The 45,797-nt window shown below is 58.9% G+C and carries 41 protein-coding genes, 1 tRNA gene, 2 pseudogenes and 1 riboswitch; of the genes and pseudogenes, 21 read left to right on the forward strand and 23 right to left on the reverse strand.

Translation table 11 applies throughout. The annotated features are described in order from the left end of the window. From AA105894_RS11320 to AA105894_RS11335, 4 genes are all read left to right on the forward strand, one after another. The coding region (locus tag AA105894_RS11320; RefSeq protein ID WP_306414312.1) for a hypothetical protein at window positions 1-552 on the forward strand (552 nt) is incomplete at its 5' end. Next, entirely contained in the window at window positions 549-779 is a 231-nt protein-coding gene (locus tag AA105894_RS11325; protein WP_267311816.1) for a hypothetical protein, read from the forward strand. The genes AA105894_RS11320 and AA105894_RS11325, both read left to right, overlap by 4 nt. Window positions 780-835: 56 nt before the next feature. Further along, the gene (locus AA105894_RS11330) at window positions 836-1,171 is read left to right on the forward strand and encodes a hypothetical protein (protein ID WP_267311817.1); all 336 of its coding nucleotides are present in this window, start codon (window positions 836-838) and stop codon (window positions 1,169-1,171) included. Continuing rightward, window positions 1,168-1,356: a hypothetical protein gene (locus AA105894_RS11335; protein WP_267311818.1), complete on the forward strand. Its 189-nt coding sequence runs from the start codon at window positions 1,168-1,170 to the stop codon at window positions 1,354-1,356. Before AA105894_RS11330 ends, AA105894_RS11335 begins: the two co-directional genes overlap by 4 nt. A gap of 57 nt (window positions 1,357-1,413) precedes the next feature. Here the strand turns inward: AA105894_RS11335 and AA105894_RS11340 are convergent, their stop codons facing one another. Together AA105894_RS11340 and AA105894_RS11345 are read right to left on the reverse strand one after the other, a co-directional pair. Next, window positions 1,414-2,292 carry an SDR family oxidoreductase gene (locus AA105894_RS11340; RefSeq protein WP_267311819.1) on the reverse strand — a complete coding sequence of 293 codons (879 nt, stop codon included), beginning with the start codon at window positions 2,290-2,292 and terminating at the stop codon, window positions 1,414-1,416. Between the two features lie 557 nt (window positions 2,293-2,849). Then, the gene (locus AA105894_RS11345; RefSeq protein ID WP_267311820.1) at window positions 2,850-3,179 is read right to left on the reverse strand and encodes a hypothetical protein; all 330 of its coding nucleotides are present in this window, start codon (window positions 3,177-3,179) and stop codon (window positions 2,850-2,852) included. 669 nt (window positions 3,180-3,848) lie between these two features. Between AA105894_RS11345 and AA105894_RS11350 the strand changes: the two are divergent. Beyond that, a pseudogene (locus tag AA105894_RS11350) lies at window positions 3,849-4,449 on the forward strand (IS6 family transposase). A 147-nt stretch (window positions 4,450-4,596) separates the two neighbouring features. Here the strand turns inward: AA105894_RS11350 and AA105894_RS11355 are convergent. The 5 genes and pseudogenes from AA105894_RS11355 to AA105894_RS11375 form a co-directional block, all read right to left on the reverse strand. Next, the gene (locus AA105894_RS11355; protein ID WP_267311821.1) at window positions 4,597-5,313 is read right to left on the reverse strand and encodes an imm11 family protein; all 717 of its coding nucleotides are present in this window, start codon (window positions 5,311-5,313) and stop codon (window positions 4,597-4,599) included. Between the two features lie 213 nt (window positions 5,314-5,526). Continuing rightward, window positions 5,527-6,231 (reverse strand): annotated as a pseudogene (locus tag AA105894_RS11360) (IS6 family transposase). Between the two features lie 335 nt (window positions 6,232-6,566). Continuing rightward, a tRNA-Val gene (locus AA105894_RS11365) sits at window positions 6,567-6,641 on the reverse strand. A gap of 67 nt (window positions 6,642-6,708) precedes the next feature. Continuing rightward, entirely contained in the window at window positions 6,709-8,595 is a 1,887-nt protein-coding gene (locus AA105894_RS11370; RefSeq protein WP_267311822.1) for a hypothetical protein, read from the reverse strand. Window positions 8,596-8,643: 48 nt separating this feature from the next. Next, window positions 8,644-9,573 carry a mitochondrial fission ELM1 family protein gene (locus AA105894_RS11375; protein WP_267311823.1) on the reverse strand — a complete coding sequence of 310 codons (930 nt, stop codon included), beginning with the start codon at window positions 9,571-9,573 and terminating at the stop codon, window positions 8,644-8,646. Window positions 9,574-9,618: 45 nt separating this feature from the next. Between AA105894_RS11375 and AA105894_RS11380 the strand changes: the two genes are divergently transcribed. The 3 genes from AA105894_RS11380 (at window position 9,619) to AA105894_RS11390 (ending at window position 12,992) form a co-directional block, all read left to right on the forward strand. Beyond that, window positions 9,619-10,743 (forward strand): DEAD/DEAH box helicase, encoded by a 1,125-nt coding sequence (locus tag AA105894_RS11380; protein ID WP_267311824.1) that lies wholly within the window; start codon window positions 9,619-9,621, stop codon window positions 10,741-10,743. Window positions 10,744-10,815: 72 nt separating this feature from the next. Further along, on the forward strand, window positions 10,816-11,967 hold the full coding sequence (gene argE, locus AA105894_RS11385) for an acetylornithine deacetylase (RefSeq protein WP_267311825.1): 1,152 nt from the start codon (window positions 10,816-10,818) through the stop codon (window positions 11,965-11,967). A gap of 32 nt (window positions 11,968-11,999) precedes the next feature. Beyond that, window positions 12,000-12,992, forward strand: coding sequence for a M14 family metallopeptidase (locus AA105894_RS11390; protein WP_267311826.1), 993 nt, complete (start codon window positions 12,000-12,002; stop codon window positions 12,990-12,992). 39 nt (window positions 12,993-13,031) lie between these two features. On the opposite strand, the gene glyA is transcribed toward AA105894_RS11390, so the two are convergent. Beyond that, a complete protein-coding gene (gene glyA / locus AA105894_RS11395; protein ID WP_373316771.1) occupies window positions 13,032-14,339 on the reverse strand; it encodes a serine hydroxymethyltransferase in 1,308 nt (435 codons plus the stop codon). Between the two features lie 123 nt (window positions 14,340-14,462). On the opposite strand from glyA, the gene AA105894_RS11400 reads away from it, so the two are divergent. The 3 genes from AA105894_RS11400 to AA105894_RS11410 are packed head-to-tail and all read left to right on the forward strand — an operon-like array spanning window position 14,463 to window position 17,292. Beyond that, the gene (locus AA105894_RS11400; protein WP_267311827.1) at window positions 14,463-15,926 is read left to right on the forward strand and encodes an APC family permease; all 1,464 of its coding nucleotides are present in this window, start codon (window positions 14,463-14,465) and stop codon (window positions 15,924-15,926) included. Then, window positions 15,923-16,921 carry a porphobilinogen synthase gene (gene hemB / locus AA105894_RS11405; RefSeq protein WP_267311828.1) on the forward strand — a complete coding sequence of 333 codons (999 nt, stop codon included), beginning with the start codon at window positions 15,923-15,925 and terminating at the stop codon, window positions 16,919-16,921. Before AA105894_RS11400 ends, hemB begins: the two co-directional genes overlap by 4 nt. Beyond that, window positions 16,918-17,292 carry a YraN family protein gene (locus tag AA105894_RS11410; RefSeq protein WP_267311829.1) on the forward strand — a complete coding sequence of 125 codons (375 nt, stop codon included), beginning with the start codon at window positions 16,918-16,920 and terminating at the stop codon, window positions 17,290-17,292. The genes hemB and AA105894_RS11410 overlap by 4 nt, the downstream gene beginning before the upstream one ends. 135 nt (window positions 17,293-17,427) lie before the next feature. Here the strand turns inward: AA105894_RS11410 and AA105894_RS11415 are convergent, their stop codons facing one another. From AA105894_RS11415 to purB, 10 genes are all read right to left on the reverse strand, one after another. Further along, a complete protein-coding gene (locus AA105894_RS11415) occupies window positions 17,428-17,736 on the reverse strand; it encodes a hypothetical protein (RefSeq protein WP_267311830.1) in 309 nt (102 codons plus the stop codon). A 166-nt stretch (window positions 17,737-17,902) separates the two neighbouring features. Then, window positions 17,903-18,238 carry a Grx4 family monothiol glutaredoxin gene (gene grxD / locus AA105894_RS11420; protein ID WP_267311831.1) on the reverse strand — a complete coding sequence of 112 codons (336 nt, stop codon included), beginning with the start codon at window positions 18,236-18,238 and terminating at the stop codon, window positions 17,903-17,905. Between the two features lie 71 nt (window positions 18,239-18,309). Next, window positions 18,310-18,540 (reverse strand): BolA family protein, encoded by a 231-nt coding sequence (locus tag AA105894_RS11425; RefSeq protein WP_267311832.1) that lies wholly within the window; start codon window positions 18,538-18,540, stop codon window positions 18,310-18,312. 3 nt (window positions 18,541-18,543) lie between these two features. Continuing rightward, complete coding sequence (purL, locus tag AA105894_RS11430; RefSeq protein WP_267311833.1) at window positions 18,544-20,742, reverse strand: phosphoribosylformylglycinamidine synthase subunit PurL; 2,199 nt, start codon at window positions 20,740-20,742, stop codon at window positions 18,544-18,546. Beyond that, entirely contained in the window at window positions 20,739-21,440 is a 702-nt protein-coding gene (gene purQ, locus AA105894_RS11435) for a phosphoribosylformylglycinamidine synthase subunit PurQ (RefSeq protein WP_188427289.1), read from the reverse strand. The genes purL and purQ overlap by 4 nt, the downstream gene beginning before the upstream one ends. After that, on the reverse strand, window positions 21,437-21,838 hold the full coding sequence (locus AA105894_RS11440) for a Rap1a/Tai family immunity protein (protein WP_267311834.1): 402 nt from the start codon (window positions 21,836-21,838) through the stop codon (window positions 21,437-21,439). Before AA105894_RS11440 ends, purQ begins: the two co-directional genes overlap by 4 nt. Beyond that, window positions 21,835-22,077 (reverse strand): phosphoribosylformylglycinamidine synthase subunit PurS, encoded by a 243-nt coding sequence (purS, locus tag AA105894_RS11445; RefSeq protein WP_267311835.1) that lies wholly within the window; start codon window positions 22,075-22,077, stop codon window positions 21,835-21,837. Before purS ends, AA105894_RS11440 begins: the two co-directional genes overlap by 4 nt. Further along, window positions 22,074-22,838 (reverse strand): phosphoribosylaminoimidazolesuccinocarboxamide synthase, encoded by a 765-nt coding sequence (gene purC, locus AA105894_RS11450; protein WP_025886165.1) that lies wholly within the window; start codon window positions 22,836-22,838, stop codon window positions 22,074-22,076. Before purC ends, purS begins: the two co-directional genes overlap by 4 nt. 98 nt (window positions 22,839-22,936) lie before the next feature. Next, window positions 22,937-24,325 carry a sugar porter family MFS transporter gene (locus tag AA105894_RS11455; RefSeq protein WP_267311836.1) on the reverse strand — a complete coding sequence of 463 codons (1,389 nt, stop codon included), beginning with the start codon at window positions 24,323-24,325 and terminating at the stop codon, window positions 22,937-22,939. A gap of 101 nt (window positions 24,326-24,426) precedes the next feature. Beyond that, on the reverse strand, window positions 24,427-25,758 hold the full coding sequence (gene purB, locus AA105894_RS11460; protein WP_188427285.1) for an adenylosuccinate lyase: 1,332 nt from the start codon (window positions 25,756-25,758) through the stop codon (window positions 24,427-24,429). 185 nt (window positions 25,759-25,943) lie between these two features. On the opposite strand from purB, the gene AA105894_RS11465 reads away from it, so the two are divergent. Genes AA105894_RS11465 through AA105894_RS11475 form a run of 3 tightly spaced genes read left to right on the forward strand, consistent with a single transcriptional unit; the run spans window position 25,944 to window position 28,978 of the window. Further along, window positions 25,944-26,540, forward strand: a complete 597-nt coding sequence (locus AA105894_RS11465; RefSeq protein WP_188427284.1) for a TerC family protein — start codon at window positions 25,944-25,946, stop codon at window positions 26,538-26,540. Next, window positions 26,527-28,479, forward strand: a complete 1,953-nt coding sequence (locus AA105894_RS11470; protein WP_267311837.1) for a lytic transglycosylase domain-containing protein — start codon at window positions 26,527-26,529, stop codon at window positions 28,477-28,479. Before AA105894_RS11465 ends, AA105894_RS11470 begins: the two co-directional genes overlap by 14 nt. Continuing rightward, the gene (locus AA105894_RS11475; protein ID WP_267311838.1) at window positions 28,472-28,978 is read left to right on the forward strand and encodes a CinA family protein; all 507 of its coding nucleotides are present in this window, start codon (window positions 28,472-28,474) and stop codon (window positions 28,976-28,978) included. Before AA105894_RS11470 ends, AA105894_RS11475 begins: the two co-directional genes overlap by 8 nt. A gap of 47 nt (window positions 28,979-29,025) precedes the next feature. Here AA105894_RS11475 and AA105894_RS11480 read toward each other — a convergent pair whose 3' ends face one another. From AA105894_RS11480 to AA105894_RS11495, 4 genes are read right to left on the reverse strand one after another with little or no spacing between them, the layout of a single operon-like run. Then, window positions 29,026-29,340 carry an antibiotic biosynthesis monooxygenase family protein gene (locus AA105894_RS11480; protein ID WP_267311839.1) on the reverse strand — a complete coding sequence of 105 codons (315 nt, stop codon included), beginning with the start codon at window positions 29,338-29,340 and terminating at the stop codon, window positions 29,026-29,028. 19 nt (window positions 29,341-29,359) lie between these two features. Beyond that, window positions 29,360-30,163, reverse strand: coding sequence for an ATP-binding cassette domain-containing protein (locus AA105894_RS11485; protein WP_267311840.1), 804 nt, complete (start codon window positions 30,161-30,163; stop codon window positions 29,360-29,362). Further along, the gene (locus tag AA105894_RS11490) at window positions 30,160-31,176 is read right to left on the reverse strand and encodes a FecCD family ABC transporter permease (protein WP_267311841.1); all 1,017 of its coding nucleotides are present in this window, start codon (window positions 31,174-31,176) and stop codon (window positions 30,160-30,162) included. Before AA105894_RS11490 ends, AA105894_RS11485 begins: the two co-directional genes overlap by 4 nt. Beyond that, on the reverse strand, window positions 31,173-32,105 hold the full coding sequence (locus AA105894_RS11495) for a heme/hemin ABC transporter substrate-binding protein (RefSeq protein ID WP_267311842.1): 933 nt from the start codon (window positions 32,103-32,105) through the stop codon (window positions 31,173-31,175). Before AA105894_RS11495 ends, AA105894_RS11490 begins: the two co-directional genes overlap by 4 nt. Before the next feature lie 159 nt (window positions 32,106-32,264). Between AA105894_RS11495 and AA105894_RS11500 the strand changes: the two genes are divergently transcribed. From AA105894_RS11500 to AA105894_RS11525, 6 genes are all read left to right on the forward strand, one after another. After that, a complete protein-coding gene (locus AA105894_RS11500; RefSeq protein WP_267311843.1) occupies window positions 32,265-34,484 on the forward strand; it encodes a TonB-dependent receptor domain-containing protein in 2,220 nt (739 codons plus the stop codon). Between the two features lie 81 nt (window positions 34,485-34,565). Then, complete coding sequence (locus AA105894_RS11505) at window positions 34,566-35,420, forward strand: DUF817 domain-containing protein (protein WP_267311844.1); 855 nt, start codon at window positions 34,566-34,568, stop codon at window positions 35,418-35,420. Between the two features lie 20 nt (window positions 35,421-35,440). Beyond that, window positions 35,441-35,830: a ribosomal maturation YjgA family protein gene (locus tag AA105894_RS11510; RefSeq protein WP_267311845.1), complete on the forward strand. Its 390-nt coding sequence runs from the start codon at window positions 35,441-35,443 to the stop codon at window positions 35,828-35,830. 183 nt (window positions 35,831-36,013) lie between these two features. Continuing rightward, on the forward strand, window positions 36,014-38,416 hold the full coding sequence (locus AA105894_RS11515) for a TonB-dependent receptor (RefSeq protein ID WP_267311846.1): 2,403 nt from the start codon (window positions 36,014-36,016) through the stop codon (window positions 38,414-38,416). Window positions 38,417-38,433: 17 nt separating this feature from the next. Next, window positions 38,434-40,452 (forward strand): phosphocholine-specific phospholipase C, encoded by a 2,019-nt coding sequence (locus AA105894_RS11520; RefSeq protein ID WP_267311847.1) that lies wholly within the window; start codon window positions 38,434-38,436, stop codon window positions 40,450-40,452. An 85-nt stretch (window positions 40,453-40,537) separates the two neighbouring features. Then, window positions 40,538-40,739: riboswitch (cobalamin riboswitch) on the forward strand. Window positions 40,740-40,828: 89 nt separating this feature from the next. Beyond that, window positions 40,829-43,039, forward strand: a complete 2,211-nt coding sequence (locus AA105894_RS11525) for a TonB-dependent receptor (protein ID WP_267311848.1) — start codon at window positions 40,829-40,831, stop codon at window positions 43,037-43,039. Window positions 43,040-43,133: 94 nt separating this feature from the next. Here the strand turns inward: AA105894_RS11525 and AA105894_RS11530 are convergent, their stop codons facing one another. Continuing rightward, entirely contained in the window at window positions 43,134-43,964 is an 831-nt protein-coding gene (locus AA105894_RS11530; RefSeq protein WP_267311849.1) for a M48 family metallopeptidase, read from the reverse strand. 213 nt (window positions 43,965-44,177) lie between these two features. On the opposite strand from AA105894_RS11530, the gene AA105894_RS11535 reads away from it, so the two are divergent. Beyond that, window positions 44,178-45,404, forward strand: a complete 1,227-nt coding sequence (locus AA105894_RS11535) for a cation:proton antiporter (protein ID WP_267311850.1) — start codon at window positions 44,178-44,180, stop codon at window positions 45,402-45,404. Window positions 45,405-45,797 lie beyond the last annotated feature (393 nt).

Here is a 45,797-nt window from a genome sequence, read left to right on the forward strand (position 1 = left end):
AATCGTGACCGGCGCCGCCTTTGGCTATGTGACTACGCATCTTGCGGGGTGGGTCCATTGACCGGCATCGACACCGCCCAGCTCAAGCAGTTCGTCGTCATCCCGACGCTTCAGCAGATGGGCGCCGGCATGGCGAGCATGGCCGCCATCAATCTCGTGGTTGGCACAGCCCTTGCCGAAAGCAACGCGGCCTTTCTGCGCCAGGTGACGAACTCGGGCTTTGGCCCGGCGCGTGGGCTCTGGCAGATGGAACCCTTCACCCACGATGATTGCTGGTCGAACTGGCTCCGCTATCCGCCCCAATCGAAGGCAGCGACCGCGATCAGGGCCATGATCGGCAATCTCCCCGCCGAGGCCGATCTGATGATCGTTCATCTGGCCTATGCCTGCGCCATGTGCCGCGTGAAGTATTTCCGCGCGCCAACTGCCCTGCCCCGCTTCGACGATGCCGCAGGCCTGAGCCGGTACCACAAGCAATTCTACAACTCGGCGCTCGGCGCGGCTGATCCGGTCGCGAACGTCGCCCGCTTCCGTGAGGCCATCCGCTCATGAATTTCGACTGGCAAACTGCCTTTGCCCAGATCCTGCCCTTCGTCCCGGCTGCCTATGCCGGCGACATTGCGACGATTGGAACATTCCTGATCGCCCTTGCAGCCGTGGTCGCGCGCTACTGGCCCCGACCGGCTGACGGCTCGAAGTGGCTGCCGCTCTATAACCTCGTCAATGGTCTGGCCCAGAACCGCAACAAGGCGGCCAACGCCGACGACGCAAAATCCTGACTGACGACACCGACAGTCGGGCCGGGATCTATCGTCACCATCCGAAAGGAAGAACCGTGAAACGACTTTTTGCCCTCTTCACGCTGATCGGCCTTGTCGGCCTGACAGCCTGCTCCAGCGTGAGCCAGACCGATCTCCGCAAGGCCGGTTACGCCACCATACAGGCATACAATGCCACGGCGCCTCTCGCCCTCGCCTATGCCCGGCAGCCGAGCGCGGACCCCGACATCAAGGCATCGATCAAGACAGCCAGTGCCGACGCGATGAAGGTCATCACCCCACTCGGGACCGATCTTCAGTCGTCCAATCCCCTCACCGCGCTTGAAGTGTCCGCCGCAACCGCAGCCGTTGCCGCACTGCAGGCCAGGATCGCCACGGAGGCATCGAAATGAACGCAGCACTCATCGCCGCAATCGTGCAGGGCGTGGTCGCCGCTTTCGAGGAAGTACCGAACATCCTCCAGGTGATCGAGGATGCAGTCGCTGCCAGCAAATCGGGTGATAGACCGACGACCGAGCAGATCGCCGCTGCGCTCAAGCAGGCGCAGGCCACGGATGCCGCTATTCAAGCTTCGTGACGCCTCTTTCCATGTCATTGGCGGCGTCACGAAACTGGAAGATCGCTAAGTATAAAATCAGAGTTGAGGCATTCCGCCATGCACCGGAAGCAAGGCTCCGGTTGTATAAGTGTTATCAGGGTCTGCCAGATAGACATAGGCCCCTGCCAGCTCGGAAGGCTGACCCGGACGCCCCATGGGAGCCTGCGAACCGAATTCCTTGTGTTGGTCGGCGGGCATACCGGTCGCAATGAACGGTGTCCAGATCGGCCCCGGAAGCACTGCGTTTACTCTAATCCCCTTCTCAACGAGGCTACCTGCCAGCCCAACGGTGAAGTTGGCTATTGCGGCCTTCGTCATCGAATAGGGAATCAAGATCGGCATCGGCGTTCTTGTATTCACCGACGACGTATTGATGATGGATGCGCCGGGCTTAAGATGAGGCAGAGCTGCCTTCGTCAGATAGAACATGCCGTGCACATTGGTATCGAAATGACGACGCCATTCGTCTTCGGAGATATCGAGCAGACTCTCGCGCGGACACTGGAAGGCTGCGTTGTTTACGAGAATGTCGAGCCGACCATAGACGGCCAAAGTGCTCGTTACCAGCGTCGCGCAGGTTTCGGCGCTTCTGATGTCTCCCGGCAGAAACAGGCATTTTCCGCCCAGTCTTTCGATAGTCACTGCGAGATCTTCGGCGTCTGGGCTTTCCTCGTCGAGATAGGAAATAGCGACATGGGCGCCTTCCTTTGCGTAGGCAATCGCAACAGCACGGCCGATACCGGAATCACCACCGGTGATCAGAGCAACGAGCCCGCTTAGACGCCCTTTCCCCTCATAAGAGTCCACGCCGTAATCGGGCTGGGGTACCATGTCGGCTGAGAGGCCGGGAAAATCCTGGGGCTGCGTTTCAAACGGCGGCTTGGGATGGCGGCTTCTGGGATCGATAAGAGACATGCTGAGTACCAATTCTGCTGGGTGCGGCAAACCAACGGGCCAGCGATGAAACGGTTCGCAGACAAAAATACTGATCTTCTGCATTCGCTTGGGCGTCGCCAGGCATCGAGAGGCTCGCTGCCTGGACCGTATCGCGGCATACGGCCGAATGGTCCGGTTCCCTCCATCGAGATAAGAGCCCGTGCACAGTCGAGGTGCTTTACCAAATTAAGCAACTATACCAGGAAAGCAGCAATCTCATGACTCATTGATCCAGATATGAAAATTCGGTCCAGACTTCGGAAGAAAGCTGAAATCAAGTGATCCATATTGGCTGACGTAAGAGGAGACGACCCATCTGAAGTCCACCTGTCCTCAGGAACCATGGCAGGTCACCTGTTGATGATGAGCGTATTCCGATCCAGACTATGTCCCGGCAATCCAAGCAATCACGTCGCAGCGCGCCACGACAAACGTCCGGCCGCGTTTTTCAGAGTTATCCGTGTTGCCGCCACCGTCACGTTCCGGCTACCAGTCCCATGCCTGAAAGCTGGCCTAAATCTGCAGGAAGCGCAGCGTTACGTTTCGTCCCATGAAGCATCAATTATGGTATGGATGACTGTTTCTCGAGCCTCCTTGTGAGGCACGATCAGTGTTACATCGCAGTAGTTACGGATACTGCATTGCGTGATGAGACTATCTCGTAGGATTTCCGGTATGTCCGCAACATCGAACATCCTGCCACCACCAAATTCCTGGCAATAGCTCTCTGTGCCTATGCCGTGGCATTGCACGAGTTTCAGTTCCAGCTGTGTCGGGCGGTTTGCCCTGCCATCCTGACGAGAGGCTACGCCAGCCAAAGAAAGGGCAGAGAGCATCAGCGGCACAACAACATAATTTCTTCGCATTTCACCTCAACCAGTCGTTGCTGTTAAGGGGAGTGTAAAACGTTAAACAAACGTTTCACGAGCGGAAATCTACTTATCGAAGCATATCATGCACTTGGCCTGCTTTTCCTCGGAAGGATCAGTTTTTTTAAAAGCACGAGGATGCAAGCGACCAGCAACAGATCAGCGATAAAGAGCACTCTGTCCTGCAACCAACATGTTCCCTCCAGGTCGAGGAACTGCAACATGCACGAGGTGGCCCATACTAGGGCGGTCACACAAAAGAGAAGGACAGATTTCATCATATCCGGGCGCATACCCCCTTTTAAAACAACCTGAAAGTTAATTATTACGATTCTATAATATTTTAGAAGCAACACAAAGTTTGCAGGCAAATTCAGCCGGTTACTCTCGTCCTTCGGCCGCCGCTCGGTGGCCTTCCACGCAGCCTGAACGACTTTACATATATCCCCGCAAATTCTTTCGTCCTTATTTGCCGTAAGCACTCCATCGCACGACATGTTCGAGCCGCATGCGCTCAAAAAACCGCTTGTGATAATCTCTAGGATTTTTGCGAATCTACATCTGCCTATGCCGTCTCTCTCGGAATATAGAGTAGTCCACGTCAGACAGTTGTGGCTCCGTCGGCACGGTACTGTCACGTTTACTGTGGAGTGTTAGACACGGGCGATGAGAACGTCATCTGTGAGCTACAAACGGCACCGTTTTCCGTGTGAACTGATCGCTCATGCGGTGTGGCTCTATTTCCGCTTTCCCCTGAGCTTTCGTCTTATGGAAGAGATGCTTCTCGAGCGGGGCATTGTCGTCTCGTATGAGACGACCCGTCGATGGAGCCTGAAGTTCGGGGCAGCCTATGCCCGCTCCCTGCGATGCAGGAAGGCTCGGCCTAGTGATCTCCGGCATCTGGACGCAGTGCGGATCGTGATCCGTGGTAAGCCCCACTGGCTGTGGCGCGTAGTCGATCAGGACGGCTATGTTCTCGACGAAATCCTATGGAGCAGCGAGACGCAAACTTGGTCGCTTGATCCGGTATCTCTTGCATAAGGGGCTGAATAGTCGGGCGGAGAACAGTCATCATCCTTTGCGAAAACGCGAACGCATCATGCAGAAGTTCTGTTCACTGGGCAGATGTCAGCGCTTCGTGCCCGTCTTCTTAGCCATCCGAAATCCCTTCGTCCCGTCCGCGTCCATCACCTCCGCTCTTTCTCGTCACATCCATCGTGTCCGGGCTCTCGCCCAATCGAATAACGCGACCGCTCTCAGCGCCTAAATACTCATTCCCCGGGCACCGCCTACTTCATGTCCCTTAGCGTGACATCACCGGTTCCGGGGCTCTCTTCCCATTTTGCAAGCGAAAATGCAGCGGGAAACCGCGATGAAATTACTCGCGTAGACGACTAACTGCATACGGATACTGTCAGAGCAGGATGGGCCCTTCATCCTCGTTGTTTGATCCCCAGTTCGCCGGGTAGAAGATACCGAAACGAGACGCGAGCTCTTTCTGGCGCTCTTCGAATATAATCCCGTTTTCAAGGCCTTCAGGCCCCAGCAGTGCCGGGAATTCCTGCGGGATTCCGCCTGTCTCGCTGTTCCAGACAGGGTTGAAACTCATGCCGACAAGACCGGCCGCTTCGACCCGCGACTTGAAAACGTCTGAACAGAAGCATTTGAGCGAATGTCCAAAGAGGGTTGTTCTGAATACGGGAGGCGCACCGGTAATTTTGTCCTCATGAAAAGCCCATTTTTTAATGCCCGACCACACGAGCGAGATGTTTTCGCCATAACTTGCGCTTGTCCCTTCGAGCCGCTCCTTATCCACGCAATCAAGAAATTCCGTGCAATTGAACCAGACATAGTCTCCGTAAGCGGAGTGGATGGGCAGCATCTCGGCACATCGATCGATCAGATCTCGCAGTAGCTCTGTTGCATGCGACGTGAAGGCAACCGCGTTGGGCCCGAAACCAACGATATCTGCGGGAACGAAAGGGAAGGAGATTTTTGTTTCAGGTGCGGTCCAAGGGCCGGCTGAACGCTTTTTCAATATCTCCACAACACGGTTATATTCGCCCCTGGTAGCGATTTCTAAATAACCGACAGGGCCCTCATTTGCGATTTCGTAAACGGTCAGGCTCATTACTGGTTGTCCTTAGCTATGAAGCCCTTCTCTGCGGTCCGCATCATAGTCTGGGCAATATCCGCTTTTACGTCACCGCTGTCATAGGTGAGATTGTCGCAGAACGTACGGAGGGAGTTCATAACATGATCGCTGCCTGCCTTGAATCCTGCATCGCCGCCGGTGATGTCACGTTAACTGATGTGAGGTAGGTGACGCCCGGGGGATGAGTATTCAGGCGCTGAGAGCGGTCGCGTTATTCGATTGGGCGAGAGCCCGGACACGATGGATGTGACGAGAAAGAGCGGTGGTGATGGACGCGGACGGGACGAAGAGATTTCGAATGGCTGAAAAGACGGAGACGAAGCGCTGACATCCGCCTGGTGAGCGGAATTTCTACATAATGCGCTCGCGTTTTCGCAGGGGCAAATGGCTGTTCTCTGCCCTGTTGTTCAGACCCTTATGCGAGAGATGCCGGATCGATAGAGCAAGTTTGCGCCTTGCTACTCCATAGAGTTTGAGCTTGTCAGTGATCATGCGACTGGGGCGCACCCCCTGCCGTTCCGAAAGTCGGGTCAACAGACGTCTGGCTGCTTTGGTGTTCCGACGGGGCTGCAGGATTTCGTCGAGAGCATAGCCGTCCTGATCGACTGTGCGCCACAGCCAGTGGGGCTTACCACAGATCACGATCCGCACTTCGTCCAGATGCCGGAGATCACTAGGCCGAGCCTTCCTGCATCGCAGGGAGCGGGCATAGGCTGCCCCGAACTTCAAGCCTCATCGACGGATCGTCTCATACGAGACGACAATGCCCCGCTCGATAAGCATCTCTTCCATAAGACGAAAGCTCAGAGGGAAGCGGAAATAGAGTCACACCGCATGAGCGATCAGCTCGCTCGGAAATCGGTGTCGTTTGTAGCTCATAGATGACGCTTTCATCACCCATGTCCAACACGCCACAGTTAACGTGACGGCTCCCCTTCCCCGATAGTCGAGCGATATCGACATGCGGATCGCAAAGGTCACGTCTTCTTCTGTGGCTGGGGTCAGGCCTGTCATGGACAAGAACATAACATGAACGCGGCTAGAGAGTTAATTAAAAGCAAATCCATGCGCGAGTCGTCATGAGCGAGAACAAGCCATGAACAAGCTGCACGGATTTTGCACGGATCAGGCCATACGACTCTAGACCAGAGTAAATCGGTTTAGATCGAGAAAAGGCGGGTGTAAGACCCGGTGATCTCCAAAAAACGGCTATTTTCTGCGGGTGAGGATGGTGGGTGCGACAGGGATTGAACCTGTGACCCCTGCCGTGTGAAGGCAGTGCTCTACCGCTGAGCTACGCACCCATCCTGCGGTGACGCGTCTCTAGCAAAGGGCAGGAGACGCGACAAGATGCAAAACGAAAAAACCTGATCAGAAGCCAAACATATGATCGAGCGAGAAGCCACCTGCCCCGTTTCTCTGGCCATGATAGCCAAACAGGCGGCACGACATGTCACGAATCAGCACGTAGCCGCCAATCCCAGCCTCGGCGAGTTTTTCGGCACCGAAAATCTCATGCGGCCAGACCATGAACGACCCTGACGCATTGATACTGATCTTGCGGCGCTCAAGCTCCACACCGACGTTGGAATAAAGATGGAGGATGGTTTCCGAAGCCTCCGTCCCCTCTACCGATGCGGGATGGATAAGGCAGGAGAAGCTCTCATGTCCCTCTTGACCCAGCTTCAGGAACAGGCGTGTCGTTAGACCTGGCGGCGGGCCGGAATAGGATTGCGGCTCGGAGCGCCAGGTCATAAGCGTATTGAAGATATGACCGCCGAAACTCGTCTCGGCTGAATGGCCGTTCTCACGGTTCTCATAGCGCATGAGGGCATGCATCCAGCCATCGCCCTCGCCACCATCGCGAAAATCATAGACAAGGTCCGCATGACCAGCACGATCAGTCAGTTCATGCAGGGCAATTGCTGTCTCGTGGTTACGTGGGAGGTTGCCGAGGAATTTCTGTCCGACCAGCGTTCCTGACTCGTCGAAGATATCCAGTCGCAGCGGCAGGCTGGTGATTTTTTCCGACATCGGATTCGGCTGCACGACGCTCGTGAAATGCCGTGGGTCGAGAATGGGAAATGGCAGCACAAAGCCGCGCCCCATCGATTTTGGGAGCTTGCGCAGTGACGGCTCGGGCGACAGATCGCGACGCTCGACATTGAGATGCGCGATACGTGTCAGGGCGCCCTGGGTGATTTCATAGCGCGGCCGGACAAGGTGGTTGCCCGAACGCAGTTCGAGCTGGGCTGGCCAGACGATACCTGTCATCAGCGCGCCCACATCGAGCGCATAGGTCGAGAACGGCCCAACCGCCACAGGCACCTCGAAATGCTTTTCCTCGCCCATCTGATTGATGGTGATCGCCCCGGCAGGGATCGGTGTTGCATGGCTGTTCTGAATCCAGAGCACCAGCTTCTCACCGTCACGGGGCGCAGGAAGTGTGGCAAAGCGCGGCGAGGGCCAGGCATTGGCATCATGCGTGACCGAAAGGCTCGGCTCACCATTCTTGCCATAGGTATCGAGTGCGTATTTCACGACATCATGCCCGCGCGCGCCGAGAACATGAATGAAAAGCTGACCACAGAATGCGGGCAGATTGAAGCGCTCGCGTATGACAGCGCTATCCACCACGATACCGGCAGGCGCGTCGGGCACTTCTTCCTGCCACTCGGCCAGGATGACACCATTCTCGTCATAGAGGCGCATCCAGTAACGCACATCGACTGCGTCGTAGTTGCACCAGTAATTGGCCGTCACCAGACGCGTGCTGAGTCGTGAGTCTTCGCGAAAGAAAGCGAAATTCGTCGCGAAATTCAGCTTGTCGAGATAATTGCGCGGATTGCTCAGCATCCAGTCGGGCAGTTTCGCGGGCTCGAGCGAAAGCACCTGCTGGTTGGAATGTGTCACGCGGGCAAGGCGTGACAACATTTTTTCATGCTCGAATGACAGCGCCAACACAGTTGTCGCATCGCCCGCAGAGAGGTCTGTCAGGGCATGCTTAGTGCCACCCAGCCCATCCGGCTGGCCAACCTGCTCGCTGTCATGCGTATAGACGCCGGCGTTCGGCTTAAGGCCCGGATAAAGTGCGACCAGTGTGCGCAGCCAGTTAGCCGGGTCGTAAACCGCGAAAGCGCCCCCTTCTGCCAGTGTCGTTTCCAACCTCCTGAGGGCCTCACTCGCCACCGGATGGGCAAGCGCCTTGTAGAGGATGTTTCCGCCGCCCTGAGCGTCGAAGGTGATGATATCGAGCATGGTCGTCCTGTACCCGTTTTCTTTATTACGGACCCCGCCACTCCTGCTTTAGAGAGCGAGACGCCGAATCATTTCATCTGCCCCTCTGCCGGTATCGTCAAGCGGCGTTACTGACCAGGGGGCCCATTCACCAGTAAAGGGACGAACGCGGTCGGCTTCTGCCAGAGTGCGCACAAACGCTGAAATACGGCGCGACCGACCTGGCAGATCGATAATCATGACAGGCGCATCGGTTGCAGCGGCTTCAGACATCATCGAGACGCTGTCGGTTGTCACCGCAATGGTGTCTGCACAGGCCAGCAGCCCGTGATAGGGGTTCTCTCCCTCCCCGTCCCAGATCCAGGCGGGGTGCGCGGCGAGCCTTTCCTTCAGCACATTCAGCGCCTCTGGGTCGGTGCGGCGCGACGGTGTCAGGGCAACGGCAACAGGAGCGCTGTTCATGATCCTGATCAGATGATCGGCGAGATCTCGTGCCTCAGTCACGCCAAAACCGAAACGGCCATTGGCGCCGCCAATCAGCACACTTAGCAGGGCCTTGTCAGGCACAGCCAGACGCGGCTGCCATTTCACCCGTGCAAGGTCGAGCTTCGCCTTTGTCACACCATGAAGCGCTGTGCGCACCGACACGATATTCGGTCCGGCGATCTCATCATGCACATTGGCGATGATCAGATCGAAGTGACGGGCCGCCATGCGCGGGTTCTGGATCTGCACCAGAGGCAATCCCGTTCGCTTTTTGACCGCAGCGGCAACGGCGCCCCCCGTTCCGCCGACGCTGACAAGCAGCTGCGTCTCTGGGGGCAGGTCGATTGGCACGGTTGCGCGCAATGGCGCAGGACAGAACCGGGTGGGAATACGCCTCCAGACTCCCTCGATACGGACCGGATGGAAATGCCATTCCAGTCCTGCCCGTTCGACAAGACCGCTCGCTTGGGCGCGCATTCCGGCAAAATCTTCAGCAATGATGGCTACACTCATAACTGAACAATTCCTTCACCCGCAGAACTTTGGCAAGAAGCAGTCATGACCGAAGCTTTCTCGACCGACACACCGCTTTTCGACCCTCTGATCATCGCCGGACTGAAACAGGTTGGTATCGACAAACCAAACGAGGTGCAGACCCGCGTCTGGCCGGAAGTGCTGAGCGGCAAGGATGTGCTGCTGATCGCACAGACCGGCTCAGGCAAGACCGCCGCCTATGCGGCGCCAGCGTTCCAGCATCTGCTCGCCACCAAGGACACGCGTCAGCCGGGTGCCCCCCGTGTGCTGATTCTGGCCCCCACACGTGAACTCGTCACCCAGATTGCCGGAGTCTGCCGCCAGATCGGCAGAAGACTGGCCTTCCGCACCCGCCTGCTCTGCGGAGGCCTGCCGAAAGATGCCCAGGTCGAGGCTCTGGCAGAGGGCGTCGATATTGCCGTGGCGACCCCGGGGCGGCTGATCGACCTTCTCATGAGCGGCGCCTGCCGGCTTGATGCGACGACGATGCTTGTGATCGATGAGGTCGATCAGATGCTGGATGAAGACTTCCTGACCGCCATGGATGAGATCATCCCGCATCTTCCAGACAGGCGTCAGGCCATGCTGTGCTCGGCAACACTCCCGGCTGCCGGGCGGGCTCTGGCCAATCGCCTGCTCTACAAGCCGGTCACGCTCGAATTCGCCACCCAGACCGTAACGCCGCGACGCATCAAACAACGGGCAATGTTCGTCGAGACGGAAGAGAAGCCGGCTACGCTCACCCGGCTCTGCGCCGAGACAGAAGGACGCCAGATCGTCTTTCTGCGCACCAAGGCCTCGGTCGACCAGATCGGCAAGCTTCTGCGCAAGGCGGGACTGTCCATCGCCGTGCTGCATGGTGACCTTGCCCAGGGGGCAAGACAGAAAGCGGTCGACGCGCTTCGCGCCGGGCGGGCTCAAATTCTGCTGACCACAGACGTTGCCGCGCGTGGGCTTGATATCGATGACGTGGCTCTGGTCGTGAATTACGACCTGCCAGAAAAAGCCGAGACCTATGTTCATCGCATCGGTCGAACCGCCCGCGCAGGCAAGAGAGGCGCCGCACTCGCCTTCTGCACACGGGATGAACGCGTATTGCTGCGCGCCATCGAAAAAGAGATCGGCTATCGCATCAGCATCGTTTCCTGAGAGGGCTGGCCTTGAGGTTTGTCATGACAGGGGTCTAAACTCTTCGTTATGACCCCTCCCAAGGCCCGACTGATGGACAGCGTCGCGATTCTGGAAAAGCTTGTCGCGTTCGACACGACAAGCCGGAACCCCAATGTGCCGCTGATCGAGTGGATCGAATCCTGGCTCGATGCGCATGAAGTGCCCTATTCGCGGCATCGCGGGCCGGAAGACGGCAAATGGAACCTGCACGCCATTCTGGGACCCCAGGAGAAGGGCGGACTCGCTCTTTCCGGCCATGTCGATTGCGTGCCGGTAGAGGGACAGGACTGGTCGCGTGATCCGTTCACCCTGACCGAAAAGGACGGCAAGCTTTACGCACGTGGTGCTGCCGACATGAAGGGTTTCGTCGCGGCCATGCTGGCGGCCGTTCCGGCCATCAAGGCGCAGACACTCAGCAAACCCGTGCATCTGTTTTTCACCTTCGATGAAGAAATCACCTGCAACGGCGCACGCTATCTCATCGAAGATGTGAAATCGCGGGATCTGATGCCGGATTTCTGTGTGATCGGTGAGCCCACACTGCTCTCGCCGATCATCGCTCATAAGGGCCGCTTTACCATACGCGTCAACATCAAGGGCCGGCCGGCACACTCCTCACAACCGGCGCTGGGCGCGAATGCCCTGCATGCCATGGGGCGCGCCATTGCTGAAATCGCAGCCATGGCCGATGAATTCGAGCGCGACGGCCCGCATGTCGGCGGCTTCGAGCCCGATCATACAACCATGCAGGTAGGGCTCGCGCAGGGCGGCAGCATCCTGAACATCGTACCCGAACAGGCGAGCTTCGAAATGGAATGGCGCGCTGTTCCGGGCGACAGCAATGAGGCGATTTTTGCGCGCATCCGCCATCGCCTCGCTCCTATCGACCAGGCCCTGCGTGACGCCTGGCCTGAATGCGGTCTGGAATATACCGCCCTCGTCGATCTTCCCCCTCTGGCACTCCCTGAAAGCGCGCCTCTCGTTTCACTTCTTCAGCAGATTACGGGCCGCAATAGCGCGGGTTATGTCTCGTATGGCACGGAAGCGGGCATCTATCAGCAGGCAGGATTGCCGACCATTGTCTGCGGACCCGGCGATATTGCCCAAGCCCATAAGCCCGATGAATGGATAGAGCGCGACCAGCTGACGCGGTGCGAGATCATGATTGAGCGCCTCGTGCGACAGGTCTGCCTGGCTCCATGAGTTGTGGGGCTTCACCGCGGGACCATCATCCGGTGCGCAAGCGTCGCCAGCGCCTGCTTCCCACGCTCGCCCTGCCCCGCCGTCTGCCAGACTTTCCCATCCTGATCGAAACGCCCGACCTTACCCCCTGGGAAAAAGGCAACAACGGCATTGCCGGCGTCATTGAACGCGATAGCGGTCTGCCTGGCCCCGAGATAACCGTAGTCTCTCTCATTCACGGCAACGAGTTTGCCGGGGCGGCAGCTTCAGACCGCCTGTTGCGCGAGGATATCCGCCCGATTTGTGGCGTGCTGCGCTTTGTTTTTGCCAATATGGCGGCGTTCCGGCGTTTCGATCCCGAACACCCTACAGCGTCACGTTTCATTGCTGAAGATCTCAACCGGGTATGGTCGCATGACCGTCTCGACCTTCCCCCCGGTTCTGTCGAAATTGAACGGGCAATAGAATTACTGCCGATCATTCAGCGCAGCGATCTGCTACTCGATCTGCACTCCATGCTCTGGGAGTCAGCGCCGCTCTTCATCTCGCCACAGACCGAGCGCTCCATTGCGCTGGCCGGGATGCTCTCATCGAGATCGGACACACAGTTTCTCACCCTCACCGATCTCGGTCATGTGGGTGGCGCCCGTCTGATCGAGCATGAGCGATTTATGGCGGCTTCAGGCGCACCTGCCAGCGTTCTGCTCGAAGCCGGGCAGCACTGGCGCCCCGAAACGGTGGAAATCAGTACCCGTGTGATCAGGCAGTTTGTCGATAATGCTGCTTTTCTGCATTTCGGCGCGCGACATACCGACAATGGCGCTGCGCATCAGGCCACAGTGACCGATAACGTCGTCGCAAGAAGCGCGAGCTTCGCTTTCACGGAGCCCTATCAGGGCGGCCATGTGATCCAGTCGGCAGGAACGGTTATCGCCACCGATGGCGAGGACGAAATCTGTACGCCCTACGACCATTGCGTGCTGATCATGCCCAATCTCTGTGTCAGGCGCGGCCAGCTTGCCGTGCGTCTCGCACGACGTCTCTGACAGCCGCCCCGGTCACGGGGCGACTGGCGAGGGTCTCTCTCAGGCGCCGGGATAAGCGACGTCGTAGATCGGGAAGCGACGGCAGAGCGTCTTGACCTCTTCATGCACACGCTGCTCGACGGCATCCTGCGCATCGGTGCCGAAAGCGCTCAGAACCTCATCGATCATGCGGGCAATGTTGCGGAACTCTTCCTTGCCAAAGCCACGCGAGGTCGCAGCCGGGCTGCCCAGACGGATGCCCGAGGTGACGAAGGGCTTTTCCGGGTCGAACGGAATGGCGTTCTTGTTGGCCGTGATGCCAGCGCGCTCGAGAGCGGCTTCGGCGATCTTGCCTGTCACCTTCTTGGGGCGCAGATCAACAAGCACCAGATGGCAGTCGGTGCCGCCGGTCACGATGTCAAAGCCACGCGCAACCAGCTCTTCCGCCAGAACGCGGGCATTATCAGCAACCGCCGTCTGATAGGCCTTGAACTTCTCACCCTGCGCTTCGCCGAAGGCCACAGCCTTGCCAGCGATGACATGCATGAGCGGGCCACCCTGCAGGCCAGGGAACACGGCCGAGTTCACCTTCTTGGCAATATCGGCGTCATTGGTAAGCACGATGCCACCACGCGGGCCGCGAAGGGTCTTGTGGGTGGTGCTGGTGACAATATGAGCGTGGGGTACGGGGCTCGGGAACAGACCGGCCGCGACCAGACCCGCGAAATGAGCCATGTCGACCATCAGATAGGCGCCGACTTCATCTGCGATACGACGGAAGCGGGCGAAATCGATATGACGCGGATAGGCCGAACCACCAGCCACGATGATCGTCGGCTTGTGCTCGCGTGCCAGACGCTCCATTTCTTCATAATCCAGCGTACCGTCTTCGGCGCGTACGCCGTACTGCACGGCATTGAACCACTTGCCGGAATAATTCGGTGCTGCGCCATGGGTCAGGTGACCACCGGCAGCGAGGCTCATGCCAAGCACGGTGTCACCCGGCTTGCCGAGCGCCATGAAAGCCGCCTGGTTGGCATTGGCGCCCGAATGAGGCTGGACATTGGCGAACTCGACCCCGAACAGGGCCTTGATGCGTTCGATGGCAAGATTTTCGACCCGGTCGACATCGACGCAGCCGCCATAATAGCGCTTGCCCGGCAGACCCTCGGCATATTTGTTCGTCAGAACCGAGCCCTGGGCTTCCAGCACGGCAAAGGACGTGATGTTTTCGGACGCGATCAGTTCGATCCCGTCCTGCTGACGCACCAGCTCGGCATTGATGATCGCCGCGACCTCTGGATCGGCCTCATTCAGGCTGCGATGAAAGAAATCGTGCTGAGCGGACATGTTCTCGCGAGTTGACATTCTTTTCTCTCCCAGAGGGGGCGCGCAGACGCACAAAATGGCGTATCACGAACGCCAATATCCCAGATTTCCCCCCGCCGCCAACCCGTTTAGCGCGCGTGACACGTTTTAGAGGAAGACTGAATGCCCCAGCCCCTCGCCGCTCTCTGGCGACGCAAACCGATCGATAGCGGTACGGATGACACCGCCGAACATGGCATGAAGCGCGTTATCGGACCGTTTGCCCTTATCGCGCTGGGTGTCGGGACGACTGTCGGGGCCGGGCTTTTTTCTCTCACAGGTATTGCCGCAGCCCATAATGCCGGGCCCGCCGTTATTCTGGCCTTCGTGGTTGCCGCCATTGCCTGCGGCTTTGCCGCTTTCTGCTATGCCGAGCTTGCCAGCATGATTCCCGCAGCGGGATCGGCCTATTCCTATGCCTATGCGACTCTTGGCGAACTGGTCGCCTGGATCATCGGCTGGGATCTCGTTCTCGAATATACAGTCGGTGCCGCTGCGGTTGCGTCGAGCTGGTCGAGCTATCTGTCTTCCATTCTCGGGCAGTGGAACCTCCACCCCGATCCGAGATGGATGGCCTCGCCCATGACCATGGTGACGCTGGCCGACGGCAGCTCAGCCCATGGCTGGATCAATCTTCCCGCCATGGCGGCGCTCGTTCTGATCGTTCTGCTTCTGCTTCGCGGCATTACCGAATCGACACGCATCAACGCCATTGTGGTGGTGCTCAAGCTCTCCGTCATTCTGGCGTTCATGACTTTCTGCACGCCCTATATCCAGAGCGCGCATTATACGCCGTTCATCCCCCCCAATACGGGCGAGTTCGGTCATTTCGGCCTTTCCGGGATCATGCGTGCAGCGGGCATGATCTTCTTTGCCTATCTTGGCTTCGACATCATCGCGACCACGGCGCAGGAAGCCAAGCGGCCTGAGCGCACCATGCCGATCGGCATTCTGGGCAGTCTGGTGATCTGCACCATCATCTACATCGCCTTCGCCTTCGTCCTGACCGGCGTCGTCGATTATCGCCAGATGGAGAATGATGGCAGCCCGGTGGCTACAGCCATCGACGTGACCCATCTCTTCTGGCTGCAGGGTGCGCTCAAATTCAGCATCCTGTTCGGTTATACCTCGGTACTGATGGGCCTCATGATGGGTCAGGTCCGCGTGTTCTACGCCATGTCGCGCGACGGGTTGCTGCCCGCCATTTTCGGTCGGCTGAGCCCTCGCACCCGTGCCCCCGCCGTCTCTCACCTGATCTTTCTTGTCATTACCTGCCTTCTGGCCGGACTCGTGCCCATTTCGGTACTGGGCAATATGACCTCCATCGGCACCTTGCTGGCCTTTGTCCTTGTCTGTGTCGGTGTGCTGATCCTGCGTATCCGTGAGCCGAACCGCCCAAGGCTTTTCAAGGCGCCGGGCGGTCTGATCATGCCGATCTGCGGCATCATCAGCTGTGCCGTCGTCATGTTTTCGCTCGATAGCCTGACCTGGCTGCGGCTTGTTATATGGCTGATTGCCGGGCTGGGCGTGTATGCCGCCTACGGCTACAAGAAGAGCAAACTCACCACCGGGGAGCTGTCTCGATGATTACTGGCGCCTATCCACTCAGTCGCGCCCGCCGCAACCGCTTTGACGGGTTCACCCGCAGGCTGGTCGCTGAAACCACGCTGACGACCGACAACCTGATATGGCCGATCTTTGTGTGCGACGGTCAGAACACGCGGACACAGGTCAGCTCCATGCCGGGTGTCGAACGCGTCAGTATCGATTTGCTGGAAAGTCATCTTGAGGAAGCTGTGGCTCTCGGCATCCCCGCCGTCGCCCTCTTTCCGATCACCCCACCCGACATCCGTGATTCGAAGGGGCGTGAGGCCACGAACCCCGATAATCTGATGTGCCGGGCAGCCCGCGAGATCAAGCGCCTCTATCCCGATCTGGGGCTGATCGGTGATGTGGCCCTCGATCCCTATACCGACCACGGGCATGACGGGCTGATCGAGAATGGGTATGTCGTCAATGATGCCTCGGTCGAGATACTCGCCCTTCAGGCGATGAATCAGGCAGCTGCAGGCATCGATATCATCGCCCCATCCGATATGATGGATGGCCGCATAGGCGCCATCAGAGCAGCACTCGACAAGGCGGGCTATGAAAACACCCGTATCATGTCCTATGCCGCGAAATACGCCTCGGCATTTTACGGTCCGTTCCGCGATGCGCTTGGGTCAGGAGGCCTGCTGAAGGGCGACAAGAAGACCTATCAGATGGACCCTGCCAATACTGACGAAGCCCTGCGCGAAGTGGCGCAGGATCTGCAGGAAGGCGCCGATATGGTCATGGTCAAGCCGGGCATGCCCTATCTGGATATCATCCGGCGTGTGCGCGACAACTTCGCAGTACCGACCTTCGCCTATCAGGTGTCAGGTGAATATGCGATGCTGATGGCCGCCATACAGAATGGCTGGCTTGATCGCGATCGCGCCATTCTGGAAAGCCTTCTCGCCTTCCGTCGCGCCGGATGCAACGGCGTACTGACCTATTTCGCCGTCGAAGCGGCACGGCTTCTCGCGCGCGGCGCATGACCCTCACCCGGCAGGCAAGAGGCCATGCGGCCCATGCTGCCGGGCTCGAAGCGGAACGACGCACAGGCGAGTTTCTGCTTAAAAAAGGCTGCTGCATTCTCGCGACACGATGCAGGACGCCCTATGGCGAAATCGATCTCATTGCGGCCTCGACAAAGAGACTTCTCTTTGTCGAGGTGAAGCAGCGCAGGACCCTCGATGAGGCCGCGTTCGCGCTCTCACCCGGCCAGCAGAAAAGGCTGTTACGCGCAGCCGACTATCTCATTCAAAAAAACGCTTTGTGGTGCCGGGAAGAGACGCGCTTTGACCTGGCCCTTCATGACATGTCGGGCGGAATGCGCTGGATTCCGGATATCCTGCGGTCCTGTTGAACCGCAAAGTCGCGCAATGAATACGCGACACGCGATGCCTTTTGCGAAAGGCATCGGAACGATCACTCTGTAGAGGGAGAAGCGGGGGTGTTTGAAAGGATATCCCGACAGGGACTCCTGACAGGCTACGCCCGATCAGCCGTGACGGCGGGCGTGATGCGCCTTGCCGCTTACTGGGGCCTTAGCATGGTAGACGACGGTGTGAATCAGCGAACGACGCGACGGCATGGCAGCGTGATGCGCAGCAGCCTGATGGATGGCCCCAGCATGATGGCTATGGCTGACAACGGGGCGGTGATAGACCGGGGTGGCGGTCAGTGCGTCGAGGGTGAGCTTGGAGGCTTCCCAGTCGGTGATCTCTCTTGCCTTGGCGTCGGAGGAAGCAAAAGCGGCTCCGGCGACGACAACTGAAGTGACAAGCTTGAGAACCGAAAGACGCCGCATTTTTACTTCCCTCTGAATGACTTCAAGCAGGTTATGCAGGAGACGCAGAAGGCAACAAGAGGCGAAGAAGCAAATTTTTCACGAGAAATTCTGACGTTGCATTACTGCCACAGTTTAGGTCAAAACGGTGGCAGAACGCATAATTTATGGCATAACCAAGGCAGGATCAGGCCACTTTTTTGGCGATATTCTTCTCTTCGAAAAGAGACTCCAGTTCGCCGCTCTGGAACATGTCGGTCACGATGTCGCAGCCACCGATGAACTCGCCCTTGACGTAAAGCTGGGGCACTGTCGGCCACTGCGAGAAATCCTTGATTCCCTGACGGATTTCCGCGCTTGCCAGCACATTGGCCGTTTCGAAATCCACACCCATATGGCCGAGGATCTGAACGACACGAGCCGAGAAACCGCACTGTGGGAAAAGCTTGTCGCCCTTCATGAAAAGCATGACAGGGTTGGCGTCGATAAGCTGTTGAATCTGCTGGAAAATGGCTTCTGCCATGGTTCACTCCTGTTCGCGAGAGCCGCGTTGGGTCGATAATACGCGATTATAGACCCAACAAGTCTCGATTGTCAGGGGGTTTGTGTTTTCAGGGCTAGAGCATGCAGCTCTGTCCCCATACGCCCGCCAAACGCATCATAGACAAGCTTGTGCTGGCGCACCCGCGGCAGCCCCCCGAAAGCAGCGCTAACCACGGTCGCAGCATAATGGTCGCCATCACCTGCGAGATCCTGAATCTCGATCACGGCATCAGGCAGAGCTGCCTTGATGGTGCGCTCGATTTCTTCTGCACTCATGGGCATGGATCAGCGCTCCATCAGCTTGGGGAAGAAGGCGGCATTCACCTCACGCATACGCTCGGCAGAAAGCGACATCCCGTCCTTGAGAACAAGATGGGTGCCCCCCGTGCGACCGAGATGGCGAACAGGCACGTGCGCCTTTTCGGCCTCGTCGATCAGCGCAGCAGCATGCTTCGTGGCAATCACGTAGCATGCCTGATCCTCGCCGAAGTAATAGGCATGAAGGCTCGTGCCGTAATGCGGCTTGTCGAGATGACAGCCGACGCCACTTGCCATGACCATCTCGGCAACTGCCACGAGCAGACCGCCATCGGCGATGTCATGGCAGGCTTCGACGCAGCCCTTTGCAATCATGCGACGCACGAAGTCGCCATTGCGACGCTCGGCATGCAGGTCGATAACGGGCGGCGCGCCCTCTTCACGATGGCAGATTTCGCGCAGCCAGAGAGACTGGCCAAGCTCACCGCGAATTTCACCAATCAGCACGAGTTCAGCGTGATCGGGCATGCCCAGGCCGATAGCCTTGGTCACGTCCTCGATGACACCGATCGCACCGATCGCCGGGGTCGGCAGGATCGGCTGGCTCAGGCCGCTCGGATGGCTCGTCTGGTTGTAGAGCGAGACATTGCCGCTCACGACCGGGAAGTCGAGCGCACGGCAGGCCTCACCCATGCCCTTGATGGCATCAGCGAACTGACCCATGATTTCCGGCTTTTCAGGGTTGCCGAAATTCAGATTGTCCGTCACGGCCAGAGGCAGGGCGCCAGTTGCCGTGATGTTACGCCAGGCTTCCGCCACGGCCTGGGCCCCACCCGCACGCGGGTCGGCCTGGCAATAGCGCGGTGTGCAATCCGTTGTCATGGCAAGACCGCGCTTCGTGCCCTCGACACGCACGATCGCCGCATCTGCCGCACCCGGACGGCGTGCCGTCTGGCCACCGACGCCACTGTCATACTGGTTCCACACCCAGGCGCGCGAGGCGAGATCAGGGCAGCCCAGCAGGGTCAGCAGCGCGTGTTCGACACCAGCCGGATCGGCCACTGTGCCCAGACGTGCCGGAGGCTCGGCATGGGTCATCGGACGATGATAAAGCGGTGCTTCATCGGCCAGCGGTGCAAGAGGAATATCCGCCTCGACCTTGCCCAGATGCTTGACCGTGATATGCGCCGTATCCGTAAGAACACCCACGATCGCGAAATCAAGGTCCCATTTCTCGAAAATGGCGCGGGCCACATCGGTACGTTCGGGCTTGAGCACCATGAGCATACGCTCTTGGCTCTCGGACAGCATCATCTCGTAGGCGGTCATGCCGGTTTCGCGCTGCGGCACATGGTCGAGATCGAGCTCGATGCCCACACCGCCCTTGCCAGCCATCTCGACAGCCGACGAGGTCAGACCGGCAGCGCCCATATCCTGAATGGCCACGATCGCATCGGTCGCCATCAGTTCGAGACAGGCTTCGATCAGCAGCTTTTCGGTGAACGGGTCACCCACCTGCACCGTCGGGCGCTTGGAGGCGGCGTGTTCATCGAATTCGGCCGAAGACATGGTAGCGCCATGAATGCCATCGCGACCGGTCTTAGAGCCGACATAGACAACCGGATTGCCGATACCAGCCGCTGCTGACAGGAAGATCTTGTCCTGCGAGGCGATGCCAACGGTCATGGCATTAACCAGAGGGTTGCCGTTATAGGCCGGGTGGAAATTGATCTCGCCACCGACCGTCGGCACGCCGACGCAATTGCCGTAACCGCCAATGCCGCGCACCACGCCGTCGATCACGCGTTGCGTGACAGGCAGGCTTGGATCGCCAAAGCGAAGCGCATTCAGATTGGCGACCGGACGGGCACCCATGGTGAACACGTCGCGCAGAATACCACCGACGCCGGTCGCCGCACCTTGATAGGGTTCAATGAAGGACGGGTGGTTATGGCTTTCCATCTTAAAAACGGCCGCAAGACCGTCTCCAATATCGACGACACCAGCGTTTTCACCCGGTCCATGGATGACCCAGGGAGCCTTTGTCGGCAGCGTCTTGAGATGAACGCGGGACGATTTGTAGGAGCAATGCTCGGACCACATGACCGAAAAAATGCCCAGCTCGGTCAGGCTCGGCACGCGGCCCATGATGTCGAGCACCTTCTGGTATTCCTCAGCGGAAAGACCGAAGCGCGCAGCGAGTTCAGCGTTGACGATCATGCTCATGCGACGAGACTCTTCACCAGACCCGAAAACAGCGGCACGCCATCTGTCGCACCGAGATCGGGATCAACCAGGTTTTCAGGGTGCGGCATCAGACCGCAGACGCGCTTGTTGGCGCTCAGAATACCGGCAATCGAACGCTGGCTGCCATTGGGGTTGCTGATGCGGCTTGTCGCATCGAGACCACCCTTGGCGCAGACATAGCGGAAGGCCACACGATCTTCGCCTTCAAGGCGATCAAGCTCGGCTTCCGATGCCGTATAATTGCCATCGCCATGAGCGAGCGGTGCACGGAAGACATCGCCCTTTGCCCAGTCACGCGTAAAGGCTGTATCGCTGTTCTCGACGCGGAGATAACCGTCCTGCGACAAAAAACGCATTCCGGCATTGCGCAGAAGCGCACCCGGAAGAAGCTGCGCTTCAGTCAGGATCTGGAAACCATTGCAGACGCCAAGCACATAGCCGCCACGTTCGGCAAAGGCGCGCACTTCGCGCAGGATCGGCGAATGGGCGCCCATGGCGCCTGAACGCAGATAATCGCCGAAGCTGAACCCACCCGGAAGCACGATCAGATCGAGGTCAGGCAGAGACGTGTCGCGGTGCCAGAGCATGGTCGGCGCCTTGCCACTGACGAGACGCAGCGCCTGCTCCATATCGCGTTCGCGATTGGTACCCGGAAAGACGACAATACCCGCTTTCATGGTTTGCCTCCCTGAGCCGAACACGGATAGGAGTCATGCAACGCCGCGAAGACGGATTTTCCTACCGGATATTTCAGAACATCCTGATGCGCCTTGAGCCAGGAGAGAACCTTGCCACGCATGGCATCGGTGGTCTCGGCATCAGGCACGCAGAAACCAACAACCGTGCCGGCATCGCCATTGCTTTTGGCATTGAGCGCGGAAAGCGCGCCTGAATCGGCCATACCAGCGATATAGGCATCGCACACGGCCTTGCCCTGGGGCTTGGAGCAGATCTGGCCGAAGCGACCAGCCTGCATGGGTGAGAGACGATGCTCATCGGCCTGCGCCACACCGGCAAGGGCGCCCATGGGCAATGCAAGCGCAATTGCCGTCAGGAAAGCCTTTTTCGGAGTCATCCAATGACCTCGACTGCAAAATCCTCGATCACCAAATTGGCCAGCAATTCGCGAGCCATGGCTTCGCCCTGTTCCAGCGCTGCTGCGCGGTCTTCAGTCGCGATTTCCAGCTCCATGGTCTTGCCGACGCGCACTTCACCGACATTGGCGAAGCCAAGCACTTCGAGCGCATGACCGATGGCCTTGCCCTGGGGGTCGAGCACGCCTTCCTTCAGCATGACATTGACGCGAATTTTCATTGCATGACCTCCGGTCCTTTAAGATCGCCATTCCCTGCTTCGGGCAGGATGCCCAGGCGGCGAGCCACTTCCTGATAAGCTTCCTCGACACGACCCATATCCCTGCGGAACCGGTCCTTGTCGAGCTTCTCGCTCGTCTTGGTGTCCCACAAGCGGCAGTTATCGGGGGAAATTTCGTCGGCGAGAACGATGCGCATCTCGTCATTTTCCCACAGGCGACCAAATTCGAGCTTGAAATCGACAAGCTGGATGCCGATGCCCTGGAACATGCCTGTGAGGAAATCATTGGTACGCAGCGCATAGGCGTTGATCTCGTCGAGATCCTGCGCATTCGCCCAGCCAAAAGCGGTAACGTGCTCTTCCGACACCATCGGGTCGTTGAGCGCATCGTTCTTGTAGTAATATTCGAGGATCGAGCGCGGCAGACGTGTGCCCTCGGCAAGACCCAGACGCTTGGCGATCGAGCCGGCGGCGACGTTACGCACAACCACTTCAAGGGGGATGATCTCGACTTCGCGGATCAGCTGTTCGCGCATGTTGAGGCGACGAACGAAATGGGTCGGGATGCCGATTTCATGCAGGCGAAGCATGAGGTGTTCGCTGATTCGATTGTTCAGCACGCCCTTGCCAGTGATGATGCCCTTCTTCACGCCGTTTCCGGCGGAAGCATCGTCCTTGAAATACTGAACGAGTGTTCCCGGTTCGGGTCCCTCGAAAAGGATCTTGGCTTTTCCTTCATAAAGCTGACGACGGCGTGCCATGACGATCTTTCAAAAAAGGTAAAACGGCGTTGCCACGCATATAGCAGCGCAGCCCCGCCGTTCATACCCATGATCGCGCCAGGTCACAGCGCTAAAAATTACCTGGCTGCAGCGACCTTCTCGCGCGCAGCCGGTGCAAAGGTCCCGTCGCGCAGCGAGGTCTCGAGCTGCTCGAGCGAGCGGCCACGGGTCTCGGGCACATAACGCAGCACGAAGAAGAAGGAGAGCGCGTTCACCGCAGCAAACAGCCAGAACGTCCCACCGGCACCAAGCGCCTTCACCATGCTGAGCGTGGTGAGAGAGATGATGAGATCGGCACCCCAGTGGCTGGCAGCAACAAGGCTCATACCCGTGCCACGGCAGGAGAGCGGGAACACTTCAGCACCCACCAGCCAGATCGCGACAGAAAGGCTGCCAACGTTGAAGACCACGTAGCCCACGACCGCAGCGGCGGTGACGAAAGCGCCCCAGCCATGGGTCTGACCCGTGAAGAACATGAACCCAAGCAGCACGAGCGAGACGACCGCACCGGGAATCATGCGCAGCATGAGGGTACGACGACCCCAGGCATCGACTGCCCAGCCACCGAAAGCGACCGTACCGACCATGGAAACACCCACAGCCACAGAGGTCAGAAGCGCAGAGGACTGGCCAAATCCGGCATCGGCGAAAATGGTCGGTGCATAATACATCACCGCGTTGATGCCCGTGAGCTGGCAGAGCAGAGCGATACCGACAGCCGCAATGGTTGCCGGACGCACCCAGGGCTTGAACACTTCGGAAAGCGGTGCCTTCTCGTCATGCTGGTCGCGGATGTCCTGCAGTTCCTGATCGGCTTCCGCATCGCTCTTGCGCACGCTGCGAAGCACTTCACGCGCCCGCTCGAATTCGCCCTGCATGGCCAACCAGCGCGGGCTGTTTGGCAGGAAGAGCATGCCGACAAACAGAATGACGGCGGGAATGACACCAAGGCCGAACATCAGGCGCCAGGAGTAATCCTGAAGCACATAACCGGTAACGAAGGAAATCAGCTGACCAAAGGCAATGGCGAACTGGAAGGCCACCACGAGCGAACCACGGCGCTCCGGCGGTGCGATCTCGGCAATATAGATCGGCACGATCTGGGAGGATGCACCGATAGCAAGGCCGAGAATGAGGCGCGCAAAGGTCAGGACAAAGACAGAATGCGCGAAAGTGACGATCACCGTTCCGATGAGAAACAGCGTCGCGGCAGCAATGATCGTGCGGCGACGACCCAGCCTGTCAGAGAGAGGGGCGGCCGAGATACAGCCGATCAGCGCACCGAGAATAACCGCCGAAGTGACGATCTCGGCACTCTCCGTCGTGAGCTGGAACTGCGGCGTGAGCTGCAGCAGCGCGGCGGAGATGATGCCAGTGTCATAGCCGAACAGAAGACCGCCGGTAGCGGCGATCACGGCAATGAAATTCGTAAGGGCGTGCCCTCGAGGACGTGGTGTGGAAGCCATTTCGAAGCCTTGGTTTTGGAGATCGTCAGATTTGCATCTTAGATTACAGCAAGGTTACTTCCACACGACATTGCGACAAGGTCAACACCCAATATGTGATCTTAACCAAAAATCTTGTTGAAAATGCGGTCTACGGCAACAAGATGTCGTGTGCTGTCCATCGCCTCATCGAGGATCTTCGCATCGACACGACCGGCAACTTCCGGGTCACGATCGAGATTCTCGCGGAAGCTGCGCCCGTCAGGCTGGCCGAGCTTGGTCCAGGTCTCCATCGCGTTATGCTGGACGATACGATAGGCGTCCTCACGCGAAATGCCCGAGCGGGCCAGAGCCAGCAGCACTTCGCCCGAATGCACCACGCCGCCGAGCGATTCGAGATTGGCCATCATGCGATCCGGATAGACCACCAGCTTGTCCATCATCCCGGCCAGACGCATCAGGGCAAAATCGAGGCCGATTGTCGCATCGGGGCCGATATTGCGCTCGACAGCCGAGTGACTGATATCGCGCTCGTGCCACAGGGCCACGTTCTCGAGCGCCGGTACCACGTGCGAACGGATCAGACGGGCAAGACCCGTCAGATTTTCCGAAAGCACCGGGTTGCGCTTGTGGGGCATGGCCGAGCTGCCCTTCTGGCCGGGGTGGAAGAACTCTTCCGCCTCGCGTACTTCGGAGCGCTGCAGATGGCGCACTTCAACGGCCAGACGCTCGATGCCGCTGGCAATCACGCCGAGCGCGCAGAAAAACGCGGCATGACGATCACGCGGGATCACCTGGGTCGAGACGTCTTCAGCAACGAGGCCGAGACGGTCGGCGACGAAATCCTCAACGCGCGGGTCGATATGGGCATAGGTGCCGACAGCGCCCGAGATGGCACAGATGGCAATTTCCTTGCGGGCTGCCAGAAGGCGCTCACGGTTGCGGGCAAACTCGGCGTAGTGACCCGCAATCTTCAGACCGAAGCTCGTAGGTTCGGCATGAATGGCGTGCGAGCGGCCGATCGTGACCGTATCCTTATGAGCGAATGCCTGCTTCTTGAGAGCAGCGAGCACCGCGTCGAGATCCTGCAGAAGGAGGTCGGTCGCCTGAACGAGCTGCACCGAGAAGCAGGTGTCGAGCACATCGGACGAGGTCATGCCCAGATGCACAAAACGGCTCTCCGGCCCGATTTTCTCGGCAAGCCAGGTCAGGAAGGCGATCACGTCATGGCGGGTAACGGCCTCGATCTCGTCGATACGCGCGACATCTGCCTCGGAAAAGGCAGCCATGGCGGCATCGCCGCGCTCACGAATGACCTTGGCGGCCTCTTTCGGCATGTCACCCAGTTCTGCCATGGCTTCACAGGCCAGAGCTTCAATCTCGAACCAGATGCGGTAGCGATTGATGGGCGACCAGATAGCGGTCATTTCGGGGCGGCTGTAACGAGGCACCATGGTCGGGCAAACTCCTTGATAGGATCGACGCAACACGCAAGGACGGGTCGAAAAGAGGCCCCCTCTTACCTCAAGATGCCGCCGGGGAACACTCTTTGATCGGGCAGCGCCAACGCACAGAGCGAATTGCGCTCGATCGGCGCTTTCTCTAGCATTGTCCGGCTTGAGAAATTCTGGAGGTTGATGTGGCGCCTGATCTTACCTGGCACGCCCTTATTGCGCTTGCACAGGTCGTTCTGATCGACATCACCCTCGCCGGGGATAACGCCGTTGTTATCGGCATGGTCGTACGCGGCCTGCCGGCGCAACAGCGGCGCAAGGCCATTCTGGTCGGCGTTGCTGCGGCGGCTCTCATGCGGATCGCGCTCGCGCTTGTCGCCTCACGTCTGTTGTCCGTACTCGGCCTCACCCTGGCAGGCGGCCTGCTGCTGCTCTGGGTCTGCTGGAAAATGTACCAGGAGCTGCGTCATCCCGAGGAAATGTCGGGAGAGGCCAAAAGCGGGTCATTGTCCAAGGCAATTTTCAGAATCATCGTCGCCGATCTCTCGATGAGCCTTGATAACGTACTGGCCGTGGCTGGTGCCGCCATGGGACACCCTTACGTGCTTGTGACTGGCCTCGCCTTCTCTGTCGTGCTGATGGGAGCTGCGGCGACGCTGGTGGCCAATCTGCTGAACCGCTACCGCTGGATCGCCTGGCTCGGCCTCGCCATCGTTGCCTTCGTCGCGTGCGAGCTGATCTACAAAGGCAGCATGGAGGTTGCGCATCATGTCGCGGGTTAAGGCATTTCTCCTGACCGGATCGCTCATTCTTCTGACGGGATGCAGCTCTCACGCCCAGGAGCAGGAGACGCCCTCCGCCGCCTCCGAGACTCTCGGACAAAATGATTCGGCACCGGAGAGCCTTGCCCCCCCCTCCGGCGCTGCGAGCACGGATGTCGCGACCCGTCTCGACCAGTGGCTCGCGCTCGTTCAGGCCACGACGCCGCCCAGCGCCAGCGCCTATGCCGATTTTCTGGATCAGACGCCAAGCTGGCCCGAGCGCGCTGTCATGATGGCACGCTATCAACAGGCACTGGCCACCCGTGCAAGTGATGCAGAACTCCCGCAGCTCTGCCCGCGTGAGCCCCTGACAGCTGTACAGGCTTTCATGCGCTGTGCGACACTCCTGCCCGATGCTGCCAGTCAGGCCAGACGAATCTGGCGCAACGGGGCCGACCGCGAGACTGATTCGAGCCTGATCCTTGCAGAATACAGCGCATCGCTCACGCCCGATGATCACTGGGCCCGTTTCCAGCGCCAGATCCGCACGCGACAATTCACCGCTGCCGGGCGGCAGGTCTCCCTTCTGGCGCCACAACGTCAGGCGGGTGCTCGCGCCCTGATCGCCCTGCAATCCAACGCGCCCGACGCCGCCTCGCAATTTGCCGCCCTTCCCGCTTCACAGCGTGCCGAACCCCAGATCATGATCGCGCGTCTGAGGCAGTTGCGCCGCGCCCCTGATCTCGATTCCGCCTATGCGCTCTGGCAGGAAGAAGGTTTTGCAGGGCAGAAGCGCGCGCCGTCATCCGACTGGACCAATGAACGACTGGCTCTCGCCCGCTCCTTCCTGACCCAGGGCTCGGTGCCTCAGGCGCGGGCCCTGGCCGATGATACAACACTTTCGACAGGCTCCACCTCGCGGCTCGAGGCCTTCTTCCTGCGTGGCTGGATCGACCTGCGCTTTCAGAAGAACCCGGCTCTGGCAAGACCCGCCTTTGCGGAACTGTCGCGACAGACCAGCCTGATTACGAAAAGCCGCGGTTATTACTGGCTCGGGCGCAGCTTCGCTGAAGAAGGCAATAGCAGCCAGGCCAGCGCCGCCTATCGTCAGGCGGCCACCATGCCGACAACCTATTATGGTCAGCTGGCATTGGCTGCCTTGGGCGGTCATGATGATACGCTGGTTCCGGGCGGCAGCGATGTGCCCGGCCTCGCCACGGCGCTCAGCCGTCTTCCCGCCCTGCAGAGCGGCGGCATCTCACGCGGAGATCTGATCGAGGCAGCGCGGCTGCTTCATGAACGTGGCGATGACGATCATGCCCGTGAGTTCCTGATGCTTGGCTATAGCGCGGTGCAGGACGCCCCGGGTCAGGCCGCTCTCGCTCGGTTTGCGCTGTCTATCGGGTCGCTGGAGCCTGCCGTCTTTGCTGCCCGCCGCACGGGCAGGCTGGGTTCAGCGCTCTATCCGGAAGGCTGGCCGGTTCTCGATGCCGCCCAGGCGGAGGGAGACTCCCTGCCCCATGGTCTGGCACTGGGCGTCGCCCGTCAGGAGAGCAGTTTTGACGCGCATGTCAGCAGTCCTGCGCGTGCTATCGGCCTGATGCAGCTGCAAACCGGCACAGCGCAGGATGTTGCCCGCCGCGCTGGCCTGAGCGGCATCGATACCAGCGCCAGTGGATTGCGCGACCCCGCCACCAATCTTGTTCTGGGGCGCACCTATCTGTCGCAGCTCATGACGCGTTTCAATAATGTCGTCCCGCTGGTTCTCTCGGCCTATAATGCCGGGCCTCACCGCACCGATCTCTGGCTGGCCAGTCAGCCTCTCCCGCAGCCCTTGACCCAGGCAGGCATGATCGACTGGATCGAGGGCATTCCCTACGAAGAGACACGCTCCTACATCCAGCGTGTGGAAGAGAATATGGCGCTTTATCGGGTTCTGGAGACAAACCCCCATGGCTGATGTCCCGGCAGTTCCCCGCTCTCTTAGCGACCAGGCCAGTGAAGTGCTGCAGGCCTTGCGCAGCCGGGGCGACCGTCTCGTCACAGCTGAAAGCTGCACGGGGGGGCTGATCGCAGCAACCCTGACAACCCTTGCCGGATCGTCAGACGTGGTCGAGGGAGGCCTCGTAACCTATTCCAACGCCATGAAGATATCGGTGCTCGACGTGGCCGAAACGACCCTGGCATCGCATGGTGCGGTGAGCGAGGCCGTGGCGGTCGAGATGGCGATGGGCGCGCTGGATTGCGCCCAGGACGCGACGATAGCGGTTGCGGTGACAGGCATTGCCGGGCCGGGTGGTGGAACAGAAGCCAAACCGGTTGGCACTGTCTGTCTGTGTGTCATGCAAGGCGCAAAGACACCCCAGCGTGAAACGGCTCACTTCGCGGGAGATCGCGAGGCGGTGCGTCTCGCAACAGTCAGCCGGGCCTTCGAGATGATTCTCAAGGCACTTGTCTGAGCTGAAAACACCCGGCCATGTGCGACCGGGTGCATCGGGTAACGAGATCAGTTATCGATCTGCTGAACCACCTCAAAGCCTTCAAAGACCGGCGGGCCAAGGGTCAGGGGCTTGTTGCCACCGGCGCCGGCATGAGCCTTGCGGAACTGCTCAGACAGGGTCCAGGCCTTGAAGGCTTCCTGAGATTCCCAGACCGTGTGCGACGACCAGAGAATATGGTCATCCTTGACCGGCCCGCGCAGCAGCGCGAAGGATTTGAAACCGGGTACGGTTGTCAGCAGCACTTCACGGTCGAGCCAGCGCTGGCGAAACGCGTCTTCGCTCTCGGGAAGAACCTGAAACCTGTTCATTGCGATATACATCGACGATACCTTTTTGACTTCATGATGAACCGGGCAGAATGAGATCATGCGGCAGCAGAAACGGCCGTCCAGTCTCACCGTGATGCCCCAGAACCGTATCAGAAAGACCGAATACGTCCGAGAGCATTCTGGATGTAATGACCCTGTCGGCGGGGCCGGATGCATAGACCCGCCCCTGATCCAGAACCACGATACGATCGGCAAAGGCAGCCGCCCAGTTCAGGTCGTGCAATATGGCCAGACACGCCCCACCCTTGCCACTATGCGCCCGTGCCAGAGACAGGATGAGTCTCTGACGGGCGATATCCTGCGCCGAGACAGGCTCGTCCAGCAGCAGGTATCCCTTTTCGCTGCGCCAGCGCAGCTGAACCAGAACGCGCGCCAGATGCGCACGCTGGCGTTCTCCTCCCGAAAGCGTCGTGACATCGCGCTCGGCGATGGAGGCAAGACCAACCTCGGCCAGCGTCTGATCGACCAGCAGGTTGAGCCTTTCCCGGGCACCAGCCCCATGCCTTTCCGCAACGCCGAACCGGGCCAACTCTCCTACCGAGAAGCGGGCTTCGAGGCTCTGGTCCTGCGTGAGCATGGCCCTTTGTGCAGCGAGCTCTCGTGGCGAACAGGTGCCAATGCCGCGCCCGTCGATCTCGACATGCCCCTCGCAGGGGGCGAGCAGCCCCGCTGCCACACGCATGAGAGTGCTCTTGCCTGCGCCATTCGGGCCAATCACGGCAACAAACTCGCCCGGTGCGACAGTCATGGCGACCTGATCGAGCAAGGCCCTGCCCTGACGCCTGACGGTGATGTCTCTCAGCATGAGGGTCATGCCGGAATATCCTGATCGCCGCGACGCATCAGAAGCCAGATGAATATCGGTGCCCCCAGACCTGCCGTGATGATCCCGACAGGCACGTCAGACGGGATGGCAATCAGACGGGCCAGCGTGTCAGAAAGCACCAGAAGCAGAGCGCCCAGCAAGGCGCTGCCGGGGATGAGAAAGCGATGATCCGGCCCGCTCGCCAGCCTGACCAGATGCGGCACGATGACACCGACAAACCCGATCACCCCTGAAAAAGCGACGGCAGGGCCGACAGAAAGCGTCACGGCGACAAGGCAGAGAACTTTGACCCGCCCCACGCGACACCCCATGAGGGCCGCATTCTCTTCCCCCAGAAGCAGCAGATTGAGCGGCCGCGCGAGCGCCATCAGCAACACGAGGGAAGAGAGCGTAAACGGCGCCAGAATTTCGATTTCCTGCCAACGCACCCCGGCCAGACTGCCCATCGTCCAGAATGTCAGGTCGCGCAGGGCGGCATCATTGGCGCGATAGAGTAGAATCCCCGTAGCGGCAGAAGCAAGCGCACCCAGCGCGACCCCCGCCAGAACGAGGCGCGACGTCGACACCCTGCCCTGGCGTGTTGAAAATCGCTGAAGAATGCCGGTCATGACGCACGCACCGAGCATTCCGCCCGCCGGTATGCCCCAGCGCGCCATGACGCCGGGACCGAACCAGATTACCCCCTCGACAATCATCACGGTCGCACCGAGTGCCGCGCCGGAAGAGACACCGATCAACCCGGGGTCAGCCAGTGGATTGCGAAACAACCCCTGCATCACCGCCCCTGCGGCCCCGAGCCCCGCCCCGACCAGCACAGCCAGCACGATGCGTGGCAGCCTGATGCCGAGCACGATCAGCCTTGAGACAGCAGGATTATCGACACCGCCGGGATGGATGCCAAAGCCGGTTGCGCCAGACGGCAGAGAGAGCAGTATGCTGGCAACCAGCGCCAGCGAGAGAAGCGTAAAGGCCGGCACTATGGGGAGACGCGAGACGCTCATGCAGGCTGGGTATGGCTCACGATCTGCTGCGCAAGTTCGAGCGCAGCCTCTGCCGTACGTGGGCCAAAGCCAAGCAGCTTTTCGCCTTCCATATCGATAATGGCCTTCTTCTGCCCGGCTGGAGTCAGCATGACAGCCTCATCGGCGAGAAGCGCATCGCGCATGGCCTGCCCACCCTGGCTCATCATCAGGATCACATCCGGCTTGAGGGCAATCAGAGCCTCGCGCTCGAGCGCCTTGTAGCCCTTCATGTCCGCACCGGCATTTGTGGCGCCGGCAAGAGCAATGATGGCATCGGCGGCGGTACCCGTGCCTGCCGCCATCGGACGCCCGTTCACCACACGCATGACAAACAGGACACGCGCCTTTTTAGGGTGGAGTTCTGTCCAGGCCTTGAGTGTGCGTAGCTGATTGTCAAAGCGCACGACCATTGCCGCGCCTTTTTCCTCTTCCCCGATAATGCGGGAGAGAGTGAGCATGCGGTTGCGCACACCGTCGAGCGATGGCGTTGCATCGACCATCACAATCGGGGTGGAAGATTCCATGACCTGATCGATCGCATTCGCCGGTCCCGAGTCATTCATCGCGAGAACAAGGTCGGGCTTGAGCGACAAAATGCCCTCGGAAGAAAGCTGGCGCATATAGCCGACCGATTTCTTCTCGCGCAGGGCCGACACAGGATAGGTCGAGGTGATGTCGACCCCGATAATGCGATCTGCGGCGCCAAGGGCATAAAGCGTCTCGGTAATCGTGCCGCCAATCGAGACAATGCGCTGCATCGACCCCAGCGTGACCCGCCTGCCGCGGCAGTCCTCGATCTGGACATTGCGTTTTTCCCCCGCCCGGGCCGAACGCGCGGCTGCGCTCGTCACGCCGGTTGCAAGGGCGGAAAGCCCGAACTGACGCCGACTGAACAATCTGATGCTCATGAGCCCTCCCTCATCCCTGCTGTCATGGGTCGCTGGCTGTTGCCTCTTTCCCTCACCTGACGCGGCGGAGCTTTAAAGGAAGTTTTTACACCTTGCAAGTGAGAGTCATTCTCAATAAGCACTCGCACCGTTCCATTAACGTTTCGTAGGGCCGAACTGATGATCTCAACCCGCCAGGTGCTTTCCCTGTCTTCCGCGCTTGCCATGATCACCCTCCTCACCGGGCCTGTGCAGGCTCAGGATCGTGACACAGGCACCCAGGACCAGACCAAGGCAGGACAACGCAGCGCCTCCAGCCGCAGCAGCACGACAGGCACGACAAAACCTGCCGGGGCGGTACGGAAACAGGCGACAAGCACAGGCAGGTCATCATCGGGTGATATCGCGCTTCCCAGCGTCAAGGTGCATGGCGACAACGATCTGGTCGTGCCCCAGGCAAGCGCCACACTGACCCGCAAGGACATGCTGCGCGTCAATCCGACCGAGCCCTATATGGTCCTGACCGGGCTGCCTGGCGTGTATTTCGAGAATGACGGCTCTCCGTCTCTCGCCATCTCCATCCGTGGCATGCAGGATTTCGGCCGCGTGAACGTGATGGTCGATGGCGCAAGACAGGATTTCCAGACAAGCAGCCATGGCGCCAATGGCAGCGTCTATGTCGATCCCGCCCTGCTGGCTGGGCTCGATGTGTCACGCGGCACCGTTGCGACGGCTGATGGTGCAGGCGCCATCGCTGGTGTGGTGAACATGCATACGCTCGGCGTGGACGACATTGTCGACTCAGGCAAGCGCTATGGTGTGATGGCACGCGCGCTCGGCGGCTCCAACAATTATAACGGGTCCGGCATGGTCGGCGCCGGTGTGCGTGTACGCCCCTGGCTCGGTATCGCCGCTGCCTTCAGCATGCGCAGCTCCGGCAATTACGAAGATGGTGCAGGCACCCGCATTCCTGACACCTATCAGCGCATGCAGTCGGGTCTGTTCAAGATCGATATCAAGCCCGGCATGGATCAGAGCCTGACGCTCGGCACGGTGATCTATCACAACCAGTTCGGTCAGGGCACTGAGGGCATTGCAGGCGCCAACAAGATCCAGAACAACCAGGGCAATATCGAATATCGCTTCACCCCGCACGACAACAAGCTCGTGGCCCTGCACGTCAAGGGCTATGTCGTCTCCACGGGGCAGGATAACGCGATGCCTTCCTATCGTGCGCTCACCATCGCTGCGGCCAACATGACCAAATACAACCTGACGACACTCGGCTTCGAGGCCGATAACACGTCGCAGTTCGGTCTTGGTCCGGTTCTTGCCTCACTGAATTACGGTGGCGAGTATTACCACGACAAGGTCGATACAAAGGACCAGACGGGCTATGCCGGATCGACCCCTTCGGGCGGGCGTGGCGTCGGCAGCGCCTTCACACAGCTCGCACTTAACTGGAAGATCGTCCAGCTGACCGGTGCCCTGCGTTATGACAGCTATCACGCATCGGGCAGCGGCGTGAATCTCGCCTCGGGCTTCACCTCCGTCGCGGCCGGTGCCTTCCACAGATCGAGTGGATCGGATGCGGTCAATCCGAAAGTAACCCTGGCGGTCACACCGGTACACGGGCTTCAGCTCTATGGCAGCTACGGCCTTGGTTTCCGCCCGCCTGCCATGACCGAGCTGTTCATGGCCAGCTCACATCCCGGGCTCAGCTTCCTGAACTTCATCCCCAATCCGAATCTCGCCCCTGAGCAGACCTATGGCTGGGAACTCGGCGCCAAGCTGCATTATCGTGACGTGCTGATGGATGGTGACAAGGTCGAATTCGACGGCGACTATTTCGACACGCGCATCAAGAACTACATCGCCCAGACACGCGTGATCGGTCGCCCGGCCGCAGGGTCCTATATTCCGACATACGGCTATTTCTACCAGAATATGGCTGGCAATACCTTCACCCATGGTTTTGAGGGCCAGGCGAAATACGACAACCGCTTCGTCTTCGCGACCCTGTCCTACACCAACACCACGACCAAGCTGCCCTATGCTGATTACACCGGGTTTGGCGCGCTCCTGACCACGCCACCGCGCTCGGTGCTGGCGGGCACGGTCGGTGTGCATCTGCTCGACAACAAGCTTTCCATCGGCGGGCGCATCCGTGCAGCAACCCAGACGCTCGGACGCCCATCGAGTGCAACGGCGCTCTACCCCAAGCAGGGTGGTTATGTGGTGTTCGATCTGTTCGGGTCCTACCAGCTCACCAAGCAGATCCAGATGTTCGTCAATGCGGATAACGTGACAAATCGCCGCTACTACACCAGCGCCATCTCGACCATCCCGAACCAGGGACTCACGGTTATGGGCGGTCTGAGCTTCGCTCTGTCGCGCTGACCCGTCACAGTAACGTTACGTGCCCTTGTATAGCGGCACGGGCTGCGGCAGGAGCGGAGCAAAAAGCAAGGATCTGCCACCATGCCCGCCACCGAAACGCGCTCGACCCAAACCAGCCTGGAAGACAGGCTGGGGCGCTGGGTCAGGCGCTATCTGCACGGGTTCTGGGGCATGTTTGTGCTCTTCGTGCTCAAACAGGGATGGGCCTGTCTCTTCGGCGGGCTCCTTCTGGGCGCCATTCTCGCCTCGCATTATCTCTGGTCGCCAGACTGGCCGATCTATCGCTATGACGCGCTGTTCATCTTCGCTCTGGTGACTCAGGCCCTGTTTCTGCTGTGCGGTCTAGAGACGCGACAGGAGGCCATGATCATTCTGGTCTTTCATCTGACCGGCACCGCCATGGAGTGGTTCAAGGTGTCTGCGGGGTCATGGGCCTATCCCGAGCCCGGCTTTTTCAAGCTCATGCATGTCCCGCTGTTTTCCGGCTTCATGTATGCCTCGGTCGGCAGTTACATGGCCCGCGTCATCAGGGTTTTCGACATGAGCTTCGTCCCCTATCCGCGCTTTGCTCTTTCCCTGACACTGGCGCTTGCCATCTACGCCAATTTCTTCACGCATCATTTCCTGCCCGATCTGCGCTGGGGGCTCGTTCTGGCCACGCTTGTTCTCTATGGCCGCTGCTGGATACGCTATCGTATCGTGGGCGCGCATTTCTGGCGCATGAGGCTCCCTCTGGCGGCCTTTTTCTCAAGCATCGCCCTCTGGGTTGCAGAAAATATCGGTACTTTTACCGGGACCTGGCTTTATGCCCATCGGCACTTCACCTGGGTGGTGCATCCGCAGAAACTGGTTTCATGGTACCTGCTTCTCTATGTGGCTTTCATTACCGTCACCCTGCTCCTCCGCCCCGATAGGGCGACCACTGACAGAGCGTGAAACGCCGCCGACACAACAAATTGAGCCGAACGCGTCTCATCCTGACGACGGGCATGATTATCGCGGTGGGTCTTGTCTGCCGCCTTGCCCCTCTGGGGCTTGACCCATTTGCAAGAAAATGGAGCGGCTCGGTCTTATGGGGCGCGCTTTTCTGGTGCCTCGCCGCCTTCGTCGTGGGGGGCGACAGACGATTGTCGCGACTGACGCTCGCCATTTTTGGCTGTTTTGCGAGTGAGACACTCAAACTGGTCCATATTGCACCTCTGGATGCCTTGCGAAAAACCGCTGCCGGCGGCTTTCTGCTCGGACATGCCTTCTCCTGGTACGATATGGCGGCCTATCTCGCCGGCATCATTCTGATGGAGTTCGCAAGCGCTACATCCAGAATGAAAAGACGGTCTCGTCCATAGATCATCCGGGCAGTTGCGTCAGGCCGTGCGCCGCGGTTCGTGAGAGCGGTAAAAGACAAAACAATGACAGCAATATGACTGTTTTATTTCGGTAACGATTTAATAAAACCATAATACTGCATAAGAGATTATGTCGATATTTACGGCCCGTAATTCGATCACGAAGCGAAACGGCCCCAATCGATGAAACTCAGACTCAGCCTTGTTCTTTCCGCCAGCCTTCCGGCGCTGCTGATTGCCGGACATGCGACGAACAGGGCTCATGCTCAGGATAGCGCCCCAAGCCAGAAAGCTTCCGTTGCTGGCAAGACAACCAGCCATGCGACAGACAAAAAGACGGCCCGCCAGAAGGACAAGACAACGGCGCGCTCGAACGCTGTCGATGCCAGGACCCCTGAGTCGATCATCGTGCTCGGCGCCGGTCAGGCCCGCGAGACACAGACGATCTCGCGCACAGCCATTCAGGAATACACACCTGGCACCAGCCCCTTCAAGACGCTCTCGAAACTGCCCGGTGTGATGTTCACCTCATCAGACCCGCTGGGTTCCTATGAATGGTCACAGCAGATCATCATCCGTGGTTTCGATCAGAGCCGTCTCGGCTTCACCTTCGACGGCGTGCCGCTGGGCAATCTGGCCTATGGCAACGATAACGGTCTTTCGATCGGGCGTGCTCTCCAGACGGAAAACAACGGCCCTGCAACCCTGACCCAGGGTGCAGGTGCAGTCGGCGTTGCCGCCTCGAACGACCTCGGCGGTGCACTGCAATTCACCTCGATCGACCCCTCCGACAAATTCGGCGCCGATGTGAGCGGTACAATCGGCTCGGCGTCAACATGGCGCACCTTTACCCGTATCAATAGCGGCCTGCTCAAGGGAGGCGGCAAGTTCTACGTTTCCTACAACCATCAGGACGCGAATAAGTGGAAGGGCGATGGCGTTCAGCGCCAGGATCAGGCCAACGCCAAATTCGTCCAGCCTTTGGGCGAACATCTGAAACTGACCGTGTTCGGCGACTGGTCCAAGCGCGCTGAAAACGACTATCAGGATCTCTCCCTCTCCCAAATCAAGACCTATGGCTATAATCTGGACAATATCACCGGCAATTACGCGCTCGCCAAGCAGATTGCCTATGCTTATGCCAGCCAGAACACCATCCCCTTCCCCAAGGGGATCCAGAATGTGGATACGGTCTATTACAATGCAGGCGGCCTGCGTGAAGACGCGCTGGGCTATGGCAAGCTCGATTTCCGGGTCAATAATCGCCTTTCAGGCTATGTCATGGGCTACGGCCATACGAATACCGGCGAAGGTGTGTGGGTCACGCCTTATCAGTCGACGCCCGCACAGCTGGGAGGGTCACCCCTTTCCACACGCACAACAGAATACGACATCCACCGCGCCGGTTTTATCGGCAGCCTGACCTACAAGATTGCCAATCACAGCATTGAGGGTGGTTTCTGGTTCGAAAACAATAATTTCAATCAGGCGCGCCGCTTCTATCCTCTCGCGCTCGACGGATCGCCTTCTTCCATCCATTGGTATCGCGACAACGCCTTTGCCACGCAGTGGCAGAGCGCCTTCAACACCAAGACCTATCAGGTGCATCTGGGCGATACCTGGAAAATCACGCCAAAGCTGAAGGTCAATTACGGCTTCAAGTCACTGATCGTTGACAACACGGCGCGCGCCATGAACGGCAATTATCTCGGCACACCTGTCGCCACGGCCTATCCGTCAGGGTCGCTGAATGCCAGCAATGGCTTCCTGCCGCAGGTTGGCGCAAATTACCGCTTCAACCATAATCACGAGATCTTCCTCGACTACAGCCGCAATATGGCGGCCTTTGACAGCGCCCAGACATCAGGGCCGTTCTCGACCACGGTGGCAGGATTCCAGGCGCTGCAGGGGCGTCTTAAGCCTGAAATGTCGAATACCGAGGAACTTGGCTATCGCTATCATACCAAAACCTTCCAGGCGACGGTAACCGGCTATTACGTCCAGTTTGAAAACCGCCTTCTCTCGGTGACTCAGGGCGTGGGCATTCAGGGCAATGCCTCGGTTTTGTCGAATGTGGGTGGGGTCATCTCTCGTGGCATCGACACTGCCGTGAACTGGCAGTTTGCTCCGAACTGGTCGATCTTCGCTTCCTATGCCTTCAACAATTCCTTCTATCAGGACGATGTGATGGCGAATGGTACGGTTTCCGCCGCAATCAAGGGCAAGAACGTGGTCGGTATGCCGCGCAACCTCGCCAATCTGCAGCTCGGCTATGACGACGGCCAGATCTGGGGCAACGTCCTTATGCAGATCCAGGATCGTCGCTACTACACCTATACGAACGACGCCTATGTGCCGGCCAACGACGTGTTCAACCTGAATCTCGGCTACCGCTTCAAGAGCCATAATTTCTGGCTGCGCGGGCTTGATACCCAGATCAACGTCTCGAACCTGTTCGACAAGCGCTATGTCGCGACGGTGGGCAGCAACGGCTTTATCAATTCCGACCCTTCGGGCACGTTCCAGACCCTTCAGGCCGCGGCCCCGCGCATGGTATTCTTCACCATCCGCAAGCACTTCAACTGAGAGACGGATCAGCCAGCATGAAACCCAGCCGACGGCATTTTCTCAATCTCGGTGCTGCCGCCCTCGCTGGGGCCATGCTGCCTGAAAACCTGAAACAGGCTCTGGCCATTCCAGCCAACCGGGAAACCGGCACGATCAAGGACGTCAAGCACGTTGTTATCCTGATGCAGGAAAACCGGGCATTCGACCATTATTTCGGCACGCTGCGCGGTGTGCGCGGTTTTGGTGACCCGCGGGCAGAACGCCAGGCTGATGGCAGTTCCGTCTTTGCCCAGAAAGACGAGAAGGGCCGCGCTATCTGGCCCTTCCTGTTCGACACGGTGCATACCTCTGCCGCCTGCCTGAAAAGCCTCGACCATAGCTGGAAAGGCACGCAGGCAGCATGGAATGAGTGGGATAGCTGGGTACCGCACAAGACACCCATGACCATGGGGTATTTCACCCGCAAGGAAATCCCCTATTACTATGCCCTGGCGGATGCCTTCACGATCTGCGACGCCTATCACGCCTCGATCTTCGGGCCGACCAATCCAAATCGTCTCTATTTCTTCACCGGCACGAACGGGCTCGCTGTCGGTTCAGCGGGCAAGCAGGCAGTCGAGAATGTCGATGACGGCAACTGGTCTGCCGACATGGCCCATGACAACCCGAAATTCACGCCTTTCGACTGGACGACCTACCCTGAACGACTGCAGGAGGCCGGTGTTACCTGGAAATTCTATCAGGAATACGACAATTTCGGCGACAACCCCCTCGCCTCGTTCCGCCAGTTCCGCAATCTCGACCGCAAGGACTGGCGCTACCTGAACGCCCGCGCCATCGCCCCCGGCTCGAACAAGGAAAACATGCACGAGCTTGAAGGGCGTTACCTGCTGGATGCTTTCGAGCATGATGTTGCAGGAGGCACCCTGCCGCAGGTCTCATGGATCGTTCCGCCAGCTGCCCTGTCGGAACATCCCGAAGCCCCTCCCGGCTTTGGCGAGCATCTGATCTCGAAACTCATCGATATTTTCGTTCGTCACCCCGAGACCTGGGCCAAGACAGTCTTCATTCTGAACTACGACGAGAATGACGGCTTTTTCGACCATGTGCCACCGCCTGTCCCTGCGCTTGCGGGGCAAGGCAGCACCACTGTTTCATCCGCAGGCGAGAGCTATCATGGCGAGCCTGTCGGTCTCGGGCCTCGCGTGCCTGCGTTGATCATCTCTCCCTGGACAAAGGGGGGATGGGTCAATTCGCAGGTATTCGACCACACCTCGATCCTGCAATTTCTCGAAAAGCGTTTTGGCGTCGCATGCCCCACCATCACCCCCTGGCGGCGATCTGTCTGTGGCGATCTGACCTCCGTCTTCGATTTCTCGAAACCCGACGCTGAATGGTCGGCGAAGCTTCCCAATACCGACGACTATCTGCCACAGACGCGTCTTTCCTGCGCGCATCCGCCGCCGCTCGTGCCGTCGCAGGGCAGCCTGCCGATGCAGGAAGCCGGACAGAGGCCGAGCCGCGCCCTGCCCTATCGCTTTGCTGTCACCACCCATGCCGATGATCCGACAAAACTCACCTTCAGTAATACCGGCAGACAGGGTGTCGTTTTCCGTATTCGCCAGACGGGCATGGCAAGCCAACATCTGACGGTGCCCGCTGGCACGATCAGCCTATTCGCCTGCGCGCCTGAGGGTTTGGTCGAAATCTACGGACCAAACGGTTTCTACCGCCTTCATCGTCCTGCAAGCGGCGTGGCCCTGCTGCAGGAGGAAGGAGACAACAGCTTGCGGCTCGTCTTCTCGGTATCGAAGCCGTCCAGCAAAGAGACGGTCCTGAGCAATCTGTATAACGGCAGGAGTGAAGAGCGTCCGCTCAAGCCCGATACGCAACGCGTCGAGATTGTCGATCTGGGCCCCAGCCAAAACTGGTATCACCTGGAGTTGAAAGACCAGGCGGGCACGGTCCTGCTCGCACTGGCCGGACATGTCGAAAACGGATCACCGTCCCATTCTGATCCCCATATGGCCACAAGCCCGACAAGCCCGAGCTGAAAAGAGGCGCGTGTCATTTGGGATACGCGAGCGTTACAAGAGACCTGCATAAGCCTCGCGTCTGATTGACAGGGCGTGCGCGGGCAGTAGGGTCGCGCGCGATGGTTCCCGCTCGCCGGGATGAAAAGGGAACATGGTGCGATGCCATGACTGCCCCCGCAACTGTAGGTGAAGAGAGCACTGACAAGGGCCCTTGCGGCCCGGCCACTGGGTTTATCCCCCCGGGAAGGCATGTTGTTGCTTGGTGACGCACAAGTCAGGAGACCTGCCATCATCCATGGTCACGGACGAGAACTGATGGGCGGGGTGTCCCGGAAGTGGCGGGTGCAAATCTGCCCATCGTAGTGACGTGAACAGACCGGATAGATCCGCCACCATGCGCCCTCTGCGCCCCTTCAGATCGCTTCTTCTCGCAGGGCTTCCCCTGCTCTCCCTCCCTCAGGCCGTCGCGCAGGATCAGGGAGCGAATGATGAATACATTACCGCCCACGGGCAAAGCACAGGGCTCAATGCCCGGCCTGCCATCGGTGGCAGGCTCGGCCTGAGCCTGCAGCATAACCCGGCTTCGATTGCGGTGATCGACCAGAAGATCATCTCGCAGCGCGGTTACGCCCAGGCCGAACAGGCTGCCGATTTTGCACCGGGCGTCACTTCTGGCGGGTCACCGGGCAACCCGGCACAGCTCATGATGCGCGGGTTCAGTGGTAATCAGATCCTGATCCTGCGCGACGGGTTCTATTTCGGCCCCACCACCATGGTGAACCGGCCGCTGAACGCCTTCAATCTCGAGGCAGTTGAGGTCCTCAAGGGTCCGTCTTCCGTTCTTTACGGACAAGGCGCTGTGGGTGGCACGGTCGATATGCGCACACGCAGCCCCGACCCGGATCATGCGCATCTGGACACGCTGGTTTCCTATGGCAGCTTCAATACCTGGAATGCAGGCATTGGCGGGTCGATCCCGCTGTCACCGACACTGGCCATACGCAGTGATTTCAGCCGCACCTCGTCAGATGGCTACGTCAAGGGCGCTGATCCGCATAGCAATGACTGGACGACGACCCTGCTCTGGCATCCGTCACAGAATTTCTCGGCCCGACTGGGTATGGATTATCTGACAGATGAGCTTTCCACCTATTACGGCGCCCCTCTGGTGCCGGGCTCTGCCGTTCAGGATCAAGCCAAGGGTCTTCTGCATTCATCGAGCGGGCTGGTTGTCAGCAAGGCCTCGCTCTGGCGCAATTACAATGTTGCCAACCCGCGAGCAAGTTCGGTCAATGCCACGCCGACCCTGCATCTGAACTGGATCGTGAACGACCGGCTCACCCTGCATGACAAGGCCTATTTCTCCTATGCCAAACGGCGGTGGGACAATGCCGAGACCTACAGCTATATAGGTAGCGAAGGCGCAGTCGATGCCAGTAATGCCCCAATCGAGCCGGGGCGGATCGGGCGTGACCGGTTCTATGTCTATCAGAACCAGCATCAGATCGGTGATACGATTGACGCCCGCTTTGACTCCACGTTTTTCGGGTTGAAGAACCGTCTGGTGATTGGAGGAGACGCCTATTATCTGCGCTTCATCCGCAATCGTGGTTTTCCCGACGCCAGCTATGCCGACAGTGTCTCGCTGACTGACCCGGAAGGCGGCGCATTGGGCAATTTCGCCGGGGAGTATCCTTACCGCAAATCGCCAACCACCCTGATCGATGCCGGGCTCTTTCTGGAAGACACGCTTTCACTGACCCGCACTCTGCGTCTGGTTGGCGGATTTCGCTATGACTGGCTCTCGCTCGACCGCCAGAACTACAATCAGAACGGGCAATTCAACGCGGCAACGAGCTTCAAGGGCTATTACAACCCTGCCAATTTCCGTATCGGCCCGGTTTACGACATTCTGCCCAATGTCAGCCTCTATGGTGTGTATACGACTGCAGAAGATCCGCCAGGCTCAAACCTGTTCCTTGCCAACAAAGGGCAATTCAGCCGTCTGAGCCACTCGCGTCAGGGGGAAATCGGCGTGAAGGCAAGTGCGCTTTCGGGTCGGCTTGTCACAACACTTTCCTTCTTCGATATCCGACGCACTCGGGTTCTGGTTCAGACAGGTCAGGATTCTGTCTCGACCGCCGGGAGCCAGCATTCGCGTGGGGTAGAGGGTCAGGCCGATTGGCGTCTCGACCGCCATTGGAGCCTGTCCGGCAATATTGCCTACACAGATGCGCATTACGGCACATTCTATCCCGATGCCGCGACGGACGCCTCAGGCAATCAGGTGCCCAACGTACCTGCGGTAACCGCCAATCTCTGGGCTGTATGGTCGTCAGCGCTGGACCTGCCTGTCGATCTCGGCGCAGGCATGCGCTATGTCTCTGCGCGCAAGGGTGATTTTGCCAATACGCTCTCGCTCAAGGATTACGCCCTCGTGAACGTTTTTGCGGGCTGGCATATCCGCAAGGGCTTTACCCTGTACGGTCGCATCGACAATCTTGCCAACAAGCATTTCGTGCAATGGGCTGATACGAGCTATCCGTCCGAGGTTCTGATCGGCGCCCCCCGTTCCTTCTCGATCAGCATGCAGGCAGGGTTCTGACATCCCCATGGTCGCCTGAAGCGTCCTGTTCTCCGGTCAGAGGACCGGAGAACAGTGAAGGTCATCACGAAGCCGGACAGAACCCAAACGCCCGTCAGGCTGCATCTTGAGCGCTGGAAGGTGCTCTATCCGGCTTCACTGCCACGATCGGGAAGAGGGACATCAGACGCGCGACACGACGGGTCATGCGCGGGTGACTCAGAAAGATTTCGCGGCAAAACCCTGCAAAGGCGGGCATGAGTTTTTCCTGATCGATAAAGGCTGACGGACTCATCTCGTAGTTCAGACGCTTGGCACCACAGGCCAGCATCTGTAATGCGGTCAGGGCCTGGTTCTTATCCTCCAGAAGAAACGCACTTACCGCATCGCAGCTATATTCGCGGGCGCGCGAATAGGCCGGATAGAGAAAAGGCACGAAGAAAGCCGGATAACGGATGAAATGCTTCGCCGAATTGAGATGACCCAGCACGTGATGAGCAATTTCGTGCCCGATCACGAAGCGGAGCTGCGCATTGTCCTCAGCTTCGACAAGCGCTGAAGTCAACAGCACATAACGCCCACGCGACAGCCTAAGGGCGAGCGCGTTCATCACGCCGTGAGAATTATAGATAAAGGCTTCAGGCGCCGTCTCCAGACCGAGCTTCCGGCTGACATCGACAAAGATTGCATGCAGTTCCGGGAATTGCTGCTCTGAGAGCACCACCATGCTGCCAACCATCCATGCACGGAACAGGGCTGCCATGAACTTCATCATGACCCAGAGCAGCAAGCCGTAGATGACCAAGGCAATCAGCGCAGCAACCGGATTTTTCTGTAGGAAGACACTCAGAATGATCAGCAGCCAAAGTGCACTACCGATAACGGTCAGAGCCGCACCATATCCCTTTTCCTGGGGATGCTGGTAGATTGAGATATGCGGAGGCATGATTGGTCCTTCACGAGCGAACAATATAAGTAAACAAGTTTACACCTCAAACATAAAATAAATAGACGGAGAATCTTGAGGAAATATTTCCACCGCATCCGTAAGCGTGAAAAAACCAGCTACTATCTTCAGCCATTTCATGGCTTTTGACGTCAGGTTTGCGCTTTCTCTCTTATCCAAGCTATCTTTGCGTGAAACATCGAAAGGATGGGTATGAACGATCTGACGGCGGTCCTGGCAGATATCGGTATTTTTGTCTGTGTTCCCTGGGTGCTTTGGCGCCTGCTTGGCCGCGTCATACCCATTGCTGTTATTCCGATCCTGATTGGCATTATGGCCGCCGTCTGGCATCTACCGCTCAAGAGCCTCGGCATTCCTTCTTTCTATGGTGATACCATTGGCTGGATCGCCGTACTCGTGCTCGCCTTCACGGCGGGAATGGAGATGTGGCAGCACCCCGAGGGCCAGAGCGTAGAAAACGCCCTCCCGAAACCCGGCCTTGCACGCCTCCTGGGCGGTGCTGCCATGGCACTGGGTGGGCCTTTTCTGATAGGCACCATCCTCGTTTATTATTTCTTCCTGCCCCTCCCCGGCTGGCACGCGCCCGCTGTCACGCCCGGCATCGCTGCAGCGTCCATCGGTTTGTGCATCGCAGTCAGCGCCCTGCCCGTGCTTATCGGCATCGTCAGGGAATTGCCGATCGCCGACAAACCGATCGGACAACTGGCGCTCAAACTCGCGGTTATCGATGACGCCACGCTTTGGATCGGCCTTGCCTTGTTGCAGTTCTCTGCAGAGCGTCAGACTGCCATGCATAGCTGGGGCCTGCGCGAAGGAGGTGCGGCGCTTCTGCTCATCGCGCTGGCAACTTGCGGTTCACTGGCGTCACGCCACTTCCGCAATCCACCGCGGATACTTATCTGGGCTGTGGTGCCGCTTTATCTCAGCCTCGGATCCTGGGCGAGCATGACTCTGGGGCTGCACGAGCTGATCGGCGCCTATTTCGCCGGGGCCTTCATGCCGCCATCATGGGTACGACGCCTGCCCTTCGAGGCTATCTCGACTTTCGCACTGGTATGGGTAGCGCCTCTCTTCTTTGGTCATAGCGGGATGCGGATCAATGGCGACGCCTTGACCTGGCCTTCTGTCCTGGCCTCGCTGTCACTCGTCGCTATCTCGATCGTGGTGAAGATCGGCTCGATCTACATTTTCCCACCAACCGCGGGGCTATCGCGACGTCAGACACTAGGGCTTGGTGCCCTGCTACAATGCAAGGGCCTGATGGAAATCGTGGCGGCGACCATCCTGCACGAGCAAGGTATGCTCTCCGAATTCGCCTTCGCCTCGCTCATGGTACTGGCCGTTATCTCGACCCTGCTCACCGGACCGCTCTTTCACCTGCTCAAACCGAAAAGAACGGTCGCCCCCAGAGAAACATGAGGCGCGCCTTGCTCACCGGCGTCAGTAAACCGAGCTTTGGCAGGACAAGTGTAAGTTTTTCCCCGGATGAGGCAGATCGGCTGCGGGCATAAGGTGCCTCTTGATTATAAAGATAAGGGCGCGCGCGACCTTATGAGGCGAGACCAGCTTGCGCCCGCATGGTCTCTAGTACCCAAGCAGTTTTCTAACCGTGCACAATAAACCAGAGTGCTTCGATCTAAGGCACAAAATTTCTCTAAGCGCAGTCAGCACGTATCTGGGCGCAGACTGAGCTTCTGCGCCTGCTTCATACGGGCAAGCAGACACCGGAAAACGCGGCAAAAGCGACGCTCTTTGCCACTTCCTTTCTGGAGCAGTTTGCCCCTCTATCGCTGAGTGGTGGCTGGATTGACC

Origin of the sequence: Asaia spathodeae NBRC 105894 (assembly GCF_025994195.1) — a bacterium.
GTDB classification, from domain to species: Bacteria; Pseudomonadota; Alphaproteobacteria; order Acetobacterales; family Acetobacteraceae; genus Asaia; species Asaia siamensis.

Bases quoted from the DNA above. Each gene is read 5' to 3' on its own strand.
- AA105894_RS11325 (WP_267311816.1), top strand. From the start codon at position 549: ATGAATTTCGACTGGCAAACTGCCTTTGCCCAGATCCTGCCCTTCGTC.
- AA105894_RS11335 (WP_267311818.1), top strand. From the start codon at position 1,168: ATGAACGCAGCACTCATCGCCGCAATCGTGCAGGGCGTGGTCGCCGCT.
- AA105894_RS11340 (WP_267311819.1), bottom strand. From the start codon at position 2,292: ATGTCTCTTATCGATCCCAGAAGCCGCCATCCCAAGCCGCCGTTTGAA.
- AA105894_RS11345 (WP_267311820.1), bottom strand. From the start codon at position 3,179: ATGCGAAGAAATTATGTTGTTGTGCCGCTGATGCTCTCTGCCCTTTCT.
- AA105894_RS11355 (WP_267311821.1), bottom strand. From the start codon at position 5,313: ATGAGCCTGACCGTTTACGAAATCGCAAATGAGGGCCCTGTCGGTTAT.
- AA105894_RS11370 (WP_267311822.1), bottom strand. From the start codon at position 8,595: ATGCTCGATATCATCACCTTCGACGCTCAGGGCGGCGGAAACATCCTC.
- AA105894_RS11375 (WP_267311823.1), bottom strand. From the start codon at position 9,573: ATGAGTGTAGCCATCATTGCTGAAGATTTTGCCGGAATGCGCGCCCAA.
- AA105894_RS11380 (WP_267311824.1), top strand. From the start codon at position 9,619: ATGACCGAAGCTTTCTCGACCGACACACCGCTTTTCGACCCTCTGATC.
- argE (WP_267311825.1), top strand. From the start codon at position 10,816: ATGGACAGCGTCGCGATTCTGGAAAAGCTTGTCGCGTTCGACACGACA.
- glyA (WP_373316771.1), bottom strand. From the start codon at position 14,339: ATGTCAACTCGCGAGAACATGTCCGCTCAGCACGATTTCTTTCATCGC.
- AA105894_RS11400 (WP_267311827.1), top strand. From the start codon at position 14,463: ATGCCCCAGCCCCTCGCCGCTCTCTGGCGACGCAAACCGATCGATAGC.
- hemB (WP_267311828.1), top strand. From the start codon at position 15,923: ATGATTACTGGCGCCTATCCACTCAGTCGCGCCCGCCGCAACCGCTTT.
- AA105894_RS11410 (WP_267311829.1), top strand. From the start codon at position 16,918: ATGACCCTCACCCGGCAGGCAAGAGGCCATGCGGCCCATGCTGCCGGG.
- AA105894_RS11415 (WP_267311830.1), bottom strand. From the start codon at position 17,736: ATGCGGCGTCTTTCGGTTCTCAAGCTTGTCACTTCAGTTGTCGTCGCC.
- grxD (WP_267311831.1), bottom strand. From the start codon at position 18,238: ATGGCAGAAGCCATTTTCCAGCAGATTCAACAGCTTATCGACGCCAAC.
- AA105894_RS11425 (WP_267311832.1), bottom strand. From the start codon at position 18,540: ATGCCCATGAGTGCAGAAGAAATCGAGCGCACCATCAAGGCAGCTCTG.
- purL (WP_267311833.1), bottom strand. From the start codon at position 20,742: ATGAGCATGATCGTCAACGCTGAACTCGCTGCGCGCTTCGGTCTTTCC.
- purQ (WP_188427289.1), bottom strand. From the start codon at position 21,440: ATGAAAGCGGGTATTGTCGTCTTTCCGGGTACCAATCGCGAACGCGAT.
- AA105894_RS11440 (WP_267311834.1), bottom strand. From the start codon at position 21,838: ATGACTCCGAAAAAGGCTTTCCTGACGGCAATTGCGCTTGCATTGCCC.
- purS (WP_267311835.1), bottom strand. From the start codon at position 22,077: ATGAAAATTCGCGTCAATGTCATGCTGAAGGAAGGCGTGCTCGACCCC.
- purC (WP_025886165.1), bottom strand. From the start codon at position 22,838: ATGGCACGCCGTCGTCAGCTTTATGAAGGAAAAGCCAAGATCCTTTTC.
- AA105894_RS11455 (WP_267311836.1), bottom strand. From the start codon at position 24,325: ATGGCTTCCACACCACGTCCTCGAGGGCACGCCCTTACGAATTTCATT.
- purB (WP_188427285.1), bottom strand. From the start codon at position 25,758: ATGGTGCCTCGTTACAGCCGCCCCGAAATGACCGCTATCTGGTCGCCC.
- AA105894_RS11470 (WP_267311837.1), top strand. From the start codon at position 26,527: ATGTCGCGGGTTAAGGCATTTCTCCTGACCGGATCGCTCATTCTTCTG.
- AA105894_RS11475 (WP_267311838.1), top strand. From the start codon at position 28,472: ATGGCTGATGTCCCGGCAGTTCCCCGCTCTCTTAGCGACCAGGCCAGT.
- AA105894_RS11480 (WP_267311839.1), bottom strand. From the start codon at position 29,340: ATGTATATCGCAATGAACAGGTTTCAGGTTCTTCCCGAGAGCGAAGAC.
- AA105894_RS11485 (WP_267311840.1), bottom strand. From the start codon at position 30,163: ATGACCCTCATGCTGAGAGACATCACCGTCAGGCGTCAGGGCAGGGCC.
- AA105894_RS11490 (WP_267311841.1), bottom strand. From the start codon at position 31,176: ATGAGCGTCTCGCGTCTCCCCATAGTGCCGGCCTTTACGCTTCTCTCG.
- AA105894_RS11495 (WP_267311842.1), bottom strand. From the start codon at position 32,105: ATGAGCATCAGATTGTTCAGTCGGCGTCAGTTCGGGCTTTCCGCCCTT.
- AA105894_RS11500 (WP_267311843.1), top strand. From the start codon at position 32,265: ATGATCTCAACCCGCCAGGTGCTTTCCCTGTCTTCCGCGCTTGCCATG.
- AA105894_RS11505 (WP_267311844.1), top strand. From the start codon at position 34,566: ATGCCCGCCACCGAAACGCGCTCGACCCAAACCAGCCTGGAAGACAGG.
- AA105894_RS11515 (WP_267311846.1), top strand. From the start codon at position 36,014: ATGAAACTCAGACTCAGCCTTGTTCTTTCCGCCAGCCTTCCGGCGCTG.
- AA105894_RS11520 (WP_267311847.1), top strand. From the start codon at position 38,434: ATGAAACCCAGCCGACGGCATTTTCTCAATCTCGGTGCTGCCGCCCTC.
- AA105894_RS11525 (WP_267311848.1), top strand. From the start codon at position 40,829: ATGCGCCCTCTGCGCCCCTTCAGATCGCTTCTTCTCGCAGGGCTTCCC.
- AA105894_RS11530 (WP_267311849.1), bottom strand. From the start codon at position 43,964: ATGCCTCCGCATATCTCAATCTACCAGCATCCCCAGGAAAAGGGATAT.
- AA105894_RS11535 (WP_267311850.1), top strand. From the start codon at position 44,178: ATGAACGATCTGACGGCGGTCCTGGCAGATATCGGTATTTTTGTCTGT.